General features: G+C 39.5%; 53 protein-coding genes and 1 pseudogene (2 of these 54 running past the window's edge). 5 read left to right on the forward strand and 49 right to left on the reverse strand.

The genetic code is table 11. The features are described from left to right. Nucleotides 1-1,768: the 5' portion of a preprotein translocase subunit SecA gene (secA, locus tag B4U37_RS19185; protein WP_088019521.1), read on the reverse strand. Its footprint begins 743 nt before the window's first position; only the first 1,768 of its 2,511 coding nucleotides appear in the window; it begins with the start codon at nt 1,766-1,768; the stop codon falls past the left edge of the window. 245 nt (nt 1,769-2,013) lie between these two features. Here secA and B4U37_RS19190 point away from each other — a divergent pair, with 245 nt between their 5' ends. Then, nucleotides 2,014-3,486, forward strand: coding sequence for a cell wall-binding repeat-containing protein (locus B4U37_RS19190; RefSeq protein WP_088019522.1), 1,473 nt, complete (start codon nt 2,014-2,016; stop codon nt 3,484-3,486). A gap of 50 nt (nt 3,487-3,536) precedes the next feature. Here B4U37_RS19190 and B4U37_RS19195 read toward each other — a convergent pair whose 3' ends face one another. The 27 genes and pseudogenes from B4U37_RS19195 to B4U37_RS19325 form a co-directional block, all read right to left on the reverse strand. Continuing rightward, nucleotides 3,537-4,403 carry a DUF6843 domain-containing protein gene (locus tag B4U37_RS19195; protein WP_088019523.1) on the reverse strand — a complete coding sequence of 289 codons (867 nt, stop codon included), beginning with the start codon at nt 4,401-4,403 and terminating at the stop codon, nt 3,537-3,539. Between the two features lie 178 nt (nt 4,404-4,581). Continuing rightward, the gene (gene hpf / locus B4U37_RS19200) at nt 4,582-5,142 is read right to left on the reverse strand and encodes a ribosome hibernation-promoting factor, HPF/YfiA family (RefSeq protein WP_010196969.1); all 561 of its coding nucleotides are present in this window, start codon (nt 5,140-5,142) and stop codon (nt 4,582-4,584) included. Between the two features lie 471 nt (nt 5,143-5,613). Continuing rightward, nucleotides 5,614-6,000 (reverse strand): DUF8042 domain-containing protein, encoded by a 387-nt coding sequence (locus B4U37_RS19205; protein ID WP_088019524.1) that lies wholly within the window; start codon nt 5,998-6,000, stop codon nt 5,614-5,616. A gap of 9 nt (nt 6,001-6,009) precedes the next feature. Beyond that, on the reverse strand, nt 6,010-6,363 hold the full coding sequence (gene fliT, locus B4U37_RS19210) for a flagellar protein FliT (protein WP_088019525.1): 354 nt from the start codon (nt 6,361-6,363) through the stop codon (nt 6,010-6,012). Beyond that, complete coding sequence (gene fliS / locus B4U37_RS19215) at nt 6,363-6,764, reverse strand: flagellar export chaperone FliS (RefSeq protein WP_088019526.1); 402 nt, start codon at nt 6,762-6,764, stop codon at nt 6,363-6,365. The genes fliT and fliS overlap by 1 nt, the downstream gene beginning before the upstream one ends. A gap of 19 nt (nt 6,765-6,783) precedes the next feature. Continuing rightward, the gene (locus B4U37_RS19220) at nt 6,784-8,550 is read right to left on the reverse strand and encodes a flagellar hook-associated protein 2 (protein WP_088019527.1); all 1,767 of its coding nucleotides are present in this window, start codon (nt 8,548-8,550) and stop codon (nt 6,784-6,786) included. A 12-nt stretch (nt 8,551-8,562) separates the two neighbouring features. Continuing rightward, complete coding sequence (gene flaG, locus B4U37_RS19225; RefSeq protein ID WP_088019528.1) at nt 8,563-8,910, reverse strand: flagellar protein FlaG; 348 nt, start codon at nt 8,908-8,910, stop codon at nt 8,563-8,565. Between the two features lie 57 nt (nt 8,911-8,967). Continuing rightward, entirely contained in the window at nt 8,968-9,321 is a 354-nt protein-coding gene (locus tag B4U37_RS19230; protein ID WP_088019529.1) for a hypothetical protein, read from the reverse strand. A gap of 237 nt (nt 9,322-9,558) precedes the next feature. Continuing rightward, complete coding sequence (locus tag B4U37_RS19235; protein WP_088019530.1) at nt 9,559-9,855, reverse strand: DUF4046 domain-containing protein; 297 nt, start codon at nt 9,853-9,855, stop codon at nt 9,559-9,561. Next, entirely contained in the window at nt 9,852-10,202 is a 351-nt protein-coding gene (locus B4U37_RS19240; RefSeq protein ID WP_088019531.1) for a hypothetical protein, read from the reverse strand. The genes B4U37_RS19235 and B4U37_RS19240 overlap by 4 nt, the downstream gene beginning before the upstream one ends. 38 nt (nt 10,203-10,240) lie before the next feature. Next, a complete protein-coding gene (locus B4U37_RS19245) occupies nt 10,241-10,540 on the reverse strand; it encodes a DUF4046 domain-containing protein (RefSeq protein WP_088019532.1) in 300 nt (99 codons plus the stop codon). A 486-nt stretch (nt 10,541-11,026) separates the two neighbouring features. Continuing rightward, nucleotides 11,027-11,314 carry a hypothetical protein gene (locus B4U37_RS19250; RefSeq protein WP_088019533.1) on the reverse strand — a complete coding sequence of 96 codons (288 nt, stop codon included), beginning with the start codon at nt 11,312-11,314 and terminating at the stop codon, nt 11,027-11,029. A gap of 83 nt (nt 11,315-11,397) precedes the next feature. Continuing rightward, on the reverse strand, nt 11,398-12,891 hold the full coding sequence (locus tag B4U37_RS22630) for a flagellin (protein ID WP_088019534.1): 1,494 nt from the start codon (nt 12,889-12,891) through the stop codon (nt 11,398-11,400). Nucleotides 12,892-13,175: 284 nt separating this feature from the next. Further along, nucleotides 13,176-13,382: pseudogene (locus B4U37_RS19260) on the reverse strand (flagellin N-terminal helical domain-containing protein); the annotation flags it as partial. Between the two features lie 171 nt (nt 13,383-13,553). Then, nucleotides 13,554-13,781, reverse strand: a complete 228-nt coding sequence (csrA, locus tag B4U37_RS19265; RefSeq protein ID WP_088019536.1) for a carbon storage regulator CsrA — start codon at nt 13,779-13,781, stop codon at nt 13,554-13,556. A gap of 15 nt (nt 13,782-13,796) precedes the next feature. Further along, the gene (gene fliW, locus B4U37_RS19270; protein WP_088019537.1) at nt 13,797-14,234 is read right to left on the reverse strand and encodes a flagellar assembly protein FliW; all 438 of its coding nucleotides are present in this window, start codon (nt 14,232-14,234) and stop codon (nt 13,797-13,799) included. 12 nt (nt 14,235-14,246) lie between these two features. Further along, a complete protein-coding gene (locus B4U37_RS19275; RefSeq protein ID WP_088019538.1) occupies nt 14,247-14,840 on the reverse strand; it encodes a DUF6470 family protein in 594 nt (197 codons plus the stop codon). Nucleotides 14,841-14,926: 86 nt separating this feature from the next. Continuing rightward, a complete protein-coding gene (gene flgL / locus B4U37_RS19280) occupies nt 14,927-15,805 on the reverse strand; it encodes a flagellar hook-associated protein FlgL (RefSeq protein ID WP_088019539.1) in 879 nt (292 codons plus the stop codon). Nucleotides 15,806-15,814: 9 nt separating this feature from the next. Continuing rightward, nucleotides 15,815-17,677, reverse strand: coding sequence for a flagellar hook-associated protein FlgK (gene flgK, locus B4U37_RS19285; RefSeq protein ID WP_088019540.1), 1,863 nt, complete (start codon nt 17,675-17,677; stop codon nt 15,815-15,817). A gap of 11 nt (nt 17,678-17,688) precedes the next feature. Then, a complete protein-coding gene (locus B4U37_RS19290; protein ID WP_088019541.1) occupies nt 17,689-18,153 on the reverse strand; it encodes a flagellar protein FlgN in 465 nt (154 codons plus the stop codon). Between the two features lie 25 nt (nt 18,154-18,178). After that, on the reverse strand, nt 18,179-18,442 hold the full coding sequence (flgM, locus tag B4U37_RS19295; protein ID WP_088019542.1) for a flagellar biosynthesis anti-sigma factor FlgM: 264 nt from the start codon (nt 18,440-18,442) through the stop codon (nt 18,179-18,181). A gap of 65 nt (nt 18,443-18,507) precedes the next feature. Next, nucleotides 18,508-18,921 (reverse strand): TIGR03826 family flagellar region protein, encoded by a 414-nt coding sequence (locus tag B4U37_RS19300; RefSeq protein WP_088019543.1) that lies wholly within the window; start codon nt 18,919-18,921, stop codon nt 18,508-18,510. A 61-nt stretch (nt 18,922-18,982) separates the two neighbouring features. Beyond that, the gene (locus B4U37_RS19305; protein ID WP_088019544.1) at nt 18,983-19,696 is read right to left on the reverse strand and encodes a ComF family protein; all 714 of its coding nucleotides are present in this window, start codon (nt 19,694-19,696) and stop codon (nt 18,983-18,985) included. After that, a complete protein-coding gene (locus B4U37_RS19310; RefSeq protein WP_088019545.1) occupies nt 19,693-21,189 on the reverse strand; it encodes an ATP-dependent helicase ComFA in 1,497 nt (498 codons plus the stop codon). Before B4U37_RS19310 ends, B4U37_RS19305 begins: the two co-directional genes overlap by 4 nt. 374 nt (nt 21,190-21,563) lie before the next feature. Continuing rightward, nucleotides 21,564-22,406, reverse strand: coding sequence for a DegV family protein (locus B4U37_RS19315; protein WP_088019546.1), 843 nt, complete (start codon nt 22,404-22,406; stop codon nt 21,564-21,566). 251 nt (nt 22,407-22,657) lie between these two features. Beyond that, the gene (locus tag B4U37_RS19320) at nt 22,658-23,377 is read right to left on the reverse strand and encodes a response regulator (RefSeq protein WP_088019547.1); all 720 of its coding nucleotides are present in this window, start codon (nt 23,375-23,377) and stop codon (nt 22,658-22,660) included. A gap of 25 nt (nt 23,378-23,402) precedes the next feature. Then, the gene (locus B4U37_RS19325) at nt 23,403-24,545 is read right to left on the reverse strand and encodes a sensor histidine kinase (protein ID WP_088019548.1); all 1,143 of its coding nucleotides are present in this window, start codon (nt 24,543-24,545) and stop codon (nt 23,403-23,405) included. A gap of 354 nt (nt 24,546-24,899) precedes the next feature. Between B4U37_RS19325 and B4U37_RS19330 the strand changes: the two genes are divergently transcribed. After that, entirely contained in the window at nt 24,900-25,538 is a 639-nt protein-coding gene (locus B4U37_RS19330; protein ID WP_088019549.1) for a YigZ family protein, read from the forward strand. Between the two features lie 78 nt (nt 25,539-25,616). Then, on the forward strand, nt 25,617-26,540 hold the full coding sequence (locus B4U37_RS19335) for an LCP family protein (RefSeq protein WP_245840016.1): 924 nt from the start codon (nt 25,617-25,619) through the stop codon (nt 26,538-26,540). A 150-nt stretch (nt 26,541-26,690) separates the two neighbouring features. Here the strand turns inward: B4U37_RS19335 and B4U37_RS19340 are convergent, their stop codons facing one another. The 7 genes from B4U37_RS19340 to B4U37_RS19370 all read right to left on the reverse strand — a co-directional run bounded on the left by B4U37_RS19340 (nt 26,691) and on the right by B4U37_RS19370 (nt 35,212). Beyond that, nucleotides 26,691-27,752: a glycosyltransferase family 4 protein gene (locus tag B4U37_RS19340; RefSeq protein WP_010197216.1), complete on the reverse strand. Its 1,062-nt coding sequence runs from the start codon at nt 27,750-27,752 to the stop codon at nt 26,691-26,693. Between the two features lie 220 nt (nt 27,753-27,972). Then, on the reverse strand, nt 27,973-28,737 hold the full coding sequence (locus tag B4U37_RS19345) for a glycosyltransferase family 2 protein (protein WP_088019551.1): 765 nt from the start codon (nt 28,735-28,737) through the stop codon (nt 27,973-27,975). A 143-nt stretch (nt 28,738-28,880) separates the two neighbouring features. After that, complete coding sequence (locus B4U37_RS19350) at nt 28,881-30,935, reverse strand: S8 family serine peptidase (RefSeq protein ID WP_088019552.1); 2,055 nt, start codon at nt 30,933-30,935, stop codon at nt 28,881-28,883. A 59-nt stretch (nt 30,936-30,994) separates the two neighbouring features. Next, nucleotides 30,995-31,495: a hypothetical protein gene (locus B4U37_RS19355; RefSeq protein WP_088019553.1), complete on the reverse strand. Its 501-nt coding sequence runs from the start codon at nt 31,493-31,495 to the stop codon at nt 30,995-30,997. A gap of 88 nt (nt 31,496-31,583) precedes the next feature. Then, the gene (locus tag B4U37_RS19360) at nt 31,584-32,891 is read right to left on the reverse strand and encodes a UDP-glucose dehydrogenase family protein (protein WP_157663842.1); all 1,308 of its coding nucleotides are present in this window, start codon (nt 32,889-32,891) and stop codon (nt 31,584-31,586) included. A gap of 21 nt (nt 32,892-32,912) precedes the next feature. Then, nucleotides 32,913-33,791 carry a UTP--glucose-1-phosphate uridylyltransferase GalU gene (gene galU / locus B4U37_RS19365; protein WP_010197228.1) on the reverse strand — a complete coding sequence of 293 codons (879 nt, stop codon included), beginning with the start codon at nt 33,789-33,791 and terminating at the stop codon, nt 32,913-32,915. A gap of 44 nt (nt 33,792-33,835) precedes the next feature. Further along, entirely contained in the window at nt 33,836-35,212 is a 1,377-nt protein-coding gene (locus B4U37_RS19370) for an O-antigen ligase family protein (RefSeq protein ID WP_088019555.1), read from the reverse strand. Between the two features lie 209 nt (nt 35,213-35,421). Here B4U37_RS19370 and B4U37_RS19375 point away from each other — a divergent pair, with 209 nt between their 5' ends. Further along, entirely contained in the window at nt 35,422-35,796 is a 375-nt protein-coding gene (locus tag B4U37_RS19375) for a hypothetical protein (protein WP_088019556.1), read from the forward strand. A gap of 23 nt (nt 35,797-35,819) precedes the next feature. Here B4U37_RS19375 and B4U37_RS19380 read toward each other — a convergent pair whose 3' ends face one another. The 12 genes from B4U37_RS19380 to B4U37_RS19435 form a co-directional block, all read right to left on the reverse strand. Next, on the reverse strand, nt 35,820-36,617 hold the full coding sequence (locus B4U37_RS19380; protein ID WP_088019557.1) for a glycosyltransferase family 2 protein: 798 nt from the start codon (nt 36,615-36,617) through the stop codon (nt 35,820-35,822). Nucleotides 36,618-36,661: 44 nt separating this feature from the next. After that, nucleotides 36,662-37,591: a glycosyltransferase family A protein gene (locus B4U37_RS19385; RefSeq protein WP_157663843.1), complete on the reverse strand. Its 930-nt coding sequence runs from the start codon at nt 37,589-37,591 to the stop codon at nt 36,662-36,664. A 1-nt stretch (nt 37,592) separates the two neighbouring features. Further along, nucleotides 37,593-38,720 (reverse strand): glycosyltransferase, encoded by a 1,128-nt coding sequence (locus tag B4U37_RS19390; protein ID WP_088019559.1) that lies wholly within the window; start codon nt 38,718-38,720, stop codon nt 37,593-37,595. Next, complete coding sequence (locus B4U37_RS19395) at nt 38,720-39,832, reverse strand: glycosyltransferase (protein ID WP_088019560.1); 1,113 nt, start codon at nt 39,830-39,832, stop codon at nt 38,720-38,722. The genes B4U37_RS19390 and B4U37_RS19395 overlap by 1 nt, the downstream gene beginning before the upstream one ends. Before the next feature lie 18 nt (nt 39,833-39,850). Further along, nucleotides 39,851-41,281 carry a lipopolysaccharide biosynthesis protein gene (locus B4U37_RS19400; protein ID WP_088019561.1) on the reverse strand — a complete coding sequence of 477 codons (1,431 nt, stop codon included), beginning with the start codon at nt 41,279-41,281 and terminating at the stop codon, nt 39,851-39,853. A 161-nt stretch (nt 41,282-41,442) separates the two neighbouring features. Continuing rightward, the gene (locus B4U37_RS19405) at nt 41,443-43,743 is read right to left on the reverse strand and encodes a SpoIID/LytB domain-containing protein (RefSeq protein WP_088019562.1); all 2,301 of its coding nucleotides are present in this window, start codon (nt 43,741-43,743) and stop codon (nt 41,443-41,445) included. Nucleotides 43,744-43,770: 27 nt separating this feature from the next. Continuing rightward, nucleotides 43,771-44,517 (reverse strand): hypothetical protein, encoded by a 747-nt coding sequence (locus tag B4U37_RS19410; protein WP_157663844.1) that lies wholly within the window; start codon nt 44,515-44,517, stop codon nt 43,771-43,773. Nucleotides 44,518-44,565: 48 nt separating this feature from the next. After that, nucleotides 44,566-46,659 carry a cell wall-binding repeat-containing protein gene (locus tag B4U37_RS19415; RefSeq protein ID WP_157663845.1) on the reverse strand — a complete coding sequence of 698 codons (2,094 nt, stop codon included), beginning with the start codon at nt 46,657-46,659 and terminating at the stop codon, nt 44,566-44,568. A gap of 269 nt (nt 46,660-46,928) precedes the next feature. Next, on the reverse strand, nt 46,929-51,497 hold the full coding sequence (locus tag B4U37_RS19420; protein WP_088019565.1) for a cell wall-binding repeat-containing protein: 4,569 nt from the start codon (nt 51,495-51,497) through the stop codon (nt 46,929-46,931). Nucleotides 51,498-51,704: 207 nt separating this feature from the next. Beyond that, nucleotides 51,705-51,881 (reverse strand): cell wall-binding repeat-containing protein, encoded by a 177-nt coding sequence (locus B4U37_RS19425; protein ID WP_088019566.1) that lies wholly within the window; start codon nt 51,879-51,881, stop codon nt 51,705-51,707. A 164-nt stretch (nt 51,882-52,045) separates the two neighbouring features. After that, on the reverse strand, nt 52,046-52,444 hold the full coding sequence (locus B4U37_RS19430; protein WP_088019567.1) for a cell wall-binding repeat-containing protein: 399 nt from the start codon (nt 52,442-52,444) through the stop codon (nt 52,046-52,048). A gap of 96 nt (nt 52,445-52,540) precedes the next feature. After that, nucleotides 52,541-53,761, reverse strand: a complete 1,221-nt coding sequence (locus tag B4U37_RS19435) for a heparan-alpha-glucosaminide N-acetyltransferase domain-containing protein (protein ID WP_088019568.1) — start codon at nt 53,759-53,761, stop codon at nt 52,541-52,543. Here B4U37_RS19435 and B4U37_RS19440 point away from each other — a divergent pair. Then, nucleotides 53,733-54,455 carry a PIG-L deacetylase family protein gene (locus B4U37_RS19440; protein WP_157663846.1) on the forward strand — a complete coding sequence of 241 codons (723 nt, stop codon included), beginning with the start codon at nt 53,733-53,735 and terminating at the stop codon, nt 54,453-54,455. The genes B4U37_RS19435 and B4U37_RS19440 overlap by 29 nt on opposite strands. Before the next feature lie 45 nt (nt 54,456-54,500). Here B4U37_RS19440 and B4U37_RS19445 read toward each other — a convergent pair whose 3' ends face one another. Both B4U37_RS19445 and B4U37_RS19450 read right to left on the reverse strand, forming a co-directional pair. Next, nucleotides 54,501-55,838, reverse strand: coding sequence for a cell wall-binding repeat-containing protein (locus B4U37_RS19445; protein ID WP_088019570.1), 1,338 nt, complete (start codon nt 55,836-55,838; stop codon nt 54,501-54,503). Between the two features lie 134 nt (nt 55,839-55,972). Then, nucleotides 55,973-57,671 carry the 3' portion of a cell wall-binding repeat-containing protein gene (locus tag B4U37_RS19450; protein WP_088019571.1) on the reverse strand. It continues 581 nt past the right edge of the window, so 1,699 of the gene's 2,280 nt are visible here — the last part of the coding sequence; its start codon lies off the right edge, out of view; its stop codon occupies nt 55,973-55,975.

The raw sequence follows: 57,671 nt of genomic DNA on the forward strand, positions 1-57,671 counted from the left end.
AGTTGTTCCCTTCCACACGTTTCTGAGCGGATTCAACCGCACGGGAAACCATTTTACTTTGGATCGGCTGCGTATCATCCATACCCAAACGCTCCATCATGGTTTTCATATTGTCAGAACCAAAACGGCGCATCAATTCATCTTCCATGGAAAGATAGAATTGCGTCACACCTGGGTCTCCTTGACGTCCGGAACGACCACGAAGCTGATTATCAATACGACGGGATTCATGACGCTCTGTACCGATAACAGCAAGTCCGCCAACTTCTTTCACGCCTTCGCCAAGCTTGATATCTGTACCACGACCGGCCATGTTCGTTGCGATTGTTACAGAACCTTTTTGACCAGCCCCAAGGATAATATCCGCTTCACGAGCATGGTTTTTCGCATTCAACACGTCATGCTTAATGCCGCGTTTCGTCAGAAGTTTAGAGATAACCTCAGACGTCTCAATTGCAACGGTACCAACCAGTACAGGTTGTCCATTTTTGTTACGCTCTGCGATATCATCTGCCACCGCATTGAACTTGCCTTCAATTGTTTTGAAAATAAGATCGGCACGGTCATCACGCACGATGTCCTGATTTGTCGGTATCGCAATAACATTCATATTATAGATATTACGGAATTCCTCTTCCTCTGTTTTCGCTGTACCAGTCATCCCGGCAAGCTTTTCGTACATTCGGAAGTAGTTTTGGAATGTAACTGTCGCAAGTGTCATGCTTTCGTTTTGGATATCCAAGCCTTCTTTTGCTTCTATTGCTTGGTGAAGTCCATCGGAATAGCGGCGTCCTTTCATCAGACGGCCTGTAAATTGGTCAACGATGACAACCTCGCCTTCCTGCACGACATAATCCACATCATGATGCATCGTTACATGAGCCTTCAATGCCTGATTAATATGATGATTCAAGGTAACATTGCCAATATCAAACAGATTTTCGATGCCGAAAGCTTTCTCCGCCTTAGTAATTCCATCCTCTGTCAACTGCACACCTTTAGTTTTCACATCATACGTGTAATCTACATCTTTCACCAATGTACGAGCAAACGCATTAGCTTGGATGTACAAGGCTGCAGACTTCTGGGCACTACCAGAAATGATTAACGGCGTACGCGCTTCATCGATTAAAATCGAGTCAACCTCATCGATTACGGCATAGTGAAGAGGACGCTGTACCATCTGCTCTTTGTACAACACCATGTTGTCACGCAGATAATCAAATCCGAATTCATTGTTTGTACCATAAGTGATGTCCGCTTTGTACGCTTCAATTTTTTCATCACGGGAAAGTCCGTTCAGGTTCAACCCGACAGTAAGGCCAAGGAACTCATAAAGCTGACCCATTTCTGTCGCGTCACGGCTCGCCAAGTATTCATTGACCGTAACAACATGTACCCCTTTTCCAGTAATCGCGTTCAGGTAAACAGGCATGGTTGCCGTCAACGTTTTACCTTCCCCCGTTTTCATCTCGGAAATGTTTCCTTCGTGTAAGGAAACACCACCCATAAGCTGCACTTTATAAGGATAAAGTCCGAGTACACGTTTAGCCGCCTCACGAACAACCGCAAACGCTTCTACCAGCATGTCCTCTAGCTTTTCACCTTTTTGGTAACGACTTTGAAATTCAGCAGTTTTCTCTTTTAATTGATCATCCGTAAGCCTTGCCACATCGGCACTCAAGGAATCTATCTGATCCGCCATCTTCTCCAGACGTTTCAACTGACGCTTATTCATATCAAACACTTTATTTAATAAACCAAGCATACAAACGCTCCTCTGTAACTATAGTCTTATAGCCTAAATAATATATAAATTTTAACACTTATTAGGGGTGGGTACAACTTATTACCGGATTCGCCACAACGATTTCCATTTCTCGAAAATTGTCAAGGAGATTTCTGTCGAAACAACAAATATATTTTTCGTAATTGGCTATTCCATTTTTAGTAAAATGGCCCTATAATCATTCTGTCACAACAATATATTTGACAAAATCGGAGGAACAAAGCGTGTTAAAAAGTAAATTTTTTGTCGTTGCCCTGGCCTTTATTTTTGTATTTTCTTCACTTTCCACTCCTGGTGCTAATGCCTCAAGCTCTTTTTTTAAAGATGCAAATCTTGAACAAGCAGTAATGGACAGTCTTGAAGTGGACGAACTAGATGAGAACAGTTTCGCAGATTTCATAGAGCTACACGGTTCTGATTATGGAATCGATAGTTTAGAAGGTTTAGAGACTTACGGAACTAACCTTGAGTTCGTACTTCTAGACAGCAACAATATATCTGACTTAACACCACTTACAAACTTAAAGCAAATCCAACACTTGGAGCTTTCCTTAAATAATATTGAAAACATCAAACCACTTAGTGGATTAAACGAGACTTTCTTATCGCTTGGATACAACAACATATCAGACATTTCCGCCTTTAAAGGATGGACTTCTGGAATGGTGGACCTTTCCGGAAACAATATCACTGATATCACTCCACTTAAAGATATGAAAGAAGGTATGGTTTTCTTATTTGAAAACCCATTGAATGAAAAATCCTTGGAACTGATTAAACAACTTGAAAAAAATGAAAATCTAATGATCATCCATGACGGCTCTAAATTTTCAGAACGCCTTTCCGGAAAATCTAGATTCGAAACAGCTGTTGAGATCTCCATGACAGGTTGGTATGAAGCAGATACAGTAGTACTTGCTAACGGCTTAAATTTTCCTGATGCACTTGCTGGCGGTCCTTTGGCATATGCGATGGATGCACCAATCCTATTAACTCGCCCTGAAACTCTACATGCAGCAACACAAGAAGAAATACTTCGTTTAGGGGCAAGGAAAGTAGTCATTCTAGGCGGAAAAGCAGCAGTATCGGAAAAAGTGGAAAATCAACTTAAAGCATTAGACATTAAAATTGATCGTATTAACGGGGCTGACCGATATGAAACAGCTAAAAAGATTGCTGATCGTTTAGGCTCTCAACATGACGAGGTAGTAGTAGTGAGCGGGAAGAACTTCCCAGATGCATTATCTATCGCACCATATGCAGCGATGAATGAATTACCAATACTTCTAGTAGCTCCTGATAAAGTACCAGCTTCTACTAAAACAGTACTAAGTAAAGCTAATAAAACTCTTGTTATCGGTGGGCACGCTGCAATTGGAAAATCTCTTGAACAAGAATTTCCGAACCACACTCGAATTTCTGGTGCGAACCGCTACGAAACTGCAGCAAATGTTATGGAAGAATTAGAAATGGATCCTATGCATGTATTTGTTGCAAACGGCAGAGGCTTTGCAGATGCTCTAACAGGCTCTGTACTTGCAGGTTACTACGGTTCCCCACTTCTTTTGGTTAATCCAGAGGAAGCTCCTGAAGCTACTATGTTGGCTGTAGAAAAGTACAACATCAACAGCTTTACTATTTTAGGTGGAGAAGCTTCTGTACCTGAATCTGTAGTAGATCAATTGCTACGTGACTAATATATAAACGTGAAAAAGCACTGCATATGCGCAGTGCTTTATCGTTTTTCCTAGTAGTAACCCCAATACCTCAGTATTTCCCTCGTCTGGGCGTCATAGCGTTCTTTCCCAGACCACTGAAAATCCTCACCACAACTAGAATTGGTTATTTGAAAAACTTCATATTTCATACCCATACTTGAACTACCAGGTCCATAATGAATACAGGACTTTTTAATTTCCGACCTATTTCCTAGTTCATCGACATAAAAATATTTATCCGTTACCCTCCCAGACCTCCATTCACTAGATGTCTGGAAAATGGCATACTCTTCTATACCTGAACCTTTTAAAGTTGGAAGTTCTTCCACGCGTAGAGGAATCTTGAAGAACTCGCCTTCTTTTGCGATATTATCTTCATTGGGCATATTATAAAAAACAACAATGGATCCCTCATACTCCTCCGGAATTAAATAGACGTTATTCGTCTCCTCCAAGTGAGAAGTTGTTTGAACATGCACACCCCAAATCGCCAAAGCAGCAAAAGGAATAACACTTAACAACTTTAAGAAATGAAGCTTCTTGCTTTTGTCACTTGGTGTTTCCTTGACAACCTTGATTCCCTCATCAATAAGATAGAATAATACAGCACTAATAATAGAAAAGATTGCAAGACCTTCTATCACGACCTCTGTTATGTAAGCTAAAAACACATATATAAAACCTGCAACAAAAGCCCTGCTCTTCTTTAAACTTTTGGTTAGGGCTTCAGATATAAACGAAACTGGTATACCATATATAAAATTTCCGAATAAGGCAAAAATCAGAACAAGTAAAATAAACCCTTTCTGTTCTGAATCCCATGAGCTCATAAGAAATAGACATAGTGATAAAATAATACTTGAAAATAATGCTGCCACTAATTTTCTCAATAACATTCTTTCTCTCCCCTTTTTCTAAAGAGAACCATTATCCTCCATTACTCTTCAAGAATATCTTATCACACGGAGAAGTGATAAATGGTTAATTTCCGACAAATACCTGCATCATTTCCCGAGAAATTACGACATAAAAAGAGGCCCACATAGGACCCCTTTAATTTAACGTATTCACTTATTAATAAGACTCAATCAATCCATATTTTCCATCATTACGCTTATAAACAACGTTGGTTTCATTAGTCGCAGCGTTTAAGAATACGAAGAAATTATGGCCGAGCAAGTTCATTTGAAGAATCGCTTCCTCACTGTCCATCGGCTTCAGATTGTATCGCTTCGTACGAACCAAGTCTGCTTCGTCCTCATCATCTTCCACTGCCACATGGGCTGGAGCACCGTTATCAATCACTTCGTTAAATAAGTATTTAGGTGAACCTGTATCGCGAAGCTTACGGTTGACCTTCGTTTTATGTTTTCGAATTTGTCGCTCTAGTTTATCTACGACAAGGTCTATCGCTGCATAGAGATCATCGTGACTTTCTTCTGCACGTAATACTAGGCCTGTCATAGGAATGGTCACTTCAATTTTTTGTTGGTTGTTGTAGACTTTCAGATTCACTTTGCATTCTGCATTGTCTGTGGAATCAAAATAGCGTTCAATCTTTCCGATCTTATTCTCTACATAATCTCGGATTGCTGGAGTTACCTCAATGTTTTCACCGCGTACGTTGTACTTCATAAAATGAACTCCTCCTTTTGTTCCTGTTTGGATTTTCCTTGCATCCAAACAATCTGCCTACATTCCCTTCCGGTGTTTTTGGAAGGTTAAGCTTGAATTAAGCTTATGTAAACATATTTCTACAATACCCAACAGAATTCCTGCCTAAACGTAAAAGTATTGTTAAGAATTTGTGAATTGTATTGGATTGGCTTGTTCTTGTGGGGTGAAACAAGTATATGCGTGGGGGTCGGGAAAATTTCATTAAAATTGATTATTCTATTTAACTCCCTGTTTCCTTTCGTTCCAGACGTTCGCTTTCCGAGGGGCGTGTGCTTGAGCCTCCTCGCTTCGCTGTGGGGTCTCAAGCTAACGCTATCCCCCTCCAGAGTCTCACGTCTTGCACTTCAGTCAACAGGGTAGATAGCTTACTCAATAACACCTCACGATATAGCGAAATTAATAATAAAAACTCTCCAAAGTATTGGAGAGTTAGTGGGCGATGTGTGGGAGGATGTGGTGTTGGATTTGATTTTTCCAGGTTTCGTATGCTGGTTTGATATAGGTTTGTAGTGCTTCTTTTTCTGGTGCGGTGTTTTGTTCGAAATGGCCTATTTGTTCGAGTTCATCTACAAGGTCGCCAAATTGAGCAATGATCTGAAGGGCCTCTTCGTTCTTTTCATAAAGAAGAACGAGGTTCACATGCGCTTCTGCAATTTTTCCAATTGCCTCATAGCTATCCAGCATGACTTGGCGCGTTACAGGTGCGGACGCGTTTTGATTTTTGTCACTCAAATAGTAGAAAGCTTCTTCCACCGTTTCAAGTAAGGAATTATACTTCTTTAAAAATAAAAATTCACCTTCTGTCAAATCAGTCATCCTGTACACCTAGTTTCTTTTGTCATAATACATTCCGTCTGCTGTCGGAGAGCTATACGCTTGGCCATATGCCTTCGCAGTCTTTTTGGACTGCTGAATTTGGCCCCACTCCTGTTTCAATTGTTTATGTAATCCTTCAAGCTTTGGAGTCACTTGTTGACTGGCAAGGGCCACCTTTTTACCGAGTGACATTTCAGCTTCTGAAAAAGGTGGTGCTATGCGTTGTAGTAAAGAATCTCTGATCTGCAACGCCTTATCTATTTCTTCCAAAAAGGCGTCCCTGCTTTCTTCGGCAGGTAAAGGCCCATCAAGCAGCGCCAAAAGATGTGTAGTGACTTTATCTAGGTTTTCGACGACGTTCATTACGCCTGTTCACCTTGAGCAAATGCCTGCTGGCGGTTCACCTGAATAACCTGCTTCCATGCATCTCGGAACTCCATCATATGAACTTCCACTTCATCCACAATTGCAGGATCGTTTTTCAAGTTTGCATCAATCAGGCGACGGTTCATATAATCGTACATTGTCATCATCGACTTCCCTACATCATGACTAGTATCCAATGTAACCATCAATTCCTGAACAATTTTCTGCGCCTTGATCAGGTTCGTATTTTTCATTTCAATATCCTTGTCTTCCATTCCCTTTTTGGCCAGCTTCATAAACTTGATAGCCCCGTTATAAAGCATCAACGTCAACTCACCAGGCGTTGCGGTGTTGACGGAATTTTGCTGGTAGGCTTGGTAAGGGTTTTTCATTGCCATATACGTTCACTCCTAGTTATCAGCCATTGGTAAACTGACTCATTAGTTGCATTGATTGTTGATTTGATTGTCCAATTGCCTTTTCCATTGCGGTAAATTGGCGCCAGTAGCGGTCTTCCACAGTTTGCATGCGGCGTTCGAATGCGGAAATTCGTTGATCAACGTTTAGTAGTTCACGGCCGATGGTAAATTGTTGAGCAGTACGGGTTGCATTTCCAGCGCGTGCTTCAATTCCAGAAATGGTGGATTCTGCTGCATCACGTAACTTGCGGGCTATCCCGAGTCCTGTATCGTTTTCACCATTCGAAGTGAACATCTGCATCACTGAATTAGGATCGTTAGCAATTGCCGATCTCAGCTTATCTTCATCAATAATAAGTTTTCCTTTATCACGATAATTCGAACTTGTTGTTATCCCGAGCTGCGCGAGCTGATTATATTGCCCAGTTAAGCCTGAAACGGACTCATACAAAGCGGATCTCATTTTTCCTAATCCCGAAGTCAAGATGGAGTCATTTCGAAGCAATCCGCTTCTAGCCTTCTCTTCCCATTGTTCAACTTGCTTTTCCGACAAGGATTCCTTTTCTTCATCGGAAAGTGGTTTATAGTCGCGATAAACAGGTTCACCTGTCTTCGCATTAAGTTTTTCAATTAATTCGTTGTATTTGGTAATGTAATTTTTCACTGCATCAAACGTTTGGTCCGTGTCATTTGCAACATTGATAACGGCAGATTGACCAGGCATATCTTCTTTCAAGGTGAAAGTAACGCCATTAATGGAAAATGTATTAGAATTCCGCTCCGTTACAACTCCGTTTATGGTTACTGTTGCCGGTGTACCCCCAGTTTCGATAGCTTGATCTAGGTTCATGACACCTGTTAAAAAATCACCTTGGAATTCAATTTCCTTTCCTGTATCTGAGGGATTAAAGGAACCTGCTTCCCTTTTCGCAAGAACCAGTCCACCTTTAAATTCATCATAAAAAGCAGTAAGGCCAAGGTCAGAGTTGTTGATTTCTTTTATAATATCATCCATTGATTGATCGCCGTTAAAGGAGAACGTTTGCGGTACCGCTTGACCTGCCTGGTTATAAGTCGTAATCTCAAAATCAAAATCAAATGCAGAAACATTTATCGGCTCTACTGTTACATTCTCCGTAAAGGCAGACCCAAAAGTAAATTCCCCTGTCTCTTCGTTTAGAAAGACTTGGTTTCCGACAATGTCATCTTCCGAGCTGGTAATGACCTCAAAATCAACCAGCGTCGTTCCATCTTCCCTTCTTACCGTAATGGAATCTAAACTGTTTCCATCCACTTTCCCGCCTAAAGTAAAGGTGGACTCCCCATTAGCTACAGCAGCATCCGATACCGTTTTCGTTTGAAAGTCCCCAAACTTATCTCGTTGCTCCCATAAACTAGTAGTCGTATCTAATTTTGTGGTACCATCCTTCATAGCCGATGTAGTAGAGGAATTGGTAGCCACTTTTGCAATCTGCACATCCGAAAGCGTATACGAAACGTTGGAAGCCGAGGAGCTTGCAGTAGCTGAAACTTTATCGTTTGTAGAAGTGACAGTCTTCTGTGAATAAGTTTTCTGCAACGTCATATCAAAAGAAAGATTACGAAAATCATTCAACAATCTATTCGTTTCGCGGTAATCATCCCGCTTCCACTCCAACAGTTGTTTCTGTTGTGTCAATTTGTTCATTGGCATACGCTGGGCCTTCATCAAATCACTAACCATTTGATTTATATCCAACCCACTTTGAAATCCAGTTAAGCGCATATCCTTCACCACCTAAATCTTTTTATCAACAAACAACCCCATATACTCGGTCATCGCCGCATACATATCTAAAAACTTCTTGGAAGGAATCTCCCGTATAACCTCATCAGTGGCAACATCCACCACCGTCACATAATACTCATTCAACTCATCATGCAACTCAAACCTTACAGACACATTCATCGGCTTCATAAAATCATTCATGCCGTCGACAATCGTCTCCATCTGCTTTCTACTCTGTTCCGGATGAGCCTGCTTTGTTTCCTTAATTGATACATCTACTTTAGTTGAAACTGTACCTTGAGCTTGCGTTCTAGTTGTGGGATCTATGCTGCCGCCTCCAATTGGCGAAATGTACATACGGGTCCCCTCCCGAAATGTTTATTCTAGTAGTAATATCGGTTGAAAGCTTCAAAGTTAAAGTAGAGCATTAAATTTATTCTTGATACCATCAAATCCTACACCTTTAAAATCCTCGGGGAAAATAGGTAAGAAGATATATCCATCTAGGTTTTGATAAAATGCAATCTTTCGGTTTGCTTTTTCTCGGTAACCCTTATATTTATTGCTATGGTATAATCCGAAGTATTCAATAATATAGGTGTCACCTTGAAAATCTATAATCCAGTCTGGAAAGTAACGTTCTTCCGTACTAGGGTTTACGAACTTAATTTTCTCTCTTTTTATTTGTGCATCATGCAACCATTCACACAGGAAATTATGAATCTGCAACTCTTCCACGGAATCACATAGTTGTCCATCCAATCCCATTAAAAGATTAAACTCTTCCGGCAAAAAAGAATGTTCAAGAAAAGCTTCCAGAAACTATAAATAGAATTTACTGTCATAGTGTCGATCTACTATGCTGATGAATCTCGGAAAGACTTTACTGAAATAAGATTTTGAAAGTTTTGGAAGGTCCTCACGAGAAATATTTCTTTTCAAACAAAAGTTCCTTAGAGCCTTCACTCTATTTTCCTTGCTGTACCAATAACGATTTGGTACTCGTTAAAATTCTGTAACATCAAATTTTCCTGGGTAGAGTTTGTTAACTAGTTCTATGGGAGAAGCGTTATATTCTTGGATGAGGCCGTACAAACCTTGTTCTTGGAAGAAGGTTTTAGTGAAGTGTTTTGGAATTTCGTGAAGTTGAATATTATGTTTTTTTAACAATAAATCAATTGTTCTTCTAACAATATTAATATCTTTCCAATATCCATTAGGCTTAGTAAATTCTTCTTTTTTAAAATCTGCAGGTAAAAGTGAAATCAATAACTTTGCAGAAGAGCCTTTATATTTTTTCAACAGCGTGAAAATCCATATCTGTATAGCATTTCTTGCGTAACTTGTGAGGGGATGTTCTTGAAGTTTATATTTTCTTGACCTATCATTTCCAAAATTCTTTCTCTAGTATTAATGGGATTATCCCAAAATCTCTGAGGAACGCTATCAAAATCAAAAACTTTAAATTCTCCTGGATATAATGCGTTCATCAACCGAAATGGTGAATCACCATATCGCTTTAATGGATTCGAAAATCCCCATTCTATTAGCAAATTAACTTTTGCAATTTGCGGGATATCTTCTTTAGTATATCCATATTTAATTAAACACTTTTCAAAAAAACTCTTTATATTTTTATATCGGACCAATAGTCCCTTGAAACTCTTTGAAAATCTGTTTCTTCATATCATCCTTCGTAAACGAACTTTATCAATTTAGGAAACGAGCGATAATGATTTAAAAGACCATATAATTTATTCTCTTTTATCATTTTGCTAGATACCATAGGAATTTCATTATGCGTTAATCCAAGCTTGGATTCCAACACATATCTGAGCAATATAATGATGTTGCTGTCCTCATCTAATAAACCCTTTGGTAAAGCTTTTCGTTTCCCGTCAATTACTTGGCAATAATGTTTTATTATATCTTTTTCTATTATTACTTCCATTGGCATTGAGCGAAAAATATTTAGCTCATCATGCAAAAACAAAACCCCCTTACTTACATTATACCCCATAAAGAACATACGTTCTAATTTTAATATATAAAAAAAGAGACCAAAAACAAATCCGGCCCCTTCAAAAAAATCATAGCTTCACATCAATGGATTTCCCAAAATGAGCATGGGATACAACGGCAGGTTGAGTTACACTACTGGATTGAATTAAATCCTTTATAGCGCTTCCCTGGTGCTCCGCATTTCCCATTCTTTTCTCAAAACAGAAATGGAAGTTTGGTACTGCACCTGACTTTGACTATGGGACATTAAAAGCATTGCGATTTCCATTAAGGTCTCCTTTCGTAGCTATTTTTCAGAAAAAGAGACTCTAGCAAATCCAGAGTCTCTTTTGGAAATGTTATTAACAAGTTGTAAAACTCCTTGTGGTTGTTGATTCGCTTGCTTTGTGACTATTTCTTTCAATCTAGAATAGACTATATCTTTATCCTATTAAAACGTGGGTTTAATTGTTTAACTATTTTCTCTTAATATATTAAATTCCCTGATTATAGAATCTATTTGTTCAAAGTCAGTAGCATACATAACTTCATCAATAAATTCTTCCATGCGTTCACTATCAGTATCCCGAGAATTGTTTTTATAGATAACCATAGCATATGCAGTAGCGGCTTTAATCTTATTGATCTCTGCCGATATATTAAACAACCCCGCCTCTGCTAATTGAGCAGGATCACCCATACGCTCCACCTCACTACCAAATGCTCCTCGTATAAATAATTCGTATCTCATTCCGTTCATTTCTTAGTTCACCTCACTTAATGTCAGACTAACTAATAAAAGAGACCCTAGCAAAACTAGAGCCCCTTTCATATATATTAAAATTAACGAAGAAGTTGTAGAACTCCCTGAGGCTGCTGATTCGCTTGAGCTAACATAGCTTGTGCCGCTTGAGAAAGAATAGAATTTTTTGTTTGATCCATCATTTCTTTCGCCATGTCAACGTCACGGATACGAGATTCCGCAGCTGTTAGGTTCTCGGAAGAAGTTCCTAGGTTGTTAATTGTGTGTTCTAAGCGATTTTGAACAGCACCTAGTTTTCCACGCTCAGAAGATACTTTAGAAATTGCATTGTCAATTACTTCAATAGACTTTGAAGCGGATTCTTTGTTGGAGACATTCAATGCAGCTTCAGATTGCACATCATTTGTTCCGTTTGTAACAGAGTTAGATGTTGTGTAACCAGATTGTCCTGCATTACCTGTTAATCCTAGAGCAGATGAGCGCATATCGTTAATGTTTAATGACATACTTTGTCCAGTGTTTGCTCCAATTTGGAACTTGGTGTTGAAACCTGTACCCTGTGCTCCAGAACCAACAACCTGATCCACGTTTTCAACTGTTTCCGATCCAGTACTTCCAATAGCAGCTAAAGGTCCACCTGTACCATCAGTTAAAACGATGTCTTTACCTGTTTCAGAAATAAATTGAATTTCATTGTCTTTGGATAAAGACGCTGTGACTTTATCAGATACGCCGGCATTTTGTAAAGCAGCATTAAGGTCTTTAACTAAGTCCTCCATTGCTGCTTTCGCTACGTTAGCATCGGAATTACCAGTATCATAAGTTTTTCCTTCTTCCAACTTTACAGTAACAGCACTTTCACTACCTACAGCTACTTTGAAACTTGAATCCGCTGCTACAGTAGTTGCACTACTTAAAGCATTGGTTAATTGAATACCGTGGCGCTCCACTGTTGTTGGTGTTCCTTTAACTTCCGTACCTGTAGCTGATGCATCCGCAAATCCTAACATTACAGCAGCCTCATCATTGTCAGCTGTAATTGTAATACTGCTATTTGCACCTTCAGATTTCGCTTTAAAGCTTAAAGCTGTTCCATTATCAGTAATTTCAACTAGATCTGATAATTTAGTACCTCCTGAAGTTACATTACCTAATTGCTCAATTAGTTCTGCTTTAGTTACCGCAGTAGCAGGTGGTCCAGCCTGACTGAAGTCCTTGTCTAATACAGAAGTAATATCAAAAGTAGTACCGTCAACTTCAATTGTTGCACTTGTTAATGCTGCAGCATCTGCATTCCCTACAAATGTTGTAGCTCCAACTATTTCAGCGCTTGTTGCTTTAGTTATTTTGGCACTATCAGAAGAACCTACTCCACCATTTAGTAACTTTTGAGTATTAAACTCTGTTGTGTTACCGATACGGTTAACTTCAGAGGTTAATTGATTTAACTCATCTTGCATAGCTGTTCTATCAGAATCTGTTGCTGTACCATTAGCAGATTGGTTTGCTAGTTCACGCATTCTTTGAAGAATATCGTGTGTTTCATTTAATGCTCCCTCAGCAGTCTGGATCATAGAAATCAAATTATGTTATCGCAGTGGCTTTTTATCCTCTGCTTCTTTATGTTTCCATAAAGTTCAGGTCATATCTTCACCCCGGTAGGGTGCCCCGCGCTCGTGGGTGGGTTATCGGTACGGTTCCTCACCACCTGACCGTCACACCTTCCTAGCTATTGCTTTCCCGATTCACTAGGCTCGGCTCGGTATTGCCCACCATCCACTTTACAGCTGGTTTGGGGTTCCACCGAATTCACGGAGTTTTCATTTAAGCATTGCTGCTTAAAGCGGCATTTCTATTTACCGTCTTGTGCGTTACGAGAAGCTTGATCCAATCCACGAACCTGCGCTCTCATTTTCTCAGAAATAGCAAGTCCAGCTGCATCGTCCCCAGCTTTGTTAATACGTAAACCTGAAGACAATTTTTCCATAGACTTCATTTGCCCTGCAGTTGCAGAACCTAATTGACGGTGCGTATTCAACGCAGCGATATTATGATTAATTCTCATTACATTTTTCCTCCTTGAGTTGTCGCCGATTTCACGTCCTTGTGTAATCGGTGTTGGATTTGCAGATAGGTCAAAAGTCGGCCGCCTTTTGATTCTATTTGCTTACATGTTTTATATCGACCTGTCTCGACAACTGTTTATAGGGAGAGAGAGAATTTTTTACAAATATAATTATTTTTTTAGTTGGTTGCTTAAAGCTTGCAGTAAATCAAGAGAGGAGTGGGATGCTGCGTTGTTTTCCTCTTGAATGGAAAGGTAGATTTCTTTTCTATGTATCTCGATATGCTTTGGTGCTTGGATGCCAAGCTTCACCTGGTCGCCATTAATACTCAGGACAGTGATTTCGATGTCATCGCCAATTTTAATTGCCTCGTCTTTCTTACGTGTTAGTACTAGCATGCGGTCTCCTCCTCTCTATTTTGCTATCGCTTCCGGAAACAGATTATGCTTCGTCCGATATGGGCTGCCTGTCAGGATTACTTGTTTACCAAGCTTCTTTTTCGCGTTCACCACGACTGGTGCTTGCAGATTGGCAGTTGTTAGATGGAAAGGATCTGCCATCGTCAAAACTGTATAGACAGTTACATCTTCAGGGGAATCCAACTCAAGGGCATCCACCGCCTGATTTTCTAGGTTAAAGTCATAATCAAGGAAGAATGCGAATGGGTTTGTTAACACAAAGCCGAGCTCAGGTGTCTGGACCGACTGCAAAATATAAAACGTTCCGTCCTCAGTGAAAGGGAAAATCGCGAACTTCTTCTCCTCCAAGAAACCTGGTAATCCATTCGGGAACTTTACCACTTCTTCTTCCTGCAACTCTATCAATCCATGATACTTCGTTTCTATTTTCATCGTTTCACAACCTTATATTTTTTGTTCGTAGCCGCCTGTACCGACATGGCGCAGGTTCTCAAAATCTATCTCCAATGACGGATGGTTGGCCAAGTTAACCTGTGCGGTACCTGGTGTGTACTCATGTACTAGCTTATTTATCTTTGCATCAATCACAGGCTTGTGGTTCTGCCAATCAATATCTACTTTTCCAGGCTCATAATCAATTTTCACACTAAAGTGTGATGGAATCCAGCCGATATTGAATTCTTTTTGGGGACCCTCGCTGTTTCTCTTAGCCTGACGAGTGATGGCTCCACCACCATTTTCAATCCGCATCATTTCATTCCCGTCCTGTGCAACCCGCGCCAGACCTGCCAACCAGTCCTGACGTCCAAGCTGTGCCGCTTCCTCAATCCGCCTTCCAACACTCTTCAAATCCATATCCTCTCTCGCCTGCCTCTGATCTATCGTCAATCTCCCAGGTATCCGCCTCATCGTCAACTCCGCCTTAGGCTGCTCAATGCTCAACTCCGCTCCAGGCTGTTCGATTTGTTGTACAGGTTTCTGTATTTGCAGCTCTGTCTGCGCAAATGTCGACTGCAACCTTATTTGGGGAAATAGCATGTATCCTCCAGCTCCTTAATTCCAAAATAAAAACTGCCCCAGAAACAACTGCCATCAAACAGCTCCCTCCAAGACAGTTCCTCACCCTATCTTAAAAAATCCAACAACGAAGGCTGAATCACACGCGCACCCACACCAAGCGAAGCACGATGCACACTCTCCTGCGAGGTCAAATCCGTAATAACCTTCTCAATATCCGCATCCTCATTATCAGACAAAATGCGTGTTGCCACCACTTCCTGATAACCAATACGATTATCCACCATCTCCAACCGGTTATAACGCGCACCAAGCTCCGAACGCTCCGCCGAAACAGTATCTGCAGCATTATCAAATCGTCCCATCAAATCTTTCAACGCATCTGTATCACTCGTCTCAAGTGCAGATTGAAGTCCATTCCAAATCTCCATCATGTCCTTATTGAATACATTTTCTGTATTAATATTGGACTGCAGCTTGATTCCACGGGATACCTCGACCTCAAACGGGGAGTTTTCGGTACTTACTGAAGTTGGATCATTCGCATCCGTAATACGCGGCTTATCAATCGCCGTGCCGTTAAAAATGTATTTTCCCGCAACCTGCGTGTTAGCTACCTGTACAAAATCATGTTTCAACTGCTCGATCTCTTTAGCCATCGCCTGCCGATCTTCTGAGGAATACGTTTCATTCGAACCCTGCACTACTAATTCACGCGCACGGTGCATGACACTTTGTACGTGATCCAATGCCGCTTCTGAGTTTTCCATCCATGAATAGGATTCACTCAGATTTCGTTTGTATTGTTCAAGCTCTGTCAGATTTGTACGGTAGTACATCCCCTTCATCGCTACGACCGGGTCATCGGATGGTCGGGAGATTTTTTTACCTGTAGAGAGCTGTTCCATCAGCTTGCCCATTTTGCTGTAGCTTGTACTCAATTGACGCAGTGAGTTCTGCGTCAGCATGCTCTGTGTTACTCGCATTTCTCTAACCTACCTTCCGCCTATTCCCATGCCGTTTATTATTTTATCTAAAAGTTCATCTGTTAACGTGATCATTCGTGCCGAAGCGTTATATGCGTGCTGATACTGAATCATGCTTGTCATCTCTTCATCTAGGGAGACGCCGCTTACCGACTGACGACGTTGATCTACTGACAATCGTAAAGTTTCACTATTATGTGATAGTCTGTTTGCTTCTTGAGCATCTACAGCCAATCCGCCAATTACACTTTCATAGTAGTTTTGGAAAGTAGTAGATACACCGTTCAACTGCAGCGAGCGTGCTTTTACTTCTGCTAAAGCTACTGCGTTACTGCCATCCCCTACACGTCCACCAACCTGTCCGACTTTTGGAATGTCTATATTAATAAAGTTCCCTTTTGAAACATCTTCAAGACGCACCTTGTCTAAATTAAAATTGACCGATGAATTTCCGCTCTCGTCCGTGAACTCTTCAGACAAGCCCTGTCCCAACTGTTCCAAACTAGCAAAATTCCCTGATGTTTTCATTTCTTGTTTCGGCGACTGCGCCGCATCATACACCGTATAAGTAAACTGCTGAACCCCAGCTGCATCTACCGTCGACTGAACGGATACAGAGATATTTTCGACGCCGTTATAACCAAGAAATTCCCCGGTTGTGATGATCCCTTTGTTGTAGCCGGAAGCCGCAATATTGTCCAATGATTGAACGATATCCGCTGAAACGGTAAACAGCTTTGCAGCATCCTTTTTATTACCAGCAGTAATATCTGTATTTTTAAACTCAAAGAACTTAAACGCTGTGTGCTCTCCAGTCTCCATACTTGAAATGCTCCAGCCGGATTCATGGACCCTGTTGATCTCTTGGGCAAACTCATAGGCCACTGTATCAAGGTGGTTCAGCATATCAGGGTATAGACCCTTTTCTGTGTTGCCTTCCATGAAGCCGTAGGAATCGATCAGGCCGCGCAGTTTACCGGAAGCCTGCATGCTGCCAATTCCAAAGCTTGTATCACCAAGGCTGTATCCGTCCACCAGTTCCGTATCATTACGATAATCTAGAGACAGGCTGTTCACTTTAAGAGTTGTTGCATCAACCAGGTTGCCGATTTTGCGACCAGAGTCATCCACTAAATCAATGGTAAGTTTCCCTTCTGCAAGTGCACTTGGGCTCCCACCTGTTCCCACTTGAGTTGTCTTGATATTCACAAGCTGGGAAAGCTCGTCCACCAGACGGTCCCTTTCATCGTAAAGGTCATTGGCAAGATAGCCATGAGGTTCAATTTCACCAATCTGTTTGTTGACATTGTTAATCTGCTCGCTAAGTGCGTTAACTTGCTTCAGCGTGACATCCATCTCATTTTTAATATCACCTTGAACCGAGGTCAGGGAATCAGATAAGAATCGAAACGTTTCCGAAACCGCCAAACCACGCTGCCTCACTACAGAACGTGCACCTGCATTAGTCGGATTAACTGCTAAGTCCTGAAACGACTGCCAGAAGCGATCTAATGTCGTTGAAAGCCCCGTCTCGGATGGTTCATTCATGATTCCCTCCATCTTCTGCAAAGAATCCGCACGTGATTCCCAATAGCCAAGCTTATTGTTTTCCCCGCGATACTGGATATCCAGGAAACTCTCTCGCACTCGCTGGATGCTGCCTGCCTCTACTCCAGTCCCAATCTGCCCTGGAATTTGCGGACGATTTAATGATGGAGCAGGATATGGCTCTGTCTGTTCAAAGTTAACTCTTTGTCGTGTGTAACCTGGGGTATTGGCATTGGCAATGTTATGACCAACCGTCTGAAGGGCAGTTTGCTGGGTAACCAGACCACGTCTCGCAACTTCGAGACTATGAAATGTTGAACGCATGGATGTTCCTCCTAAGCTCTTGAATCGAACAGCGAGCGCGCTGGGGCACTGACACTTTTTTTCGTATTCGCAGGTTTTTCGTAGTTCACAGCATTTGGCTGCGGATTTAAGGTATTCAAAGTCATCGTGACAAATTGCAGGGACTGCTGAAGCAGGAGCTGATTAAGCTCGTTTTGTTTTTGAATATTATTGATTGTATCAGTTAGCCTTTGTTTCAAGTCATGCAAGAGAGTTTTCTCCTCAGGGGTGCCCATTTCTGCAAGCTCCGTAACCGTTTTTCCCTCTGACAGGTCCGCTCGTTGCTTCTCCAGTTGGACGATTGCTCTCGTATACTGCTTTTCTTCTCTAGTAATCTGTTGTAGCTCTTCAACCTTGTTCTCTTTTACAATCTCTTCTTTCCGTACGGTGAGTTCATAGAGGTATGCATGCAAGGTAAGCATTTTTTCAAGTAGGGTAATGATGGTTGGAATCGACATAAGTTCTCCTTATTTTGAAGCAATATTATTTATTAAAATAGAAATCGATCATCTTGTTGGCTACAGCTTTTGAGTCTACTTGGTAAGTGCCGTTCTCCACAGAGACTTTTAGTTTAGCGATCTTCTCCTGACGAGCTTCAGCAAATTGGGAACGCTCTTGAAGCTCTTTTGCTTTGCTCGATATTTCTACTTGGTCGCTTTTGGCCTGGTTTGCCTTTGCAGCTTGTTGCTGTTTCATTTGATTTTTATATGGGTTAATCCCTGAAGGTCCTAAATTATTTATTTTCATTTGGTATCCCTTCCTTCCGAACAGTTTGTCTATTTATTTTATCGACACATTGGCCAGAATGTTTATTAAAACTTCTTATTTATAACGTGGTATGTTTTTCCTTCTTCACGTATTACACGTTCTCTTTCTTCTTCGCGTTCTAATTGAGAAAGCTGTCCGTGTATATCCTTTTTACAGTTCTGACACAGCTTGTCCTCTCTAATAATCCTACCACAACGGTCGCACGGATAGCCTAAATTCGGAAAATGAGCGAGTTGAATCCGACCTTTTCTGATGAACTTGATAATCAGATATTCCTCAACCCCCGTGTCTTCCACCACTTGGTCCATCGTCGCCGTCCGATTTTCTCGTTGACGGATATATTTGTAAACAGTATTATACTTTGCTTCCTCTTCTTTATAGCACGTTTCACATACTTCCCGAAACGCATTTTTTATATAAATCTGACCACAGTTTGGGCAATTATCTAGTTGAGACATAACGCAACTCCCTTTCGAGCAATAAATTCTTATTCTTTATATCGTAAGAGACGGCAAAATGTTAACTGCGAACAAGTGTGTAGGAGTAAATATCCTTTGCACCAGCGTCTTTAAGGACCTTTGCCGCCATGCGCACGGTTGTTCCTGTTGTGTAGATGTCGTCGATTAGGAGAATGCTTTTATCCTTCACCGCCTCAGTGTCCGGCACATAGAACGTATTCTCCCGTTCCATTCTCTCTTTACGCGCCTTTTTTGATTGCTTTTCTGAGTTGGTTTTGGAGAGTAACTCTTCTGGGGTTCTAAGTAAAAGCTCCGCCAAAAGTAGCGACTGATTAAAGCCACGTTCATATTTGCGGTCTGTGCTTAATGGTATGGGGACAAGGATGGGCCGGTCTTTAATCCATAACGATTCAAACGTATGGCGGAACGCTTTCTGGAAAACTTGAACCAGAACGGCATCCCCGCGAAACTTATATCTCGCTAACACTTCTTTCATATGTTCATTGTAATGGTAAACGGACCGATTCTGTTGAAGCAGACCAGCTGTGGATGGATCTTCCTCCCATCTGAAACAGTCGGAACATAAATCCTCAACGCGGTTTTCTGGTGCCACCATGGCCCACTGCCGCCCGCAAATTCTACAGAGCTCTCCCGTAATTATTTGAAAAGCACTTTCACATTTCTCACAAATGGGGGTATGTTGTTGCAATCCTAGGAATGCGCCCCATCCAAACAAAGTTGAAACATCACCATGACAAATCAAGCAATTCTTCATTGGAAAAAGCCTCCCTTCCGTGCGTTATAGTTCATCCTTATAATCTGGTCAACGGCGGCACCCATCTCATTTGTCTTGCCATAATGAAAAAAGCGAACATCCCCCCTTGGAAATTGGCTACTGCGGCCAACCCTTCCAGCTATCTGCACAAGAGCACTTTCCGTGAAGACGTCATCCTCCGCTCCAAGTACTCCTCCTTGCACATCCGCTACCGTCACGCCACGTTCTAGGATTGTTGTAGTCACCAGGATTTTTATGTTTCCTTTTCGGAAGTTATCGACTTTCTCCTTACGCTCCTTATCTTTTGCATGCACACCTGCCACGAGCTCGCCGTGTTCTTTTGCAAAGATTTCAGTTACTTTTTCTAAGACATCGATATTAGGAACAAATAAAAATATGGGGCTTCCATTTTTCATATGTTTTCTGACCCATTTCGAGACATTCGCCGGAAGTTCGTCTTTTTTAATCCGTTTCTCCCATTTCCCACACCACTCTAAAGTAGGAACAGGCAGTGGGTGTTTGTGATATCTGGCTGGAATCACTACAGATTCTAGTTTTTTTGCACGGACATCTCGCTGCATTTTTTTCGATGGAGTGGCACTTAAGTAGATGAGGCTCCCATCTTCCTTTCGTGCCTGGTTCGCTGCATACTCAAGTGTTGGATCTATGTTGTAAGGAAAAGCATCGACCTCGTCTATGATGAGAGTATCAAATGCGCGGTAATAACGAAGTAGTTGGTGGGTGGTGGCGATGGTGAGTGGGGTATTTTTTGTTCTATCCTCGCTGCCCCCATAAAGGGTGGCGACTTCGACTTGAGGAAAAACTTTCTTTAATCTTGGCGATAGCTCTAACACTACGTCCGTTCTTGGGGTTGCTATACAAACGCGGCCACCTTTACTTAATGCCGTTTCGATTCCTTTAAAAAGCACCTCTGTTTTCCCTGCACCGCAAACCGCCCAGGCGAGGAGGGATGTTTTGTTGTTGATTGCTTCGACGACTTTTTTTGAGGCGAGTTGCTGGCCTTTGGAGAGGGTGCCGTCCCAAGCGAGGGTGGTGTCTTGGTCAGCGGTGTCTAGTCGTGGCCCACTCCACGAGATGAGTGGGGTACACTCACTTACCCGCCCCATCATGATGCAATGGCGGCAATAGGTGCACTTCTGGTGACAGCGGGCACAATTAAACGAAGCAAACAGGTTTTGATCTATGTTACCACATCGGTTACAGTTGTTAGTGCCTAAATTGGTGGATTGGACTCCGAAATCGAGTTTTATATATCCATTTTGATAATGTGTTTGGAGTGTGTCGTGGCTGAATGGAAGTTCGTCTGCTAGAAGTCTTTTGCCGGAGAGGAAGTATTGGAGATTTTGGTCAAAGGGGAATGTTGTCTGGATGGGAGGATGCGGGATGTTAGGGACAGCAGATATTCTTTGGATATCTTCTGATTTTTGGTTGGTGATTTTTAATTGGTTATTGCTTGTTTGACTGAAAAGCATTAGTTACCTCCTTTGATTTTGAATTTCGGTAGTTGATGGGCGTTCTCTCTGCCCGTTTTGTTGTTATTTTTGTTTAAACGGTCACTGAGGTGCCCTCTCTAAGCCCCATCTGTTGGTTTTCTCCCTCAAACGGTAACAGAGAACCCGTCTCTACGACCGTTCTGTCGGTTTTCTTCATCAAATGGTCACAGAGACGTCTCCTCTACACCCGTTTCACTGTTACTTCACTTCAAACGGTTACTGAGATGGAAATATACGGATAAACGCTCGTCACTTCACAATAAATCTCCCCAATAAATAAAAAAAGACACCACAAGCAACCCACTGCTCCTGATGTCTCTCCAATCTCTCGATGATGTTACGTGAATATAAAGTTATCGCTTATACCACCCAAGCCCCAAAGCGCCTTCACCTAAATGCGTTCCAATTACCGGACCGAAATAGCTCAAGAAAAACTCCACATGAGGATACTTCTGTTCAAGCTCTCTCTTCATCTCTTCAGCTTCCGCTTCACGATTCGCGTGAATCACACACGCGCGCATTGGCACTCCCAATGAAGCATCTTCATCAAACAAATCATGTATACGCTTGACCGCTTTTTTGCGAGTACGAATCTTTTCAAACGGAACGATTTTCGTATCGACAAAATGCAACAGTGGTTTCACCTGCAAAAGGCTTCCAACAATCGCTTGGGCACTGCTTAAACGTCCACCACGTTGTAAGTGAGAAAGGTCGTCTACCATAAAGTAAGCACGGTCAGATTCTTTCATAACGTTCAATCGTTCCATTATTTGTTCAGGAGACTTTCCCTCTGCAGCCAATTCCGCCGCTTCTAATGCATAGAAGCCTTGAATCATGCAGCTGATCTCGGAATCAAATGCGTATACTTCGATCCCATCCACCATATCTCCAGCTGCAACTGCACCTTGAAAAGTACCACTAATGCCGCTAGAAAGATGAATACTCACAACGGCATCATAGTCCTTAGCAAGTTTTTCAAAAAGGGAAACAAACTCGCCAATTGCCGGTTGGGAAGTTGAAGGGAGTTCGCGACTGTTCTTAACCTCTTCGTAAAATTGCTCTACTTTAATGTCCACTTCTTCTTGGTACGATTCATTCCCGAAGATTACATTTAGCGGGATCATATGTATGTCATGCTTTTCGCGTAATTCTGCTGAGATGTAGGCAGTACTGTCTGTAACAATCGCCGTTTTCATATTGTAGACCTTCCTTATACTAAAGTATTTCTGTTATCTATTATAGATTGTACATGAAACGACAATAAGTTTCATCTATTGTTTGATTTTTATAAGGGGAGGTGATATATCAACCACTTTTTTACTTTTATCAACCAACTGGGTCTATATATCGACCATTCGACACCAACAGACAATTCCCGCCGACCTTTCTCCGCTTCCGCTCCCCCTCCAACCCCACAAAAAAACCCTGGAGAACTAAATCCCCAAGGCTACCTAACCTCTACCCAGCCATTCTTGATTGCAACAACAACAGCTTGTGTACGGTCATTTACATTCATTTTTTGAAGGATGTTACTTACATGGTTTTTAACCGTCTTTTCGCTGATGAACAACGCTTCCCCGATTGCCTTGTTGCTCTTTCCGTCAGCCAACAACTGAAGCACTTCGCACTCACGGCGAGTCAACAAGTGAAGCGGGCGGCGAATTTCAATTTGTTGGTAAGTAGTAACTGCAGTACTACCTCCACTGCCTCCACGTGAACCGCTTCGCACACCATTTTCCGTTAAGCGACGGTATTCTCTTACAAGATTATGCGTAACTTTTGGGTGAAGATATGACCCACCATCCGCAACCACCTTGACTGCATCCACTAATGCATCAGCATCCATTTCTTTTAATAGATAACCTCGTGCACCTGTTTGAAGAGCATGTGTAACGTAATTCTCGTCATCATGAATGGATAGTACGATGACCTTTGCTTCCGCATTAGCTTCCACTAAACGCCTTGTCGCCTCCACACCGTTTACTTTCGGCATATTGATGTCCATGATGAAGACGTCTGGATCATGCTTTTCCATTAGGTCAAGCGCTTCTTCTCCATCGTCACCTTCTGCCACAACGTGAAAGTTAGTTTCAAAATCCAGAATGCGTTTAACTCCTTCACGGAAAAGCTGATGATCATCAATAATCACGATTTTTGTCGTATCCATTCCTCTCATCCTCCCAAATACATCTTTAGCCTAACGGAATTTTGATGAAAACGGTGGTGCCTTTTCCAGACGAGGATTGGATGTCCATTTCTCCGCTGATCAGTTCCACTCTTTCTCTCATTCCTATTAGTCCAAACGACTTTTCTTTTTTTTCTGTCGTATCAAATCCTACTCCGTCATCTTTTACGATGACAATGATATGAGTAGGTTTCACTTCCAATTTTACATAAATGGAGCTTGCCTCAGCATGCTTTATGGCATTTGTCAGCGACTCCTGGACAAGCCGGAACACTGCTACCTCAAGGTTCGAGGAAATACGGTGTTCCACTCCGAGGTTCATAAATTCAATCTGCGGATATCCATTATGATAATCCTCGATAGTCGAAATATATTTCTTTAAAGTAGGCACCAACCCAAGATCGTCGAGTGCCATTGGTCGAAGGTCGTAAATAATCCTTCGCACTTCATATAGAGCGGAGCGCACCATTACTTTCAGGGAGCGGATCTCTGAAAGAGCTTCCCCAGGGCCCCGCTCCCGGAAAGTCCGGTCAATCAAGTCGGAGCGCATCATCACATTGGCCAGCATTTGCGCCGGTCCATCATGAATCTCCCGAGAAAGTCGCCTGCGTTCCTCCTCTTGCGCTTCCATGATTTTAAAGCCAAAATCACGCTTCTCTGAGGCATCGGCAATCATCTGGCCGACCTGTTGAAGATCTCCTGTGACATAGTTTAAAATCACCGAAACTTGACTAACAAGGCGATCCGCTTTCGTGATGGTTTCTTCAAGATTCAACAATCTGCGCTCTATCTCGTTTCTTCTGTTGCGAAGTTGGGCCTCTTTTTGCGAAATCGTATGAAGTTCCAACTGCAACTCATGTGCATGATCATATGCTTGTCTAATTTGATCTTCTGTATAATTTTTAAACTGCCTGCTCACTTCTGAAAGACGGTTTCTTGCATGCCGGACTTGAACTTCCAGCTTGTCCTGTTTTTGGATTAGCTGCGCCACTTCCAGCTTGACCGCGTTCAATTCTTTCCCAAGGTTCTCGAATTCTTTTCGGGAGCTTTCCCCGATTTCGAAAATCTCGTCCTTACTCACTTCAACGGTTTTCACCATCTGTTCAATAATCATGTCTAATTGTTTAGAGTTTATAACTTTCCGAGACATAGGACATCCTCCAAAAGACCCTGTATTCTTAAAAGAATATCGTGAATACTTCTTTATTGTCATAGTACATTATACCCAAACGGAAGAAAGACACTATATGCTATATCATTCCAAATCTTCCAATCCTTTGTGGGGGTACCTGTCGAAAATTGTCCACACCTTATTATATCGGACCGAAGTTTTACTTGTATAACATTATTATTACAATCGGATTAAAGTTTGTCGAATCTTGCCAACCTAAGGAGTTAAGCACTATATTTTATTTGATGTAGACCCCTATCTCGATTTATAATGTATAGTATGGCTCTTTTATTGTCACCAAATGTTTTGAGCAGGAAAAGGAGAGTTGCCGGTTTGCTATCTCACTACTATACCGTAAAAGGTCATGGAGAGCATGAAATAATTATTCAAAAATCAAGATTTATTGCTAGCGTTAGTCGTGCGACAACTGAAGATGAAGCTTTGAACTTTATACAAGAAATAAAGAAAAAATATCGGGATGCATCCCATAATTGCTCTGCTTACCTTATTGGTCAACATGATCAAATTCAAAAAGCCAATGATGATGGTGAACCGAGTGGTACAGCCGGAGTCCCGATGCTTGAAGTTTTAAAAAAGAAAAAACTAAAAGATACGGTAATTGTAGTTACCCGTTATTTTGGTGGAATTAAACTTGGTGCAGGCGGATTAATTCGTGCATATGGTAAGGCTGCTTCTGAGGGCCTATCTGCTACAGGGCTAGTGGAGCGCAATTTGATGCAAATAATGCATACAACTATTGATTACACACTGCTGGGTAAAGTAGAAAACGAAGTGCGTTCATCCACCTATATCATTGACCATATTGATTACCAAGAAAATGTACAAGTTAACGTCCTGATCCCAGCATCGAATAAAGAAGACTACCTTAATTGGATAATTGATTTAACACAAGGAAAAAATAACACAACTGAAGGAAAGCTATTGTATAGAGAGACAGATGTGGTACTCTAGCCTAAAGGAGACTAAACATTGAATAACTCAAGAATAAAACGAAGAAATAGGAAGAAGAAAGTCCTAAAACGCGTCCTTATGTTTTTGGTTATTGTTCTTCTTTCTGTAGTTGCTTATGGTGGCTATGTATTTTATCAAACGTTCCAAGCTGCGAATAGCGCTTATACAGAAATAGATCGTGGAGAGAAGTCGAATCTACGTGACAAAAAAGTCGAAATAGGTAAAGATCCTTTTTCAGTATTAATTATGGGTGTGGAAGATTATTCAACAGGTGGCGAAAATGGAAGAACGGATACCCTCATTGTTGCAACCATTAACCCTAAAGACAAAACCATGAAAATGCTCAGTATCCCTCGTGATACCTTAGTAACCATACCAGACAGAAATGAAGAAACAAAAATAAATCATGCTCATTCATATGGCGGGAAAGATTTAACCATTGAGACAGTTGAGTATTTTCTAGATGTTCCGATTGATTATTTCGCAACAGTAAACTTTGAAGGTTTTAAAAATATTATTAACATCGTTGATGGTGTTACTGTGGATGTTCCTTTTGATTTTTACGAAACAAGTGATGAAACAGGAAAAAGACTTAATTTTTATGAAGGTAAAATGGAGTTAGATGGCGAGAAAGCACTTGCTTATGCAAGAATGAGAAAACAAGATCCTAGGGGTGACTTTGGGCGTAATGACAGACAACGTCAGATCATGGCAGCCGTCATCGACAAAATCTTATCACCACGAAATGTGTTTAAAGTGGATGAAATTGCTGGAGAACTTGGAAGTAATGTTGAAACAAATATAAGAATGTCTCAAGGACTCGGATTGGCACAGCAGTTCGCCAACTTTAAATCCAATGACATCGAAACCATTAATATTGAGGGAGAAGACTCTTATATTGGTGGTGTGTACTACTTCGTCCCTTACGATGAAAGTATACAGGAAGTTCGCAGTTCGATCCGCTCTCACCTTGAAATACAACCTGCAGAAGATGATTTATAATACAAGCCTTCCCTTTCCCCGGGGAGGTTTTTTCCTGTCCCCACGCCCACGTGTACAACGCGCACAATAAAAGAGCCAAACCCAACAAAGGGTCTGGCTCAAATAACATCTATCAATCTATCATTTTTTGATAGGTGACTTATGGATTAATTAATGTCTTCCAAATACTTTCCTGTAAAACTTCATAAACGGCTTGTTCTGTTCGTTAAAGATACCTACAAGTTCTGCAATAAACTGGATCAAGATGATAAGCAGTACGGTAATTAAAATCGTACCCCAGATGGTTGCAGAAGTTAAAAAGATTGCACATGCTGCAAAGATGATACCGAATCCGTAAATGACAAGCACCGTATTCCTATGGGACAAACCCGAAGCCAACAACCTGTGATGTAAATGACTTTTATCAGGTGCAGATATCGGTTGCTTGTTCAAGATTCGGCGAATGATCGCAAATGCTGTATCAAATACTGGCACACCGAGGATAATAATCGGGATGACAAAACTGAAAAGAGTCACACTTTTATAAAGCCCAAGTAGTGATAATACGGAAATGCAGTAGCCTAAAAACAGTGCACCTGTATCTCCCATAAAGATTTTAGCTGGGTGGAAATTATAAAACAAAAATCCAATGGTGCTACCCAAGATAATAAGGGATAGCGTCAAAATTAACTCTTTACCACCAAGACCTGCAATTACTGCGATAGTCGCAATAGCAATAGTTGATATACCTGCTGCAAGCCCATCCAATCCGTCAATAAGGTTGATCGCATTTGTTATCCCGACAATCCACAAAATAGTAATAGGGATGGACAACCAGCCTAATTCAAGGCGTTCCACGATAAATGGGATGGTAATGAAGTCAATTTTAAGTCCTGTATAAACTATAACACCTGCAGCGGCTATTTGCCCTACAAGCTTTGTTCTTGCTTTTAATTCATACTTATCATCAAAGACTCCAATCAGGACAATTATCAATGCCCCTATGGTAATTCCGGTAATTCTTTGATCATATAGACCAACAAATATATATCCTACAACAACACCAATGAAGATCGCTAGTCCCCCTAGACGAGGCATGATCTTCTGGTGAACTTTTCGATGGTTCGGTTTATCGGTTGCTCCTATATAATGAGCGAATTTTATGACCAATGGCGTGATAACGAGGACGGTGATGAATGACACTACGAAAGCAAGTATTAATTGTAAATCCATTGTCGTCACCTAATTTCTTGTTCTTATTTTTAGCATTTCATATTTGAGGAACAAACATGTCTAGTTTAATTATCCAATTGCTTGTATCGCACCCTTTGTCATTTTAACAGATATTTTCTGCATTGAAAATATAAATGTGTAAATGTAATATTAGGTGTCCGTTGTAATATGGATGACTTACGCGTAAACAGCACTCGCTTTTTACTTAGTCATATACCCACTAAACCCGTTTTCGAACGCCATTGTAAGCATAATTTACAAAACACCATACAGACTTAAAAAACCCCAGCTTCTCTATTTGACGATATACTTGCCAATTTCGTTTCGCTGTTTTTAATTTATTACTGGAAATAGATCCTTCGACATAGCGGTATTTAGCTAAATCCTCCTGAATACCATAAGCAATATAGCCCTTTTTAAGGATAGAAAGCCAGTATGCAAAATCCTGTCGGGTTCTAATCAATGGCATTTTCATCTTGCCAATTTTTTCTATATTAAGCACAACAGTTAAGCAACCAATAATTGTATTCTTTAAATAACCGTCATAATCAATTTGATTAGGAATGCCGACCACTTTATTTAGGTCATTTCCTTCTTCATCAATAATGGAATATTTAGTAAATGAAAAGGCAATGTCCTTATCCTCCATAAATGCAATTTGCTTTTCGAGTTTTGTGGGCACCCACATGTCATCGCTATCAAGAAATGCCACATACTTTCCATTTGCAGCTTCAATGGCAGTATTACGAGCTACAGCAGCACCACTGTTGACTTCTAGTTGTATTAAATTTATTCGCGCATCATTTTTTGCATATTGTTTTATAATAGAAACACTGTTATCCCTTGATTGGTCATCTACAAGGATGATTTCCCAGTTCTCATATGTTTGATTAAGCACAGACTCAATGCAGCTTCCAATATGTTTTTCTGCATTATATACAGGTGTAACAACTGTCACTAAAGGAGAATGTTTTCTGTCATTCATGATTAATTCCTCCTACCAAAAATTAAGCAATGATACTAATTATGTTTACCTATACTTTCTTTTACATTCCTTACAAAAATAATCAAATGGCTACCGAAAATCGATAGCCATTAAAACCTAGCATCTATTAATCTTTATAAATATTAATTGCCCAAAAGAATTTTGTCAATTTTCCACAACACGCTGGAGTGAACAGCCTTTCTACCTCCGAATACCCCGAAGTCTTCTTGTTCTCCCTTTTCAAGATAACTCTCTGTGGAAGAATCAATATCTTCAGGACGTACAAGCATCAATGCCTTATCTTGCTTCGCAGCCAGCAATCCTCCTGTCAAGGCATCTTTAAAATCTGCTCCTGTAGCAAAATAATACCCATCATAGGATGAATTAAAGTATTCGGCAACAGCTACATTAGTTTTGTAACGATCTGCTCCAGAAATTCGTTTCGCTTGTATTTCTTCTTGAACGGATTCACTAATGGGTTTAGTGCCACCAATAATATATTTACGAGTAAAGTTATGGGACTGAAGAAAATCTTTTGTAGCACTTGGGACCCATGTTTGTTCTACAAATACTATTGGCATATTTCGTTTTGCCGCTTCAACTGAAGCAGACAACGCATCAGGAAAACTCTTTCCATTCACTATCATTATTTCCCCATTTTCTTCCGCTACAAACTTGCTTATTTCCACAGCTGTATCATAACGTGTTTTTCCTGAAATCCGTGTTGATTTCATTCCATTAGCGTGTAATTTATCCTGCACACTTTTACTTATAGCCTGTTCTCCTCCGACTACAATCACATGGTCCACTCCCATTTCTTTCATGGAAGCAATGGTCCCTTGTGGTAGAAACCTTTTCTCTGACAGGTAGATAGGACTATTAATTTTATAAGATAAAGGAATTACCGATAGGCTGTCTGCAAAAGTTTTGTTGCTGGATAAAATAGCGAATTTCCCTTTCAAAACACGGCTACCATTTGTCAGTGTGGATGTAGAAACAGTTTCCCAGCCTCTTTTCGCAACTTCAACTGAAGTTTCCAACGAATTTTTTCCTGATATCCTGTTTTTTTCATGATAATACTGAAGAGAACCTGCCGCATTTACTTGTCCAAGTCGGACAGGAAAGGCTGATGCGTCTTCGCTTGATTCTTCTATGATTTCCTTTAATTGTCGACCTGTTAGATTCTTGTCAGTACTTTTTAGCATAGCTGCTTGCGAAGAAACTAATGGAGCTGCCATGCTTGTACCGCTCATTTTTCCGTAACCGCTAATGCTATTTGAAAAAGAAATAGGCAGTGCGCTAAATATTTCAACTCCAGGAGCAACTACAGCGACAGAGTCACCATAATTTGAAAAATCAGCCATTCCACCTGCTAAATTAGATGCCCCTACAGACATTACTCCTGGATAGCCTGCTGGATATTCTACTTTATTAGAAGAATTATTTCCGGCTGCTGCCACTACCATCACGCCACTCTTTACCGCTTTATCAATCGCTTCTTTCAACGTATTGTTTTGTTTCTCACCTGCAATACTGATGTTGATGATGTCTGCACCATTTTCAACCGCATAATCAACACCAGAGGCAATATCAGACGCAAAAGCACCCTGGCGATCTCCTACTTTAATTGGCATTAAATATGTATCTTTAACAATAGATGCTATGCCGTTCCCGTTATTGGTTTTGGCACCGACAATACCTGCAACATGGGTCCCATGGCCAATTTCGTCCACCGGCATACTGCTTGATGACAAGACATTATATGGTTTTACCATGTTATCTTTAAGATCCGGATGATCAAGGTCTACCCCTGAGTCAAGTATAGCAACGATAGGCTTATATTGTTGCTCGTATACTGACCACGCTTCCTGTACATTCATCACTTGTAAGTAATCCTTTTGAAATGGGTAGTGGGGATCGTCTATACTGGTATTTGTGGTTGTATAATAGAAGAAACTATCCTCTTCTACGTATTCCACTTCATCTTGGCTTTCAAGATCTTTTTTAATTTTGTTAAAGTCTTTCTTTTTAATGTTTTTTATTTGTGGTTTTGCTTTACTAAAAGAATAATTGTCTTTATCTTTATATTTGACAATTATCCTCATGTGCTCATCTTGAGAAGCTTGCACAACCTCTTTGTCGAAAAGAGGGGTAAAGCACAAGAGCGTTACCAGAATTAAACCTAAGCTTTTTTTCATCGTCTTTTCTCCCCAATACCCCTTAGTTTCTCTTTTGTCTGTTTTATATTGTTAATTATTTAGATAAACATTACGTCTTTAATTATCCAGCCGTTTCCGTTTCTTTCGACTGTGAGGTTAACCTCAATATTAAATGCTTCATCTACCCAACGTACGAGCACTTCTTTATCTTCTAAATGGATATATTCTGCTTCTTCAATTTCAGAACTTAAAGAAAGAAATTGTTCGATAAAGGCACCCATCTCTTCGTTTTCTCCAGACCAATAATCGACTAGATCACTTAACATCGGTTCTGCAAAATAATTGGATAAATATCCTTCTAATTCCTCACGAGTCAAGTCCTCTGGATTTGGATAATGCTCTTCTACTGTTAGATTATGAAATTTAAATTTAGCAATTTCAATATAAGACATGATATTCCGCTGTTGACCCACACTGATTTCTTCTTCTTCTTGTGGTTCTTGATTGTAAAGGACCTCTTCACTATCTAAAAAGAAAAAGCCTGAAATAAAGATAATAATAAAAAGCAATAGCAATATATTTCTCCAACGTTTTTTCACCCAACACACCTCATTAATGCGTTTATTCTATACAAGACCAAAAGATGTGCAAATATTGCACACCTTTCCTTTTTCGTTCTTATACTTTTTAAAGCTTGTTGACCGTCCTTCTTCCGATCGATGCATAATAATACCCAAGGTCCGCCATTTGATTGAGGTCGAACATGTTTCTACCATCAATCAAGACAGGTTGCTTCAGCTTTTTCTTTAAATCAGCTAAATCAAGATCCTTGAATTCCTTCCAGTCAGTAAGGACAATTACTGCATCTGCACCTTGGACAGCTTCTTCATATGAATTCACAGTATTTAAGTTTGCAATTTCTCTTTTGGCATTTGCCATTGCTACCGGATCATACGCAATTACATCTGCACCGTCTTCCAATAATTTCGGTATAACATCAATAGAAGGAGCAGCACGCATGTCGTCTGTATTAGGTTTAAATGCCAATCCAAGTACAGCAAGCTTCTTCCCTTCTAGTTCCCCATTGAATGCTTCTTTTACTTTATCGTATACACGGAATCGCTGCATGGCATTAACGTTTTCCACATCTTTTACTATTCTCAGGTTATAACCTACGTTTGCTGCTATATTAATCAAAGCATTAGTATCTTTAGGGAAACAAGATCCTCCATAGCCAATCCCGGCAGCCAAAAAGGCTTTTCCAATTCTATTATCATATCCCATGCCTTCTGCTACTTTTGTTACATCCGCTCCGACAAGTTCACAGATGTTGGCAATTTCATTAATAAAACTAATCTTAGTCGCTAGAAATGCATTAGCGGCATACTTAATCATTTCTGCCGTCTCAATATCGGCAACGACAATATTTGTATTAAAAGGTTTATGAAGCTCTGTAAGCACTTCTTTCGCCTTATCGCTTTCCACACCTATTACTGCTCTTTCCATATTCATCGTATCGTAAATAGCAGAACCTTCACGAAGGAATTCAGGGTTAGATGCTACATCAAAGTTAGAATGGCCGGCTTCTTTTTCAATAATACCTTTAATCCACTTCCCTGTTCCAACAGGTACCGTACTTTTAGTAACAATCACTTTATAACCATTTAGGTTCTTCCCGATTGACGTAGCAACCGCTTCAACAAACCTGAGGTCTGCTTCCCCATTTTCTTTCGGAGGAGTACCTACTGCGATAAGGACAACGTCTGCTTCATCCAAAGCCTTATCCAACTGAGTTGTAAAAGAAAGACGATTTTCTTTAATATTTTTCAGTACCAGTTCTTCTAGACCTGGTTCATAAATAGGGATAATTCCTTTTTTTAAGTTGCTGATTTTATTTTCATCAATATCCACGCAAGTGACTTTGTTTCCTATGTCACTAAAACAGACTCCAGAAACAAGTCCAACATAACCTGTTCCAATAACACAAATATTCATCTTAATCCCTCGCTCGCTATTCTATAAGTTGCGGACTAAATCTTTTAAGTATTTTTCAACAGGCTCTTTTAGATCATTTCTCATTAGTGCAAATTCAATCTGAGCTTGAATAAAACCGAATTTATTTCCTATATCATATCTCGTCCCTTTGAAATGGAATCCATAGACATCTTGGGAATTCGTTAATTCTTGAAGTGCATCCGTCAATTGAATTTCGTTTCCTCTTCCAGGTTCAATCGTTTCCAGTACATCAATGATTTCAGGAGTCAGCACGTATCTACCCATGATAGCCAAGTTAGAAGGGGCCTCCTCCACAGAAGGTTTTTCTACAAGCGACTTAACTTTAAATGAGTCTTTTCCACTTTCATCATGATCATAGTCAATTACTCCATAACTGGATAAATCTTCGTTAGGAACTTCCTGCACACCGATAACAGAGGCGTTTTTCGCTTCAAATTCGTCTATTAATTGCTTTAAACAAGGCTGATCCTTGGAAACAACAATATCGTCCCCTAGCATAACGGCAAATGGTTCATTACCTATAAATTTCCTTGCACACCAAATGGCATGTCCCAAACCTTTTGGTTCTTTTTGTCGAATATAATGGATATCTGCCATTTCCGAGATTTTTTTAATTTCATCAAGCTGTTCAAACTTTTCTTTTGCCAACAACGTTTCTTCAAGTTCCAAGGAACGGTCAAAATGATCTTCAATTGCACGTTTTCCTCTACCTGTTACAATAAGTATTTCTTCAATTCCTGATTGAATAGCTTCTTCAATAATATATTGAATCGTCGGTCTGTCCACGATGGGTAACATTTCTTTTGGTTGTGCTTTTGTTGCTGGCAGAAACCTTGTTCCTAAACCAGCTGCAGGAATTATCGCCTTTTTCACTTTCATTATCCCGACACCTCAATCCTTTAAATTAGTTGTGTAAATTTAGATCATCTACTTTTCAAACTTGATAGTGTAGACATTCCTTTATCTCTTTTCCCTAATTCCACAAAAATAAAGATAATAATTACAATTGCCCAAAATCTTGGTGATACAAAGTCTGAACGGTACATGGATGTGATAGCCAAATGCACCCAGAGTATGAGCGAATATAAAAAGTATTTATGTTCATTACGTACTTTAAATAAACGATAAAATACATAGACAAACATTGCTGTAATTAGTAGGAATCCGAAAACACCGTGTTCAAATAGTAAATCAATAAAAATATTATTGGATGTCACACTAAGCGGACCTTGGTGGTATAAGAATTTCGTTTGTGCCAAGAACCAATAGCTTCCCGGACCAAATCCGAAGATACTGTTAACCCAAGAGTAGTCAAAGAGCCAAGCAATAGGCATAACAAGCATATACAGTCTGCTATGTCTGTGAATATCAAACAACGTATCAAACCTACCTGTAATAGGCTGTAACAATTGCAAGACGAAATCCCACTGTATGATCATAAGGATTACGACTGGAATAAGCCCGTAAAGGGTGTACTTCAGTATCTTTCTCTTATTTTCCAGCTTTGTTGTGAAGAAAATGACCACTATAAAGCCTACTAATAGAGCAATATTCGCATAGCCGCTGACAGAAAAAGAAAAAATCAACACGAACATGCATGGGATGAAGACAAGAAGAAAGTATTTCTTCTTACTGGCATATAAAACTAGCCCAATAATGAGAGCATCAATTAAAAACGGTACAAGATAACTTGGTTCATCAGTGATTGAAGTTAATCGGAAATTAAACAGCACATCCGATTCAACGCTATGTACAAAAGATCGAGTGTTCAAATCAATCATTGGATAACCAAACATGAAATGGAGAAATTGCCAAATCCCAATTGCGGTTACAATTAAAACCCCGAATAAATACCATCTAGTAATGGATAAAAGCACCTTGTTGTCCAAAAAGGATATCAGCTTAAAGAAGGTATAAAACAACATTAAAAATAATGTTAAATTAATTACCCTGTTGGGTAACGCCTGTGTGATGTAGTCAACATAATGAACAGATAACATCACTGTCAGGTTAAAGAAAGCTGCCAATATAGCAAGAATACCCGGTATGTAAATGGAGCCTAAAAACGCTTTTTGTTCAAGGCTTAAGGGATTCAATTGTTTTCTGTCTTTAAAATGAACAAGAAGCAAAAGAAACAATACCCCTGTTGCTAAAAAAGTGGCTAAGACGGATGATGGAACTGGTGTCAACTTTTGATAGATGCCTGAAACGGAATAAGGCGCCAAGAACATGAATAATCCCATGATAATAAGAATTATTTTTTCCTTATGCTGTTTCAATGCTGTTAGAAAATAACCCATTTAATATTACCAATCCTTTTCTGATCTATTTCTACTTTTTTCGACTTACCTAATTAGATATAATAGCACATACCGTTCCAACGTTAAATAGTTTGCCCACTTTGCCACAACTCATTTGATTTATAGAAAAAAAACTATATAATATGGGAAGAATATATCCCATCTGGTCAAATAGTACGGCTAAGAAATAACGCTTATGGGGGAAGAAAATGAAGTTAAAACTGTTTAGTTTATTCGCAATAACATCAATATTCTTAACCGCATGCGGGGATAGTGTCCTTGTTGTTCGAACTCCTCTAGAAGGTGATCATTATGTGAGAAGCAATATAGAATCTCTTGAATGGAGTCACTTCTCAGACATGGTTGCCAGTGAAAGCGACATCCAAGAGGACGACTTCAATCAACTAAAGTGGACATTAGAACACTACAACAAAACCCGCTATATCATGGTTTCTGATGAGTTATATCGTTTTGATGAAAATGGAAAGATGGTCTATTATACAGACTGGAAAGAAGAAAACGGTGAATATAAATTAGAGAAATTGGAATTTCCTAATTATGATACAACCGGTAATATGGAGTAGAAAACGGCCTTAGCGGACGTTTTCTACTTTTTTTTGTATTGAAACATCTCTTTCAATGACGCAATGTAAAAAGGAAATGGTCTTTCGAGATGATTGAACTTCTTAATAAATAAAAAGGTCAACATAGCAAATCCAACTGGAGTGTTAAAAATTCTTTTAAACAGTGGCCCTTTGCTGGAGAATGCTTTAAAATTTAACCTCGTGTCCATGCTAGGCTTGCCATGATAGACGACAACCTTTGGTACATAACTGATTTGATACCCTTCTTTATGCATCATGTGAAGGAAAATGTTCTCTTCTCCGCTTGGGTATTTTGCTCCAAGCCCGAAATCTTCATCAAAAGAAACCTTTTCCTTATCTACAATCTGAAGATTCAAGAAAATTTCAATAGAAGACTTTCTAAATAAATCTTGGAACTTTAAACTCTCCTGAGCATTTTTCGGATAATCCTTATAGTACTCTTTTTTCTCCGGGTCGTAGATTTGGTAACAAACAATTCCCGCATTGTTTTCTTCAAAGTAGTTATGAACCTCCAAAAATGCATGAGGCTCGTACCAACAATCATCATCAGAGAATGTAACAATATTACCTTTTGTATAGTTAATTCCCATATTTCTTGAGTAAGACAGCCCTTTTCTATCTAAAGAAACATGCTCAAAAGCAAATGAATAATTAGCAAGAAGGGTGCTTACTTTTTCATGATTATCTTGAGAAACCACGATGGCTTCAAAATTTTGATACGTCTGGTCACTGAGACTTTGAAATAATCGTTCTAATTCCATTTCTCTCGTTCCTAGTGTAGGTATGACAACACTAATCATTTCTTATCGCCCTCACCATCTTCTGTTTTAAAACCTCATGCATGTCAGTTGCGTCTTCCTGGTTGAAATAATGAAATAAATGCAAGTAAGAAAGGCGGTAAGAATAATGCTACCGCTTTTATATTTGGATAATAGTAGATGCTTTTAAACGAATACTTTAATGAATATAGATAATTATTTCGATGAACTGCCTTTGAAAGATGCAAGAATCTTGATGACTTGAATCTTCTTTGAAGCGTAGAGGATTTTCCCTCCAGTACTTTACGGTATTTATCAAAAAGATACGTTAATGCTCGGTGGTGATTCTCGCTTTTCCCACTAATTTGATTGGATGCATTCTTTGCAATAGTATATCTCACATTATACTGATTATCATGTGCAACCTTTGTACGTTCACAACATCTTATCCATAAATCATAGTCTTGCATGGCAGGCAAATTATTATCAAAGCCACCAGCTTCTTGGAATACTTCTCTTTTAACTGCTACAGATGAAGTGGTTCCGATATAATTATCTTCGAATATTTTCGGATACAGGTTTCCCTTGATTGTAGCAGGAATCTTTCTAATAACCTTTTTACGGTTTGTGTTGTATACAACTAACTTTCCGGAGTAGACTAAGCCCACATTAGAATCCAACTTAAATTGCTGAAGTTGACTTTTAATCTTTTCAAGCTCCCACGTATCATCATCATCCAAAAACATCAAAATATCGCCTGTCGCATTTTCGGCACCAAGGTTTCTTGCATAGCAAGCACCTTTACTCTTAGGTATTTTGAGGTATCGGAATGTAAAATGATTGCTTTCATATCCGCTCAGGAACCGTTCCGTTTCTCCGTCCTCACCATCCATAACCACCATAACTTCGTCCGGCTTTTCCGTTTGCACCTCTATACTTTGCAAGGCCAGAAGCAAAAGCTGCGGTCTATTATGTGTAGGGATGATGACAGATACATTATTCATATATACTCTCACCCTAACCCTTCGTTTCTTCTACCCTCTGCATTAAAAACTCTTCATACTTGGAGACAACATACTCCTCCTCCATTTGCATCAAATGTAGAGCGAGTGTCTCTTTATCTCTAGAACCCTTTACTTGTATCTGATCTAACATGGCCTTAGCAAGCTCGTCTGGATTCCCTACCGGAACAAGAGAACCGAATTTCCCCTTTTGAAGAATTTCTTCAGGACCACACTCACATGCTGTCGATATGACCGGCTTATCTAAATAAAGTGCCTCGACAAGTACGTTTCCGAAGCCTTCCCATTTTGAACTTAACACAAACAAAGATGCCTTGCTTATATAGGCATAAGGATTATGAACAAATCCTCGTAGTTCTATCGCATGATCCATCTTTTCCTTGGAGATGATATTCTCCATCTCTCTTCTTATCGTCTGCTTCCCGTCTCCCAGGATAATTAAACGTGCATGTGGTGCGTTTGGGAGAACTTTTGCAAACGCCTTTAACATAGTAGGATAATCTTTTGCTTCAAAGATCCTCCCCGCCGCCACCATTGTAAAATAGTTAGGGTCATTCAACCATGGATCCTCTACCGCTTCGAGCGCTTTCTCCTTTATTTTACTATTAATGACAGGATTGTAGATTACTTCTATTCTATCATTAGTCAGCCTTAAAAAGTTACCGGATTGTTTTGCCACACAATTCGAAACAGCAACAAAATGGTCGGCACGTGGAAATAACTTCCGCATCATTACCGGGTAAAAACGATGCAATTTCGTTCTTGGACGTAAATAAGATTGCTTAAGGTTAGTATGCAATGTAATAATATGCTTTGTTTTTACATTTGCCATTCTCATCGCAAGACTCGATACAATATTAGCATTATCAAGTCCTGACAAAAAAATATCCGGCCTGTTTTTCTGCAAGTAATTCCGCAACTTCCATACACTTAAAAAAGTTTTCTTAGAGCTGAGTGGTACAAGGCGCACCTTATCCGAAACGGTTTCTATCAGCTGACCCTTTCGTTCAATCAGAACCAAATCTACCTTATGTCCCTTTTCTGCCAAACCATTTGCCAAAGAGATGACTACTTTTTCTGCCCCACCAAATGTCAGAACCGGAATAAACAAAGCAATATACATCACTTAGTTTTCCTTTTATCCAAGATCAGTTTTTCATAACTGTCCGCACTATTTTTTATCGTGAAGAACAACGATCTTTCAAGCAGCTTTTCTTTAGGCAACGGACTCTTGATGGTCGCATCCATCGCACGAGCTAAAGCGATATAGTCTCCTACCTTTACCAATGTACCGTACTTTCCGCCTTCTAAGATTTCACCAGGCCCACTTGGACAATTTGTGGATACAACAGGAGTCCCCACCGCAAGTGCTTCTGCCACCACATTCCCAAATCCTTCATACGCAGAAGAAAGTACAAATAAATCAGCCTTTGTCATATAAGGATATGGGTTGGATTGGAAGCCTACAAAGTCCACCACATCTTTAAGTTTATATTGATTGACAAGTGATAAAAGATGATCTTTTTCCGGTCCATCGCCTACCACAATCAATCGTACTTTTCTGGAATCTTGCAAAACTCTCATTGCATTTAACAGAGTAGGATAATCTTTAGCCTTATCAAATCTTCCCACGGTAACAGCAACAGGAATATCTTCCCTAAACCAAGGGTGGTCCACTTCCTGCTGAGCTTTAGCAAGTAATTCTTCCGTTACAACGGGATTGTAAACAACATGTATCTTAGATTTATCAATTCCCGTAATGTTATAAAGATCATCGGCTACACCTTTTGAAACACCGACAATGTGATCAGCAAAACGGTAGAAATATTTCACAAGACGCGCTATAACTTTAAACGACCTAGAATTCAACACTTCTAATTGACGACTAATATTTACACGGGTACTTACAATTAAGTTGGTCTTAGATCTTGCAAGCAACTTTGCCATGATGACCGTGAGATTTATATAATCTTTTGCAGAAATAAAAGCATCTGGCTTTTTTTCCTTCATATAGTTCTTAATGTCTGGAATACAAGAAAGCAATCTAGGCTTATTCAGATCAATTAGGTTCACACTTGCAGGAACAAGGTCCATGTATTCTCCTTTGGCGTCCGCCACGAGAAGATCCACTTCATATCCTCTTTTTGTAAACTCTTCTGCAAGATTTAGCGTCATCCGTTCCACTCCACCTCCGCCAAGGCTTGCTAGGATAAAGCTAATTCTTTTCTTTTCCATGGTGTATCCCTCAAATCTTTACAAAGTTTTTTTCAATCTTTTCATTAATATAGTCCGTGCATTCATGATATTTAATACAATCGCCGCTAACAAAAATGTGATGCCCCCTACAACCAGTTGTCCGATAAGGAAAAGCACACCAGTCTTATCCTGTAACGGCCATAAGGCAAGTCCCATCGCAGTTGATGCCGTCACAACCTTGATGAAATCTTTTGCTGGAAAAGGAAGTGGGTGAATCTGAATATGAACAATAATCCAACTCATCACCACGGCTGCTGCATATGCAACCACAGTAGCTATTGCCGCTCCCTCTATTCCACATTTAGGAATTAAAAGGAAATTAAGTGCAACATTGAGCACAGCAGCTACTATAACCGGGAAAATTTGTAGGGCCGTTTTTTGTTTTAAATGGAACATAATATCCACGCTATACAACTTGAATCCTTTTAACAAAGCTCCTATTGCAATATATGGCATAAGGACAAGCGCATCTTCACGGAAGGATTCACCTAAGAAAAGATGAGATATATTGGTTGCAATTAGAACAAACCCCGCCACCGCGGGTAATGCGATTAAAAATATCAAGCTAGTGTTTTTTCTGACCTGTTCATATGCCGCGATTTCCCCTTTTTCCTCCATCACTTTCACAGCAATTGGAAATGCAGCCAAGTTAATAATCATCATCAAGGTAAAGATTGTTTGTTCAGAAAGGTCATACGTTACCGCATAAATACCGGTTGCACTTGTGTCCAACAAATAATTGATAATCAAGCGATCAGAGTTATGAATAATCACACCCATCAACAATGTTATCGTTAAGGGCATTCCGTATTTCAAAAATTGTTTTAAATAATCCGAATGGAAAGCCTTTAGGTTAACACCTAGCTTCCAATACTTCAATGTCGGCATCAACAGCGTAATCCAAAATGCCAGAATGAGTCCCGATAGCAAACCAATCTCAGCAAATCCGGCATAGATGAAAGCTGTACCAAGAACCAACCCTAATGTTGTACGACTGAACGCTAACATACCATAAGATTTGGGTGATAGTTTAGCACGCATGAGCGTAAGATTAATACTATTCCATGATTGTGTCCATGAGAATAATAGGGTGAGGAAGATGAATATTGGAGAAAACTCTTTCCCCTGAAAAAAGAACATGGTAATGAGGCCAACAACAAACGTCGCTACAATTAAGGCTAAAAAAGATAGTTTAATGGTCTCCAAAAAGCGATTATCTTCTTTAAATTTCGGATAATAACGAAGCAAACTCAACTTGAGCCATTCAAATAGAACTGCGTTCACCATCCCGGCAACCGCAAAAACTAGCGCATACATCCCGTATTCTTCAGGACTTAATAATCTAGTAAATATGGCGATACTGGCAAAGCTGACAAGCGCCGGTACACCATGTGATAAAAAATAAGCAAAAGCATGTTTTGATAGCATAAAAATGGTTCCTCCACATCATCAAATACAATTCCATTCATACCTCATTTATTATACATAAAAGTAGAGATAACTAAAACTTTGAGTCATATTTACTAATAGGGGATTTATTAACTTAAGTGTACACAAAAAGCTGCCCTGCATAAGGACAGCTTTTCTAATTATTTCAAGATATTCAATTCAATTTCGCTTCTGGTACTTTCAGAAATTGCACCTGTTCCACCCAAATAATGTACAGATGGAACGTAATGAATGTTTGTATTAATGTAGCCAGAAACAGCATCTGGCAATGAATCCTTTTTCGTTAATAAAAGCGGCGCCTCCATTTTAGCTGCAAGAACCGATCCTGGAAGAGCATCAATAAATTGCTCTCCGCGTGCAAAGAAAAGGTTACGTGGATCTAAATTGTACTCATTTACAATGGCTACACTAGTTGCGTAGCGGTCCGGACCGCTGACACGCTTCACTTCATCAACAAGGCTGGACAATTTCGCTTCTACTTCATTCGACACTGCGCTTTTACCACCAATGATGGTGACCTTTTTCACATTGTTATTTCTCAAATACTCTTCGACACTTGACGATACTTCCTCAACCTTGGTAAAGAGAATCGGAATTTGGTTCAAAGCAGCATGAGATGCAACAGATAGTGCATCAGGTGAAGTAGAGCTACCTGATGTGATGATAACTTCCCCTCTAGCATCAATTTGACCTGCTACTTCCACTGAAGTGTCATAACGGTCACTACCTTTAATTCGTATAACCTGTGTAGCATATTTTCTTAATTCCGCTACTGTTTTATCAGAAACAGCAGCTTGTCCACCTAGAACAAAAATCTGGTGAATGGTTTGTGTTGCTAACAGTTCTTTAACTGAATTTGGAATTTCGTCTGTTTTCACTAATAATAGAGGTGCATCATACTTTTTCGCCAACACACTTCCAGTCAGCGCATCAACAGGATTGTCTCCGCGCCCAATAACTACTGTTTGGAACCCTTTATCCCAGCCATACTCAGCAATTGCAGTACTTGTTTCATAACGATCAGAGCCTCTTAAACTATTATTAATATGATCCATAAAATAATTGGAAAAAGTAGTTCCAGAATAGTAGAAACCAAGAATATCAACATAGGAATCTCCTTGATCTGCCATTGCCTTGGCACCGTATTGACTCATTCCTACGCCATGCCCCCAGCCTTTACCTTTAATGTCATACACGCCATCTTTTAAAGAAATCGTAGTGACAAAGTGACTTTTAAAATCATTTATTCCGAAGATGGAACGCATGTTAGTGATTGGGCTGTTCACTTGTTGGTAAGAATGCACCTTGATTTCTGTGTGCTCTTCACCGTCAACTTCCTTTGTTTCCATTACAAAGCTTCCATCTTTATGTTGAACCATATACTCCACAGTATAACTACCATGTGTTCTTCTTTGACCTGGTGTTGTAGTATTGGAAACAGCCACATCTTTAATTGAAATTATTTTAATAGTTGCATCTTTTAGATCCGAAGTTTCCTTTTTTAAATAATTCTTTACGTTCGTTAACACTTTTGACTCATTTGTATTAGCAAATTTCAACGGGTTTTTCAATCCACTTTCTTGAGTGGATGCCCACCAGTCTTGAGGGTTTTTAAGGTCAAGCTCCTTTACTTCGATTTGTTGCTCTCTTAGAGAAAGATTCCAATCAAAAGCTGGATCGTTTGGATCTTCTTTTGCAATTAAATAGTCTAACTGGCTACCACCTGGCCACGCCCCTTTATTACTTTCAATATAACCTCCGTTATTCGAGCTAAATACTGCATCGATTAGACGGTCATTATATGTAAGGACTTGTCCTTTTGTTTCATTAACAGCTCTATTAGTATTCTCATACTTCGTATGATCCCACCAGATGTAGCCATCATAACGTTGGGAACCAACATCATCCGTCATTACTTGATGGACTCGTTTCATAGCGTAAGTCCTTGCCGCAACAGCTTGAGCCTTTAGAGCTTCAATATTCCAACTAGGATAAATCTCACTCGGCAAAACGCCTTTAAGGTAATCTTCCATCGGCAATTTATTAACAGGTACCAGATAGTTATTTTCAATCATAAAACGAATGCTTCCTAGATAGGGACGACCATTTAAGCGGATGTAATTGCTTTTTCCGTACTTAACAGGCTTTATTTCAAACGTTTGATTAAAACTTTTAATTTTTTTGCTATTTTCATAAAGTTCAATGACACTGCCATTTAATTTCACTTCATAAGTTCTATCTTGCTTAAGCTCAAAACCGCTATCTACCAATTGATACGTTCCGTTAAAATTGAAAGGAATTGCTTTTTTCTCTTTCAGATGGTACTTCAATTTCACTGAAACTTCATTTGGAATGGAAGCTGCAGATGAAGCCTCTACTTGTGTGAGGCTCGGCAGGAATACAAGACAAGCCACTAGCAATGAAACAATCCACTTTTTCATTTCTCTTCCCCCATTGTGTTTCTCTTCTTATTTTTCTACAACTTCAAGCTCGGATTTTCCTGAATAACCATATTCTCCTGTTACCTCATATGTTTCTTTTACTAAGCCATATCCAGGAGCATAATAGCGTGTATAAATGGTATCAGCATCTTCTACTTCATCTGTCACTTTCTGAATGACATAGACATCCTCAAATGAACCATATTCTACATCTAGCTTAACTCCGCTTTCTACTAATTCCCATTGTGCTGTTGTTTCAGAAAGCAACACTTCCGGATTCTCATTTGGTGTAAAGGAATCTAGCATGTTTACAGAAGCATCATCCACGGAAACCTCTTCATAAACTAGTGCCACTTCAGATGGTGTCCATTTATAGATTTGAATAGATTGATTTCCACCAACCATCATAGCAAGTTGTACATATTCTTCATTTGAAGCAATTACTTTTTCTGTAACGACAATGTCCTCGCCATCGGTGAATTTCTTTTCCCAGCCAACGCTTGGTTGATAAACCTTTAAGCCAGGATCTGAGGGAGCTTCACTTTCCTCTGCCTCTTCGGTTGAAGAATCTTCTTCAGGCTTTTCTTCTTTTTCAGTAGTTTCCTCTTCATTAGTATCGGCAGAACCGGTATCTTCTGAAGTGGTATCTCTCGTTTCTTCACTACTTTCATTGTTTGTTACGATTTCTTTTTCTTCTGTCTTTGAGCAAGCAGAAATAATTAATAATAAGCAAGTTAAAACAATTAATAGATAAGACTTTTGCAAAACAATCACCTTTCAAAAGAAGCTCGATAAGATGATTCTTATCGAGTCTTCTGTTTGTTATTTTAATTTTGTAGTAATAGTAGAAATTTGAGTATTATTTATCGCGCTTGTTCCGCCGATAACTTCTACTTTATTTACACGGACATCATTTGTATAAGCCATAAGGAATGACTCAACATTTCTGTTTCTGCTGTCTCCTACTAATACTAGTGGAGCACCATTATGAATGGCTAATGGGGCAGAAACTAAAGCATCAGGGAAGTTTTGACCTGTTGACACAAGAACCGTCTCACCTGTAAGGTCACTTGAAAAATGCCACAATAGCTGTGCCAATGTTTCATATCTATTTGCTCCGGATAATCTGGAGATTTTACTTGCACCTGTTATGGAACCTTCTACTTTAGTTGAAACCGCTGCATTTCCACCAACAATGACAACTTCTTTACCTGCCAAATAAGGGATTGCTTGTTGCGAAATCCAGCTTTGTTCTGTGAGGAGAATTCCCCAGCCCTTTTTAGCTGCAATCGGTGCAGCCGCAAGAGCATCAGCAAATCCTTGACCAGATGCTAAAAACACACCACTTACATCACCTAGTTCAGATAGGATGGCTCTGTTCGTTTCATAGCGATCTTTACCTGAAATACGCTCTACTTCTAAACCGCTATCGCGGAGAGTGGTTTCCGCATTTTCGGGAACCGCACCATGTCCTCCGATAATCACCACTTTATTTGCTCCCAGACGAGTAATTTCAGCGAATACTTCTTTGTTAAGTTCTGTATTCCTAGAAAGTAAGATTGGAGCATTTCCGTATTTTGAAGCTAGCGGCCCAGCAGAAAGGGCATCTGCAAATGTTTTACCAGTTGCTAGGATGACCGTTTTTTCTTCTTTTGCTCCGTCAAAACCATTTGGATAGATTTTTTTTGATGTCTCAATAGCAGTCAAATATCTATCTGTACCAGAAAGTCTCTCTACATCTACGACACGACTGACTGGAACCCCGCTGATATTTGTCCAAATCACTTCGCCTGTCCCGATAACAGTAAGTTTGGAATTGGAGCTCGCCTTAGCCTTACTTAGTGCATAATCATAATCAAGATAGTTTCCTAGAAGCTTATCCTGACTGTATACTTCATATTTAGGAGTTATATAGTTCGACCAAACGATGAACCCGGTTTTGTCTTGAATAACTCTTGAATCTTTTCGATTCTTTGCAAAATTAATGGCATCTTGTTCTGTATAGAACTCTTGCAATAAACCATTTACCTTATCGTAAACTTTATATTTATCACTTGTGAAGATGGTTTGTTGCTTATCTTTGTCCCAAACTTCAACAAATTTAGTTTGTTTTTTTGCATAGTTCAGTGCATCTTCTTTTTTATCAAAAGTAGCTAATTTATTGCGATCTTTATCATACACTTCATAAATTTTGAAGTAATTGATGACCGCTGTAGCCAATCCTTGAGCAGCATTTTGCTGGAATTGAGAAGTTTTGATTATCTTCTCTTCGTCCTTGTTCGACATGAAGCCAAGCTCAACAAGTACAGATGGCATTTGCGCATTTCTAATAACGAAAAATGCTTGGTGGTTGTGAATACCTCTGTCAATGTATCCCTTTTCAAACTGTCTAATTTTACCTAGAGTTGAATTATGTACTAATCTAGCAAACTTTCCACTTTCTTCAGCTAATCCGATCTGTATTGGGTCTGGTGGATATTGCTTTTCCGACTCACTCATCGCACTGTAATCATAGTAATAAGTTTCAAACCCTTTTGCCACTTGAGAAGTTGGATGTGCGTTATGGTGAATCGAAAGGAACAAACTTTCATCATTGTTGCCTTTAATAAAGTTATTTGCCACTACCATTCTTTGAATCAAGTCTTCTTTTGAGGTTGCAGCGAAATCTTTATTATTGGATTCACGTGTCATATAAACCTTGATGTCTGTATTCTTTAGTAATTCTTTTAAACGGATTGCTACATCTAAATTAGCATGTTTCTCACAATAACCAGTTTGGTTACCTGAGAATCCACACGTACCGGAGAATTTCCCACCATGCCCCGGATCAATAACTAGTACCTTCTCTGCAAAAGAAACAATCGGTGCCATAAAAAATAGGAACACTAGCAAACTACAAATCTTAAAATAATTCACAATTAACACTTAACCTCCCAAGAATGAAAAAATTATCGAATCTTGCTATATTATACCATCGTATATTACAGAATTGTGTCGTTTTTTACATTTTTTCCTTTTACAAATTGAACCAATTTTAAAAATAGTTATTAAGCTTAGACTTGACGCACGTATCAAGGTGATTTTACCTAGTAAAAATGATTACTATCTACTATATATATCGAATAAATTTTAATAGAAAAAGCCGCCAGAGGATTCCCCCTAGCGGCTTTAACTTAATTAATCTATTACTTTACGATTTTTGCTAAGTGCTCTAACACTGAAGCAGATACAGCATTTTCTCCACCAATAACAGTTAAAGTATCTACTTCCTCAGAAGTTAAGAAACCTTCAACATGGCCAGAAACGCTAGTTCCAACTAGTAAAATACCAGTATGGTGATTTGCAGCAAGTGCCGCACCAGCTAGTGCATCGGCAAACTGCTTGCCTGTTGCAACATAGTAATGATTTGCATCTAAATCAAAATGCTTTGCAACATTTACAGCAGTTTCATAACGATCTTTTCCGCCAATTCTCTTAGGATTTGGTAGAGATTTCAATACGTTATCAGAAACAGCTGCTGTTCCACCAACAACAATAGCTTGTTTAGGGCTAAGTGCGATTAATGCTGCATTCGTTTGTTTTGGTAATTCGTTTTGATCCGTTAATAGAATTGGCATGCCGTTTTGTGCTGCATAAGAAGCAACAGATAAAGCATCCGGGAAGTTCTTGCCATTAACAACAACTACTCCATTCGCTCCATTTGGTGCAACTTCTGTAGCAATTGCTCCAGCAGTAGACCATCTATCAGAACCGGATAGACGTTTTACTTCAAGACCATGCGCTTTGAAAGTATCTTCTACATCTTTGCTTACAGCTGCAGTTCCACCAAGGATGTAAACTTTCTTCGCACCTAATCTCTCAATCTCAGCTTTTGTAGCATCTGGTAGAGATGCAGTTTTTGTTAATAATAGTGGTGCATTGTATTTATGAGCCAACGGTACACCAGCAAGTGCATCTGCATAGTTGTCTCCACGCGCAATCACTACTACATCAGACTGTTCCCAACCTTCTTTACTTAATTCTACTGCAGTAGCATAACGATCTGCACCTCTTAAGCGATCAACACGCTCTGCAACTTCATTACGGTAAACAGTTACTTCTTTCGTTACTGTGTTTCCACCTAGGTCTGTTAAAGTGAAAACAAAGTGGTTGTTTCCTGGTTTTAAGCTTAAAGTAGTTTCATATTCCACGCTAGCAGGCTCCATGATTTTAACAGGACTTGTGAAAGGCTGTTCAAATTCATGATTATCATCTACGTGAAGAGAAACATAGTTGAAGTTATCTTCTAATAGAGTAGTAGCTGTTACTTCTTCTACATCCATATCAACAAACTTCGGCACATCTACAGTTAAAGTTGGCACTGTTGTGTCAACGAAAACCTTTCTGGAAATTCCAAATTCATTACCTCCGCCATCTAGGGCAGTGATAAGAACATCGTAATATCCATCTTCTTCATATGTTACTGTCGTTTCGAAGTAGTAGCGGTCTTCTCCTTCTTCATTTACAAGAGTCGTAGCTACTTCATTACCATTTACCATCACTTTTTCAACACGAACGTCATCTGTAACATAACCAGACACAGGAACCTCATTTGTTGCATATGCGCCAAATGGCTCTGGATGCATCATAAATATTACAGGTTCTGTACCATCACCAAAAGTGTAGGTATCGAAACCGATATTCATTACTTTGTCAACTGCAAGTACTTCAATGTCATTAATATCAGAAGTAGGTAATGTTACATTTTTAGCATCAGCGTCAAGAACCATTGCTTTACCATTAACATAAACAACGATTAAGTCAAGACCAACTCCTGCATCAGTAGCATTCCACTCAAGCTCACCAGTTTCTTCATTGAAAGATGTGATTTCCACTGTAGGAACAGTAGTATCAACAACAACTGGGATCTTTTTAGATTGCCACTTATCCGTGCCATCAACTAGAGCGTTGATTTCATAATAATATTTCCCGTCTGCAACTACACTGCCCTTAACCGTACCATCCCAAGCACGATCAGCATCCAATGAGAAATATGTGCCATTTCCAGCATTAAAGTAATTCTTTCTTACGTAGTTCGAAGATAAAATTCTACGAACTTCCTTTCCATTCTCATCAAGTACATTATAGTGTACTTCTTTAGCGTTACGCAGGTATGCGTTAAGGAAATTGATGCTATCGTTCCACCCGTCTTCATTAGGGCTTAATCCATAGAAAGCATTTCCTTCTTCATCATTTAAGTGAGTCATCCAGAACTGTGCATCTTCCACTCCATCTTCAAAAACTGCATCAGCCGGGAAGCCAACGTCATAGTACTTTTCTTCCCCAAAAGCCATAAATCCATCTAATACAGAAGGCTCGCTCCAATCACCATAGAAACCTAAGAATGGAACAGAAAGATCTGCTTCGTATTTATGAGAAAGCGTTACAAAACCTTCTACAAAAATATTTTCTACAAGATCCATACTTGTAGGTGTGCCATCCGCTGTGTAACCAGGAACTTTTGCATTTGCCAAGTCTATGGAAACAGTGAATTCTTTCGTTTCACCAGCTGCTAATGTAAGCTCTTTAGGAGCTGTCACTTTCGCACCTTCTAAAGCACCAGTTGTTAATGCATTTAGAGTTGGTCCATTTTCTTGCTCTAAGAAAGAGTCTGTTAAAACAGAAGTATCAACTTTGTATGAAACTTCGTAATCAGCAATATTAGTAGCAGAAAGAGTGAAACTTACTTTAGTGGAATCAAATGCTTTTAATTCTACTTTACCTTCACCGCTATTCTTTTCTACTACATATGCAGGTGTATCGACTGCTGCAAAAAGTTGCATCATTCCTGCACCTTGTCGGCGAGGAGAATAGTCATTACCATTTAAATCTTCGATGCTGTCAGCAGTGTTCATCATCAAAGCTTTTGCTAATCTAGTACGCTCTTCAGCGTTCAAATCAGTAAATCTCTCATCAGTTTTCAAGTATTGTTGAACTAGTGCAGCACCACCAGCTACGTGAGGAGCAGCCATGGAAGTACCACTTTTCACTCCATACTTGTCATCATTTAGAGTAGAGTAGATGTTTCCACCAGGTGCTGTGATTTCTGGCTTTAATTCTAAGCTTGGAGTAGTACCCCAAGATGTAAAGTCTGTCATTCTACCCATTTCAGGGCTTTCTTTTTGGTTCAATTGTTCTACGTTTCCATCAGTATTACCATTTTCAAGTGTTTCTACGATAGCTTGTCCGTCCTCATAGCTTAGTTTCATGAACGGAACAGCCCAACCACCTTGGTCTTCATGGAACAATGCTTCTGGATCATGGTTGTAAACGACAATCCCTGCTGCTCCAGCTGCAGCAGCATTTTGCGTTTTGTCGAAGAACGTTAATTCTCCACGTGACATTACTACTACTTTGCCAGTAACGTCCACACCTTGGTAATCTTCAGGATGACCAAGTCCATCTAATAAAAACAGTTCCACCTCTGCAAGGTCTTCCCAGCTATCGATGCCGTATCCAACCCCTTCAAAGTCTGTTCCATCAATAGTTAAAGAATGTTGATATAAGTAAGCTGTGTTACCTGAAGCAGCCACTTGTAAAGTGTCTTTATTAAGACCTGGCGCTCCCACTACACCAATATCAGGATTTTGGAATAATGGATTATCCCAACCGTATCCGATATGACCGGAGTTACCAGCAGATACAGAAGAAACGATTCCGTTTTCTACTGCACGTGTAATTGCTACATCCTCAGCACTATCCGCTTCATAGAAAGAAGCAGTAGAACCTAAACTCATGTTCAAGACATCTGCACCTAGTTTGATAGAATCATCGATTGCAGCTAGGTAAATATCTGACCAAGTAGAAGGATATAAAGGATCATTTGAGAACACTTTCATCCCTAATACTTGCGCTTCAGGTGCAACACCCATGATCTCTCCATTTGCAACTACGGTACCCGCGACGTGCATCCCGTGCTCAGATGGAGCAGGTCCTACATCTTTAATTTCGTAGTTTTGGTCATAGTAGTTATAGCCATAAGGTACTTTTTCAGTATAGAATTTCCCTTTAAGGCCTTCAGAGTTTACTAGGCCATCTACTAGGTCTTTCGTTAAGTATTCTTCCGTGCCATCACTTATCACGAAATCTTTGTGAGAAGGATCTACTCCGGAGTCAATTACCGAAACGACCATACCTTCTCCTTTGAAATGAGCATCAGCCCAGACTTGCATGGATTGAATATAATCATGACTAGTAGTCATATTTGGTTCAAATTCTGGACGATTATACTCATTTGCTAAGTATACGTTCGCTACCCCATTTAAAGCTTCGATTTTCTTAATGTCACCAAACATCACTTCACCACTGAAACCATTGAAGGCAGTAGTAAATTGGTGCTTGTACTCCACAGTTAAACCTTTAGAAGAAATAGCAGATTTAACAGTAGCCTGCTGTTTTTCAACTGTATCTACCAAAGATTTTTTAGTAGACTCATCAAGGTCCTTATAAAGAACATTTTTCTTTGTTGCATATTGAATCGGTGCTTCTCCATCCAACTCAACAATTACACGGACTTTATCCGTTGCTGAAAAAGCAGCTTTTGCCGCGTCAGCAGCTTCCTCAAACTTTTGTCTTTCATCAAGCATTTCTCTTACTTCTTTTAGATCAATCCCATTTGGTGTTTTCGTTACCGATGTAGCCCCAACAGCAAATTGCAGGTTGGAGAACACTAGTAAGAAAGCCACAAAGCCTAGAAAGTACTTACGAAGTTGCACTAACAAAAACCTCCCCCAAATATTGTTGAAAAATGAAACGATACGTAAAAAGATAATCCTCCTTTCTTCCTACATAAGATTTCAAATTACACTATAATTTTACAGAGGGTTTACTTTTTAGTCAATTGTTTATCTTTTAAATATTTTGAATATTATTTGTTGCATAGAAATAGAAACCTCTAGTAATAGATTGGCTCCTTTATAAAACTATTTTACTATATTTGCATTTACTGACTTTGTCCCGCCATAGATGTAATAATGCTCTACCTTCGCTTCTTTTAAATAACCGGTAAGATCATTTATCATCGCTTGCCCATTTACTAATACTAATGGCATATTGTTCTTGGATGCAAAATTGATTCCGCTCAATGCATCTGGGAACATTTTGCCGCTTGCTACTCCTACAGCTACACTTTCTATATAGAACTACTCGGCTACTTCAACTGAAGTCAAGTATCTATTAGTACCTGACACTCTAGAAACATCTTTGACCCCGGCAGCTTTCAACTTATTTACCGCATCTTCTGTAACCACCTACCTTCCACCTACTACAGTGACTTTTTTATTTTGTTTTGTATTACATAATCCTCCAATTCTTTTGTCAGAGTAATCTTGGTGGTATTAAGCAATAAAGGTGTCGTAGTATTTGATGCGTATGGGGCGATACTTAAAGCATCAGCAAAGTCTAAACCTGATACTACTATAATTTCCTGTAGATTTTTCTTCACTTTTTTTGCTATTTCAATAGAAGTTTTTGTTCTATTTTCACCAGAGATTCTATCTATTTTAAAGGACTTTTTTATGCTTTTTTCCATATTGGAAGAAATTTCATTTGTTCCTCCAAGGATAATTACTTTGCCTTCTTTCTTCAAAAGACGCTTCAATTCATTTATTGCATTTTGTAGAACTTTGTCGTTATCGTTAACTAGCAGAGTTGTTCCGTTCATAACTTAATTCAATACGACCCCTGCCTCCTGCTAGAATCGCTCAATTTTGCAGACAAAAAAAGAACGCAACCTTAGTCACGTTTTTCAGATCAGAACCTACACTCTCACATATTTCTTATTAGCATGCATGACCACCGCAACGACGGACCAGAACACTATAAATAAGCCACTGTAGAAGAAATGCGGATACGCCACTCTTCCCTCTAAAAACTCAAACAATAATGAAGCCAGAGATCCTTCTCTTTCAAATAGATTAATAACAATCTTCCCGAATAACAGGAATACAAGCATCTTCCCAAAATAAATTAAAAAGCTGTTTCGTCCAAATGCCTCTAAGTACCAAAGAGGGATTCCTGTAAGCTTCCCTTGCTTCCTTTCTCTTGTATCAATAAGGTAAAAGAGGATCGCCAGAAGTAGCAAGGTCAATCCGCTTGCTAGGATCGCAAAAGAAGGCGTCCATAACCGCTTATTTAATTCTATAAAGTTATTAAAAATAAATGCTAACGATATGAGTCCTATAGAGATACCAAAAACTCGTTGAAGAATCTGTTTTCTACCATTTAACACCAGCCCCACCGCAAAACCAAAAGCTACATTAGACAGTGCACTAAACATTGATAGGATTCCCTCAGGATCAAATCCTTTCTCTCCTTGTGCATACATATGTTTTTCACCGAACACCAACACATCTACCACTCCTGAAGGATTACAATCTCGCTGAGGCACTCCACCTTCACAACTTCCACCGGAAAGTACTAGTACCGTTAAGTAAATACTTGCTATAAGTAACCCTAAGGCCATCATACTCTTCCAGCCTTTAGCCAAGTAGGATAGAATCACCACTCCCAAACCAGTTATGGCAAACAATTGCAACACACCTGTAAACCTTAAAGTGGATAAATCAAAACTCCAAGAAGCTATTAAATTAAATAGAAGGCCATATAGAACCAGTAAAAATGTTCTCCTTAAAAGGTCTTTCCACCTCACACCCTTCCGATATACAATAGCTAAACCGATACCGTAAACAGTTAAAAAAGCTGGAAACACAATATCTGTTATCGTCAAACCGTACCAATATGCATGGCGGAGATAATCATAACCCCCTCCTCCAGGCAAGGCACTGACAAATACTGATACTAGGACGACAATCCCCCTAGTAATATCTATTGATCTATATCTTTTTTTCGCGCTAGAATTATTGGCTGCCATAAAATTTGTTCCTACACTTTCATAGATAAAGTTTGATAAAATGATTGTAGCATACTTGTCGAACAGGAAAGGACCACTGATGAAAAAATTAATACTTCTATTAACCATTATATTAGCAGGTTGCTCTGCCACCAAAAATGATCAGCTTGAAGTATTTTATTCCCCCCATCCGGATGATGAAGTTCTTAGCTTGGGACCAGCAATCATTCATGCTTTATCTGCAAGTAAAGAAGTCCATGTTGTATTACTGTCTAAAGGGAAAGCTAGCAAAGCTATCAATACAGTAAACGAACAGTTGGAATTGGAAGGCCAACCTCCAATCTCAGTTGATGAGTTTGGGGATGCAAGAGCAACAGAATTTAAGACTGCAGTTAGTGCTCTTGGTGTGAAAGCATCCAACGTCACAATCCTTGATCTGCCAGATGGAAAACTAAACAAAGATGATATATCACATATCATTCTCCACAAAGATAAACTTGATGATAAAGTCATACACCATGTTATGAGTGATAAAGATCCTCACTCTGATCATTCTGTCACTGGAGAGGCACTTCAAGACTTAATAGATGAAGAAATAGTGCATAATGGAAAATTCTATTTTCCTGTCCAAGAACACGAAAATTTCCCTTTTGATAACAAAATAAAACTTATAAACAAAGATCAAAAATCCCGCATGAAAGATGCATTAGAAGCTTATGAAAAATGGGATCCTGCTTCCGGCAGTTATTCCATAGGCAAAATTTCTGTCCCAGATTACTTTATTTCAGCAAAAAACAATATGGAAAGCCGGTACCATTACTAACAATAAAAAACAGGAGGGAAAACAATTGTTTTCCCTCCTGTTTTTTTAATGATAACGTTTAGCTCCAAGATATCTTGGGTAAAAGTAACTATTGGACATTTCATCAATTGTCACGCCAATATTAGATCCAGCTGATTTGGCATGGATGAATTTGTTATTCCCGATATAAATGCCTGCATGGGAAGCTCCATTGTAGCTTGGGTCTGTTTTGAAAAATACAATGTCTCCAACCTCTAGCTTGGAAACCGATTTACCACCAGAATATAGGTCCCGCGTAGTTCTAGGTGTACTAATTCCATGTTTCTCAAACACGAATTTAATGTATCCACTACAATCAAAACCAGATGGAGTGGTACCGCCATATTGATAAGGAGTACCTAAGTACTGTTTAGCAGTGTTCACTAGGGCATCTGTGTTGAAACCAAGTACATTTTCCACATTCGAAGAAACCGCACTTGTCCCACCAATAATGGAAGCTTGAGAAGAGCTTACAGAATTTAAAACAGTCTGAACAGGTGAAGGAACCTTGTCCTTTTGAACCAATACAAGGGATGAATTTTTCTTTGCAGCTAAGACAGAACCTGTTAATGCATCTGCATAACTTTGACCTGTTGCCACATATACATTTTCCCCAAATTTAACATGAAGACCATTGACTACTTTTGATACAGTATCATACCTATCTTTTCCGGAATATCTTTTCGCATTTGGTACATCTTTCATAATCTTGTCAGAAATCACGCCTGTTCCACCAACAACAATTGTATTTTTATATTTAGAGAGTACCTTTTTGGTTGTAGCAGGCAAAGAATCTGTTTTCGTTAACAAAATCGGATAGCCTTTTCTGGCTGCATGCGCAGCAATCGCTAAGCTATCAGGAAAATTTTTACCATAAACTAGTACTGCAGTATCCGTCTGACCAGCTAACTTTTCTGCAATTTTAACAGATGTTGAATATCTGTCTGTGCCGCTAATTCTTTCAATATTAGTAATACCCATTTTTTTTAACTGAGTTTCTACATTTGCAGTCACTACACTTGTGCCACCAAGGATAATGACATGTTTCGCTTTTAATCTAGTTATTTCATTCTTTGTTTCACTAGGAAGAGAACTATTTTGTGTTAATAAGATAGGTGCATTCAGTGAATAGGCAAGCGGTGTACCGGTCAGTGCATCAGGAAATTGATTTCCAGCTGCGATAATAACAGTATTAGAACTTGTCCATCCTTTTTTAGAAACCGCCACTGCAGTTTCATATCTATTTTCCCCATTAATTCTGTCAACATTAAAACTGTTTGCATAATTAACGGAAGGCAAAGTGACAATAACGACCATACCAAGAACTAGAGCGACTATGTATCGTTTCCATGCTGAAGTCTTCATTTTTTCCCCCTAAATCTACATATTATTACATAATTTACTTACTCATTATAACACTAGTAAAATAGTCCGAATATTAAAATTCAGTAACAAAAAAGCGCTATAATGTAATATTATAGACGCTTTTTGGGCCAAGACTATTTAACTAAATTAATAACGGTATCTGTTCGTACAGCAGAAGTACCACCCAAAACAAATATACTGGAAAAATCTCTAGCACGTGCCAACTGCAACGTTTCTGTTGGTAAGTATGTTGGATTCACAAGTAGAAGTGGTGCATTCCTTTTAGCAGCCAATACTGATCCAGTCAAAGCATCTGGAAAGTCTGTCCCACTTACAGCCAACCCTTCTTTTGATGAAAAGTCGAACTGTGTGCCAATTTTATAAGCTGTTTCATACCTTGTTGCTCCTGAAATCCTGGTAGCTTTAGGCATTCCATTTAATAGATTTTTATTCACAACAGCAGTACCACCAACAACAATAGTTTTACTCGCTGAGTTAAGAATCGTTTTCGTAGCACCTGGGATATAGGTCTTTTCAGTCAATAAAATCGGGATACCGTTTCTTGCTGCATATGGAGCGATAGCAAGTGCATCAGGGAATCCATACCCATTTGCTACAACAACAGTGGAGAAGTTTGTCCCCATTTCATTTGCAATCAATTTAGCCGTTTCAAAACGGTTAGCTCCTGCAATTCTTTTTACCTCTATCCCCATACTACGGACATTTGTTGAGATTGTATTAGAAACAGCCCCTGTTCCTCCGAGGATAATAACATTCTTAGCACCCAAACGCACTAACTCGTTTTTCGTTTCTTCTGTTAGTTCATTTTTCTTAGTCAGAAGAATAGGTGCATTCAACTTATATGCAAGTGGAGTTCCAGCCAATGCATCAGGGAAATTGTCGCCACGAGCGAGCACTACTGTGTCTGCTTTATCCCAGCCGGCTTTAGAAATACTTACGGCTGTGGCATAACGATTAGGTCCTGAAATACGGACGTTTTCAAGATAACTTGACGCGATGAAATACGTTTCATCTGAATTCATATCTTTCACAGGGTACCAGACAAAATGGTTGCTACTATTATTCCCTGTTTGATAAGGACCCACAATTTGAAGCGACTCACCTGCTGTAGTCATTCTTATCTCCGAACCTTCCGGAGACTTTCTTAACCTGACCCCGCTTTCCGTCGCCTTTACAAGGTCATGTTTTGAGAAGAAGTGCTTGGAAGTGGTGAAAGGCCCACTCACATAATAGTGATCTTTTCTAAAAAGAAGTGATCCTGATTCGTTGTAGTAAATATCGCTTCTTAACTGAGATTCTGGAAACTTTGTAACCGTCAACTGTGCCATACGCTCAATATGACGATAAATAACATCTTGGTAAGTATTATCTGGATAATATTGCGGATCATTTCGACGTGAAATGCCATTATAAGCCATGACTGCAAAGTACCAATCCTCAATTACAGCCATGTCATTCCCATTAATTTTTGGGATACGCCCCCAACTGCTGTAGTTCCATTTTTCCTTTAAAATCCTTAATCCTTCTTGAATATTGTAACGAATATCCACTTTTAACCTAAGTTCACGATCAGCAGTCATATTCGGCTCGGTAATTTGCATGATACCTATACCACCGTCAAAAGAAACCACTGGATCTCCCTTTTTCCACAGACCACTTGGATCATCTGTTGTACGGAATTGTCTCCAAGAACTTTCTTGCCATGCAATCGCCTTTACAAGTTCTGGAGGAACACCTGCGATAATTGCTTCCTGTGTTAACATGCTATTCATTTCAGCGTTCGAAGGATTCTCACCTAAAATACGATTATCC

Origin of the sequence: Sutcliffiella horikoshii, from assembly GCF_002157855.1 — a bacterium.
GTDB classification, from domain to species: domain Bacteria; phylum Bacillota; class Bacilli; order Bacillales; family Bacillaceae_I; genus Sutcliffiella_A; species Sutcliffiella_A horikoshii_C.

Excerpts from the sequence above, each read along its gene's own strand:
- B4U37_RS19195 (WP_088019523.1), bottom strand. The coding sequence starts at position 4,403 with ATGTTATTGAGAAAATTAGTGGCAGCATTATTTTCAAGTATTATTTTA.
- hpf (WP_010196969.1), bottom strand. The coding sequence starts at position 5,142 with ATGAAGTACAACGTACGCGGTGAAAACATTGAGGTAACTCCAGCAATC.
- B4U37_RS19205 (WP_088019524.1), bottom strand. The coding sequence starts at position 6,000 with ATGACTGATTTGACAGAAGGTGAATTTTTATTTTTAAAGAAGTATAAT.
- fliT (WP_088019525.1), bottom strand. The coding sequence starts at position 6,363 with ATGAACGTCGTCGAAAACCTAGATAAAGTCACTACACATCTTTTGGCG.
- fliS (WP_088019526.1), bottom strand. The coding sequence starts at position 6,764 with ATGGCAATGAAAAACCCTTACCAAGCCTACCAGCAAAATTCCGTCAAC.
- B4U37_RS19220 (WP_088019527.1), bottom strand. The coding sequence starts at position 8,550 with ATGCGCTTAACTGGATTTCAAAGTGGGTTGGATATAAATCAAATGGTT.
- flaG (WP_088019528.1), bottom strand. The coding sequence starts at position 8,910 with ATGTACATTTCGCCAATTGGAGGCGGCAGCATAGATCCCACAACTAGA.
- B4U37_RS19230 (WP_088019529.1), bottom strand. The coding sequence starts at position 9,321 with ATGGGATTGGATGGACAACTATGTGATTCCGTGGAAGAGTTGCAGATT.
- B4U37_RS19250 (WP_088019533.1), bottom strand. The coding sequence starts at position 11,314 with ATGAACGGAATGAGATACGAATTATTTATACGAGGAGCATTTGGTAGT.
- B4U37_RS22630 (WP_088019534.1), bottom strand. The coding sequence starts at position 12,891 with ATGATCCAGACTGCTGAGGGAGCATTAAATGAAACACACGATATTCTT.
- csrA (WP_088019536.1), bottom strand. The coding sequence starts at position 13,781 with ATGCTAGTACTAACACGTAAGAAAGACGAGGCAATTAAAATTGGCGAT.
- fliW (WP_088019537.1), bottom strand. The coding sequence starts at position 14,234 with ATGAAAATAGAAACGAAGTATCATGGATTGATAGAGTTGCAGGAAGAA.
- B4U37_RS19275 (WP_088019538.1), bottom strand. The coding sequence starts at position 14,840 with ATGCTATTTCCCCAAATAAGGTTGCAGTCGACATTTGCGCAGACAGAG.
- flgL (WP_088019539.1), bottom strand. The coding sequence starts at position 15,805 with ATGCGAGTAACACAGAGCATGCTGACGCAGAACTCACTGCGTCAATTG.
- flgK (WP_088019540.1), bottom strand. The coding sequence starts at position 17,677 with ATGCGTTCAACATTTCATAGTCTCGAAGTTGCGAGACGTGGTCTGGTT.
- B4U37_RS19290 (WP_088019541.1), bottom strand. The coding sequence starts at position 18,153 with ATGTCGATTCCAACCATCATTACCCTACTTGAAAAAATGCTTACCTTG.
- flgM (WP_088019542.1), bottom strand. The coding sequence starts at position 18,442 with ATGAAAATAAATAATTTAGGACCTTCAGGGATTAACCCATATAAAAAT.
- B4U37_RS19300 (WP_088019543.1), bottom strand. The coding sequence starts at position 18,921 with ATGTCTCAACTAGATAATTGCCCAAACTGTGGTCAGATTTATATAAAA.
- B4U37_RS19305 (WP_088019544.1), bottom strand. The coding sequence starts at position 19,696 with ATGAAGAATTGCTTGATTTGTCATGGTGATGTTTCAACTTTGTTTGGA.
- B4U37_RS19310 (WP_088019545.1), bottom strand. The coding sequence starts at position 21,189 with ATGCTTTTCAGTCAAACAAGCAATAACCAATTAAAAATCACCAACCAA.
- B4U37_RS19315 (WP_088019546.1), bottom strand. The coding sequence starts at position 22,406 with ATGAAAACGGCGATTGTTACAGACAGTACTGCCTACATCTCAGCAGAA.
- B4U37_RS19320 (WP_088019547.1), bottom strand. The coding sequence starts at position 23,377 with ATGGATACGACAAAAATCGTGATTATTGATGATCATCAGCTTTTCCGT.
- B4U37_RS19325 (WP_088019548.1), bottom strand. The coding sequence starts at position 24,545 with ATGTCTCGGAAAGTTATAAACTCTAAACAATTAGACATGATTATTGAA.
- B4U37_RS19335 (WP_245840016.1), top strand. The coding sequence starts at position 25,617 with ATGTTTTTGGTTATTGTTCTTCTTTCTGTAGTTGCTTATGGTGGCTAT.
- B4U37_RS19340 (WP_010197216.1), bottom strand. The coding sequence starts at position 27,752 with ATGGATTTACAATTAATACTTGCTTTCGTAGTGTCATTCATCACCGTC.
- B4U37_RS19345 (WP_088019551.1), bottom strand. The coding sequence starts at position 28,737 with ATGAATGACAGAAAACATTCTCCTTTAGTGACAGTTGTTACACCTGTA.
- B4U37_RS19350 (WP_088019552.1), bottom strand. The coding sequence starts at position 30,935 with ATGAAAAAAAGCTTAGGTTTAATTCTGGTAACGCTCTTGTGCTTTACC.
- B4U37_RS19360 (WP_157663842.1), bottom strand. The coding sequence starts at position 32,891 with ATGAATATTTGTGTTATTGGAACAGGTTATGTTGGACTTGTTTCTGGA.
- galU (WP_010197228.1), bottom strand. The coding sequence starts at position 33,791 with ATGAAAGTGAAAAAGGCGATAATTCCTGCAGCTGGTTTAGGAACAAGG.
- B4U37_RS19370 (WP_088019555.1), bottom strand. The coding sequence starts at position 35,212 with ATGGGTTATTTTCTAACAGCATTGAAACAGCATAAGGAAAAAATAATT.
- B4U37_RS19375 (WP_088019556.1), top strand. The coding sequence starts at position 35,422 with ATGAAGTTAAAACTGTTTAGTTTATTCGCAATAACATCAATATTCTTA.
- B4U37_RS19380 (WP_088019557.1), bottom strand. The coding sequence starts at position 36,617 with ATGATTAGTGTTGTCATACCTACACTAGGAACGAGAGAAATGGAATTA.
- B4U37_RS19390 (WP_088019559.1), bottom strand. The coding sequence starts at position 38,720 with ATGTATATTGCTTTGTTTATTCCGGTTCTGACATTTGGTGGGGCAGAA.
- B4U37_RS19395 (WP_088019560.1), bottom strand. The coding sequence starts at position 39,832 with ATGGAAAAGAAAAGAATTAGCTTTATCCTAGCAAGCCTTGGCGGAGGT.
- B4U37_RS19400 (WP_088019561.1), bottom strand. The coding sequence starts at position 41,281 with ATGCTATCAAAACATGCTTTTGCTTATTTTTTATCACATGGTGTACCG.
- B4U37_RS19405 (WP_088019562.1), bottom strand. The coding sequence starts at position 43,743 with ATGAAAAAGTGGATTGTTTCATTGCTAGTGGCTTGTCTTGTATTCCTG.
- B4U37_RS19425 (WP_088019566.1), bottom strand. The coding sequence starts at position 51,881 with ATGTTCCCAGATGCATTGAGCGGAATCAATTTTGCATCCAAGAACAAT.
- B4U37_RS19430 (WP_088019567.1), bottom strand. The coding sequence starts at position 52,444 with ATGAACGGAACAACTCTGCTAGTTAACGATAACGACAAAGTTCTACAA.
- B4U37_RS19440 (WP_157663846.1), top strand. The coding sequence starts at position 53,733 with ATGAAAAAATTAATACTTCTATTAACCATTATATTAGCAGGTTGCTCT.
- B4U37_RS19435 (WP_088019568.1), bottom strand. The coding sequence starts at position 53,761 with ATGGTTAATAGAAGTATTAATTTTTTCATCAGTGGTCCTTTCCTGTTC.
- B4U37_RS19445 (WP_088019570.1), bottom strand. The coding sequence starts at position 55,838 with ATGAAGACTTCAGCATGGAAACGATACATAGTCGCTCTAGTTCTTGGT.